69 protein-coding genes (1 of these 69 cut by a window edge) are annotated in these 52,246 nt (G+C 64.7%); 42 read left to right on the top strand and 27 right to left on the bottom strand.

Annotated features, from left to right (window positions below):
* From VW23_RS27455 to VW23_RS27435, 5 genes are all read right to left on the bottom strand, one after another.
* Positions 1-149 carry the start of a Gfo/Idh/MocA family protein gene (locus VW23_RS27455; protein WP_069912648.1) on the bottom strand. It extends 853 nt beyond the left edge of the window, so only the first 149 of its 1,002 coding nucleotides appear in the window; it begins with the start codon at positions 147-149; the stop codon falls past the left edge of the window.
* A gap of 21 nt (positions 150-170) precedes the next feature.
* Entirely contained in the window at positions 171-1,049 is an 879-nt protein-coding gene (locus VW23_RS27450; protein ID WP_084646539.1) for a carbohydrate ABC transporter permease, read from the bottom strand.
* Positions 1,049-1,939 carry a carbohydrate ABC transporter permease gene (locus tag VW23_RS27445; RefSeq protein WP_069912660.1) on the bottom strand — a complete coding sequence of 297 codons (891 nt, stop codon included), beginning with the start codon at positions 1,937-1,939 and terminating at the stop codon, positions 1,049-1,051. The genes VW23_RS27450 and VW23_RS27445 overlap by 1 nt, the downstream gene beginning before the upstream one ends.
* Positions 1,940-2,026: 87 nt before the next feature.
* Complete coding sequence (locus tag VW23_RS27440) at positions 2,027-3,382, bottom strand: ABC transporter substrate-binding protein (RefSeq protein ID WP_069912647.1); 1,356 nt, start codon at positions 3,380-3,382, stop codon at positions 2,027-2,029.
* Between the two features lie 137 nt (positions 3,383-3,519).
* A complete protein-coding gene (locus VW23_RS27435; protein WP_244513751.1) occupies positions 3,520-3,993 on the bottom strand; it encodes a MaoC family dehydratase in 474 nt (157 codons plus the stop codon).
* Between the two features lie 305 nt (positions 3,994-4,298).
* Between VW23_RS27435 and VW23_RS27430 the strand changes: the two genes are divergently transcribed.
* Entirely contained in the window at positions 4,299-4,913 is a 615-nt protein-coding gene (locus VW23_RS27430) for a TetR/AcrR family transcriptional regulator (RefSeq protein WP_244513750.1), read from the top strand.
* Positions 4,914-5,066: 153 nt separating this feature from the next.
* On the opposite strand, the gene VW23_RS27425 is transcribed toward VW23_RS27430, so the two are convergent.
* A complete protein-coding gene (locus VW23_RS27425) occupies positions 5,067-5,948 on the bottom strand; it encodes an AraC family transcriptional regulator (protein WP_069912646.1) in 882 nt (293 codons plus the stop codon).
* A gap of 146 nt (positions 5,949-6,094) precedes the next feature.
* On the opposite strand from VW23_RS27425, the gene VW23_RS27420 reads away from it, so the two are divergent.
* A complete protein-coding gene (locus VW23_RS27420; protein ID WP_069912645.1) occupies positions 6,095-6,484 on the top strand; it encodes a nuclear transport factor 2 family protein in 390 nt (129 codons plus the stop codon).
* A gap of 192 nt (positions 6,485-6,676) precedes the next feature.
* Here VW23_RS27420 and VW23_RS27415 read toward each other — a convergent pair whose 3' ends face one another.
* Both VW23_RS27415 and VW23_RS27410 read right to left on the bottom strand, forming a co-directional pair.
* Positions 6,677-7,345: a pyridoxine/pyridoxamine 5'-phosphate oxidase gene (locus VW23_RS27415; RefSeq protein WP_069912644.1), complete on the bottom strand. Its 669-nt coding sequence runs from the start codon at positions 7,343-7,345 to the stop codon at positions 6,677-6,679.
* Positions 7,346-7,347: 2 nt separating this feature from the next.
* A complete protein-coding gene (locus tag VW23_RS27410) occupies positions 7,348-8,124 on the bottom strand; it encodes a class I SAM-dependent methyltransferase (protein ID WP_069912643.1) in 777 nt (258 codons plus the stop codon).
* Positions 8,125-8,234: 110 nt separating this feature from the next.
* Between VW23_RS27410 and VW23_RS27405 the strand changes: the two genes are divergently transcribed.
* The 11 genes from VW23_RS27405 (at position 8,235) to VW23_RS27355 (ending at position 16,878) form a co-directional block, all read left to right on the top strand.
* Positions 8,235-9,128, top strand: coding sequence for a LysR substrate-binding domain-containing protein (locus VW23_RS27405; protein ID WP_069912642.1), 894 nt, complete (start codon positions 8,235-8,237; stop codon positions 9,126-9,128).
* Positions 9,129-9,231: 103 nt separating this feature from the next.
* The gene (gene msrB, locus VW23_RS27400; RefSeq protein WP_069912641.1) at positions 9,232-9,636 is read left to right on the top strand and encodes a peptide-methionine (R)-S-oxide reductase MsrB; all 405 of its coding nucleotides are present in this window, start codon (positions 9,232-9,234) and stop codon (positions 9,634-9,636) included.
* A gap of 120 nt (positions 9,637-9,756) precedes the next feature.
* A complete protein-coding gene (locus VW23_RS27395) occupies positions 9,757-10,077 on the top strand; it encodes a hypothetical protein (RefSeq protein WP_069912640.1) in 321 nt (106 codons plus the stop codon).
* 128 nt (positions 10,078-10,205) lie between these two features.
* On the top strand, positions 10,206-11,042 hold the full coding sequence (locus VW23_RS27390; protein WP_141728528.1) for a hypothetical protein: 837 nt from the start codon (positions 10,206-10,208) through the stop codon (positions 11,040-11,042).
* A complete protein-coding gene (locus tag VW23_RS27385) occupies positions 11,039-11,290 on the top strand; it encodes an acyl carrier protein (protein ID WP_069912638.1) in 252 nt (83 codons plus the stop codon). Before VW23_RS27390 ends, VW23_RS27385 begins: the two co-directional genes overlap by 4 nt.
* Positions 11,287-12,804, top strand: coding sequence for an AMP-binding protein (locus VW23_RS27380; protein WP_069912637.1), 1,518 nt, complete (start codon positions 11,287-11,289; stop codon positions 12,802-12,804). Before VW23_RS27385 ends, VW23_RS27380 begins: the two co-directional genes overlap by 4 nt.
* Complete coding sequence (locus tag VW23_RS27375; protein ID WP_069912636.1) at positions 12,801-14,063, top strand: type III PLP-dependent enzyme; 1,263 nt, start codon at positions 12,801-12,803, stop codon at positions 14,061-14,063. Before VW23_RS27380 ends, VW23_RS27375 begins: the two co-directional genes overlap by 4 nt.
* A 393-nt stretch (positions 14,064-14,456) precedes the next feature.
* Positions 14,457-15,362 (top strand): ABC transporter substrate-binding protein, encoded by a 906-nt coding sequence (locus tag VW23_RS27370; RefSeq protein WP_244513749.1) that lies wholly within the window; start codon positions 14,457-14,459, stop codon positions 15,360-15,362.
* A 56-nt stretch (positions 15,363-15,418) separates the two neighbouring features.
* Positions 15,419-16,039: a L,D-transpeptidase gene (locus VW23_RS27365; RefSeq protein ID WP_244513752.1), complete on the top strand. Its 621-nt coding sequence runs from the start codon at positions 15,419-15,421 to the stop codon at positions 16,037-16,039.
* Between the two features lie 18 nt (positions 16,040-16,057).
* On the top strand, positions 16,058-16,366 hold the full coding sequence (locus VW23_RS27360; RefSeq protein ID WP_069912634.1) for a hypothetical protein: 309 nt from the start codon (positions 16,058-16,060) through the stop codon (positions 16,364-16,366).
* 35 nt (positions 16,367-16,401) lie between these two features.
* The gene (locus tag VW23_RS27355; protein ID WP_069912633.1) at positions 16,402-16,878 is read left to right on the top strand and encodes a hypothetical protein; all 477 of its coding nucleotides are present in this window, start codon (positions 16,402-16,404) and stop codon (positions 16,876-16,878) included.
* Between the two features lie 115 nt (positions 16,879-16,993).
* On the opposite strand, the gene VW23_RS27350 is transcribed toward VW23_RS27355, so the two are convergent.
* Complete coding sequence (locus VW23_RS27350) at positions 16,994-17,485, bottom strand: YciE/YciF ferroxidase family protein (protein ID WP_069912632.1); 492 nt, start codon at positions 17,483-17,485, stop codon at positions 16,994-16,996.
* Between the two features lie 259 nt (positions 17,486-17,744).
* Here VW23_RS27350 and VW23_RS27345 point away from each other — a divergent pair, with 259 nt between their 5' ends.
* The 3 genes from VW23_RS27345 (at position 17,745) to VW23_RS27335 (ending at position 19,526) form a co-directional block, all read left to right on the top strand.
* Positions 17,745-18,362 (top strand): general stress protein, encoded by a 618-nt coding sequence (locus VW23_RS27345; protein ID WP_069912631.1) that lies wholly within the window; start codon positions 17,745-17,747, stop codon positions 18,360-18,362.
* A gap of 3 nt (positions 18,363-18,365) precedes the next feature.
* Positions 18,366-18,995 carry a DUF2934 domain-containing protein gene (locus VW23_RS29590; RefSeq protein WP_069912630.1) on the top strand — a complete coding sequence of 210 codons (630 nt, stop codon included), beginning with the start codon at positions 18,366-18,368 and terminating at the stop codon, positions 18,993-18,995.
* A gap of 300 nt (positions 18,996-19,295) precedes the next feature.
* On the top strand, positions 19,296-19,526 hold the full coding sequence (locus VW23_RS27335) for a DUF6894 family protein (RefSeq protein WP_069912629.1): 231 nt from the start codon (positions 19,296-19,298) through the stop codon (positions 19,524-19,526).
* A gap of 16 nt (positions 19,527-19,542) precedes the next feature.
* Here the strand turns inward: VW23_RS27335 and VW23_RS27330 are convergent, their stop codons facing one another.
* From VW23_RS27330 to VW23_RS27320, 3 genes are all read right to left on the bottom strand, one after another.
* Complete coding sequence (locus tag VW23_RS27330) at positions 19,543-19,833, bottom strand: hypothetical protein (protein WP_069912628.1); 291 nt, start codon at positions 19,831-19,833, stop codon at positions 19,543-19,545.
* Positions 19,834-20,096: 263 nt separating this feature from the next.
* The gene (locus VW23_RS27325; protein ID WP_069912627.1) at positions 20,097-20,567 is read right to left on the bottom strand and encodes an Hsp20 family protein; all 471 of its coding nucleotides are present in this window, start codon (positions 20,565-20,567) and stop codon (positions 20,097-20,099) included.
* A gap of 238 nt (positions 20,568-20,805) precedes the next feature.
* Complete coding sequence (locus VW23_RS27320; RefSeq protein WP_176730508.1) at positions 20,806-21,216, bottom strand: low affinity iron permease family protein; 411 nt, start codon at positions 21,214-21,216, stop codon at positions 20,806-20,808.
* Between the two features lie 363 nt (positions 21,217-21,579).
* On the opposite strand from VW23_RS27320, the gene VW23_RS28785 reads away from it, so the two are divergent.
* The 5 genes from VW23_RS28785 to VW23_RS27305 all read left to right on the top strand — a co-directional run bounded on the left by VW23_RS28785 (position 21,580) and on the right by VW23_RS27305 (position 23,432).
* A complete protein-coding gene (locus VW23_RS28785) occupies positions 21,580-21,789 on the top strand; it encodes a hypothetical protein (protein WP_141728527.1) in 210 nt (69 codons plus the stop codon).
* Between the two features lie 14 nt (positions 21,790-21,803).
* On the top strand, positions 21,804-21,962 hold the full coding sequence (locus tag VW23_RS29245) for a hypothetical protein (RefSeq protein ID WP_176730507.1): 159 nt from the start codon (positions 21,804-21,806) through the stop codon (positions 21,960-21,962).
* An 83-nt stretch (positions 21,963-22,045) separates the two neighbouring features.
* Entirely contained in the window at positions 22,046-22,231 is a 186-nt protein-coding gene (locus VW23_RS27315; RefSeq protein ID WP_069912626.1) for a hypothetical protein, read from the top strand.
* A gap of 11 nt (positions 22,232-22,242) precedes the next feature.
* The gene (locus tag VW23_RS27310; protein ID WP_069912625.1) at positions 22,243-22,503 is read left to right on the top strand and encodes a GlsB/YeaQ/YmgE family stress response membrane protein; all 261 of its coding nucleotides are present in this window, start codon (positions 22,243-22,245) and stop codon (positions 22,501-22,503) included.
* A 479-nt stretch (positions 22,504-22,982) separates the two neighbouring features.
* Positions 22,983-23,432, top strand: coding sequence for an SH3 domain-containing protein (locus tag VW23_RS27305; RefSeq protein WP_069912624.1), 450 nt, complete (start codon positions 22,983-22,985; stop codon positions 23,430-23,432).
* Positions 23,433-23,722: 290 nt separating this feature from the next.
* Here VW23_RS27305 and VW23_RS27300 read toward each other — a convergent pair whose 3' ends face one another.
* Positions 23,723-23,941 carry a hypothetical protein gene (locus tag VW23_RS27300; protein ID WP_069912623.1) on the bottom strand — a complete coding sequence of 73 codons (219 nt, stop codon included), beginning with the start codon at positions 23,939-23,941 and terminating at the stop codon, positions 23,723-23,725.
* Positions 23,942-24,035: 94 nt separating this feature from the next.
* Positions 24,036-24,245, bottom strand: coding sequence for a hypothetical protein (locus VW23_RS27295; protein ID WP_201788106.1), 210 nt, complete (start codon positions 24,243-24,245; stop codon positions 24,036-24,038).
* A 136-nt stretch (positions 24,246-24,381) separates the two neighbouring features.
* Between VW23_RS27295 and VW23_RS27290 the strand changes: the two genes are divergently transcribed.
* Entirely contained in the window at positions 24,382-25,023 is a 642-nt protein-coding gene (locus tag VW23_RS27290) for a hypothetical protein (RefSeq protein WP_069912622.1), read from the top strand.
* A 26-nt stretch (positions 25,024-25,049) separates the two neighbouring features.
* On the opposite strand, the gene VW23_RS28780 is transcribed toward VW23_RS27290, so the two are convergent.
* Positions 25,050-25,244 (bottom strand): response regulator, encoded by a 195-nt coding sequence (locus tag VW23_RS28780; RefSeq protein WP_141728526.1) that lies wholly within the window; start codon positions 25,242-25,244, stop codon positions 25,050-25,052.
* 838 nt (positions 25,245-26,082) lie between these two features.
* Here VW23_RS28780 and VW23_RS27285 point away from each other — a divergent pair.
* The 3 genes from VW23_RS27285 to VW23_RS27275 all read left to right on the top strand — a co-directional run bounded on the left by VW23_RS27285 (position 26,083) and on the right by VW23_RS27275 (position 28,703).
* Entirely contained in the window at positions 26,083-26,265 is a 183-nt protein-coding gene (locus VW23_RS27285) for a DUF3606 domain-containing protein (protein WP_069912621.1), read from the top strand.
* An 871-nt stretch (positions 26,266-27,136) separates the two neighbouring features.
* A complete protein-coding gene (locus VW23_RS27280) occupies positions 27,137-27,628 on the top strand; it encodes a hypothetical protein (RefSeq protein WP_069912620.1) in 492 nt (163 codons plus the stop codon).
* A 511-nt stretch (positions 27,629-28,139) separates the two neighbouring features.
* Positions 28,140-28,703 carry an SH3 domain-containing protein gene (locus tag VW23_RS27275; RefSeq protein ID WP_069912619.1) on the top strand — a complete coding sequence of 188 codons (564 nt, stop codon included), beginning with the start codon at positions 28,140-28,142 and terminating at the stop codon, positions 28,701-28,703.
* Between the two features lie 898 nt (positions 28,704-29,601).
* Here the strand turns inward: VW23_RS27275 and VW23_RS27270 are convergent.
* Positions 29,602-29,862: a hypothetical protein gene (locus VW23_RS27270; RefSeq protein WP_069912618.1), complete on the bottom strand. Its 261-nt coding sequence runs from the start codon at positions 29,860-29,862 to the stop codon at positions 29,602-29,604.
* A gap of 202 nt (positions 29,863-30,064) precedes the next feature.
* On the opposite strand from VW23_RS27270, the gene VW23_RS27265 reads away from it, so the two are divergent.
* A complete protein-coding gene (locus VW23_RS27265; protein ID WP_069912617.1) occupies positions 30,065-30,379 on the top strand; it encodes a hypothetical protein in 315 nt (104 codons plus the stop codon).
* A 318-nt stretch (positions 30,380-30,697) separates the two neighbouring features.
* Positions 30,698-30,958 carry a DUF6894 family protein gene (locus tag VW23_RS27260; protein WP_069912616.1) on the top strand — a complete coding sequence of 87 codons (261 nt, stop codon included), beginning with the start codon at positions 30,698-30,700 and terminating at the stop codon, positions 30,956-30,958.
* A 91-nt stretch (positions 30,959-31,049) separates the two neighbouring features.
* On the opposite strand, the gene VW23_RS27255 is transcribed toward VW23_RS27260, so the two are convergent.
* Positions 31,050-31,229, bottom strand: a complete 180-nt coding sequence (locus tag VW23_RS27255) for a hypothetical protein (RefSeq protein ID WP_069912615.1) — start codon at positions 31,227-31,229, stop codon at positions 31,050-31,052.
* 105 nt (positions 31,230-31,334) lie between these two features.
* Between VW23_RS27255 and VW23_RS27250 the strand changes: the two genes are divergently transcribed.
* The 5 genes from VW23_RS27250 (at position 31,335) to VW23_RS29240 (ending at position 35,359) form a co-directional block, all read left to right on the top strand.
* Positions 31,335-31,970: an SH3 domain-containing protein gene (locus tag VW23_RS27250; protein ID WP_069912614.1), complete on the top strand. Its 636-nt coding sequence runs from the start codon at positions 31,335-31,337 to the stop codon at positions 31,968-31,970.
* Between the two features lie 387 nt (positions 31,971-32,357).
* Positions 32,358-33,917 (top strand): PAS domain-containing sensor histidine kinase, encoded by a 1,560-nt coding sequence (locus tag VW23_RS27245; RefSeq protein WP_069912613.1) that lies wholly within the window; start codon positions 32,358-32,360, stop codon positions 33,915-33,917.
* A gap of 383 nt (positions 33,918-34,300) precedes the next feature.
* Positions 34,301-34,681, top strand: a complete 381-nt coding sequence (locus VW23_RS27240) for a response regulator (protein WP_176730506.1) — start codon at positions 34,301-34,303, stop codon at positions 34,679-34,681.
* A gap of 26 nt (positions 34,682-34,707) precedes the next feature.
* Complete coding sequence (locus VW23_RS27235; protein WP_069912611.1) at positions 34,708-35,061, top strand: hypothetical protein; 354 nt, start codon at positions 34,708-34,710, stop codon at positions 35,059-35,061.
* Positions 35,062-35,218: 157 nt separating this feature from the next.
* Complete coding sequence (locus tag VW23_RS29240) at positions 35,219-35,359, top strand: hypothetical protein (protein WP_176730505.1); 141 nt, start codon at positions 35,219-35,221, stop codon at positions 35,357-35,359.
* A 16-nt stretch (positions 35,360-35,375) separates the two neighbouring features.
* Here VW23_RS29240 and VW23_RS27230 read toward each other — a convergent pair whose 3' ends face one another.
* Positions 35,376-36,116, bottom strand: coding sequence for a Crp/Fnr family transcriptional regulator (locus VW23_RS27230; protein ID WP_141728524.1), 741 nt, complete (start codon positions 36,114-36,116; stop codon positions 35,376-35,378).
* Position 36,117: 1 nt separating this feature from the next.
* The gene (locus VW23_RS27225) at positions 36,118-36,372 is read right to left on the bottom strand and encodes a DUF6894 family protein (RefSeq protein WP_069912610.1); all 255 of its coding nucleotides are present in this window, start codon (positions 36,370-36,372) and stop codon (positions 36,118-36,120) included.
* A gap of 149 nt (positions 36,373-36,521) precedes the next feature.
* Between VW23_RS27225 and trhA the strand changes: the two genes are divergently transcribed.
* Positions 36,522-37,196, top strand: a complete 675-nt coding sequence (trhA, locus tag VW23_RS27220; protein WP_069912609.1) for a PAQR family membrane homeostasis protein TrhA — start codon at positions 36,522-36,524, stop codon at positions 37,194-37,196.
* Here trhA and VW23_RS27215 read toward each other — a convergent pair.
* Positions 37,193-37,567: a response regulator transcription factor gene (locus VW23_RS27215; protein ID WP_141728523.1), complete on the bottom strand. Its 375-nt coding sequence runs from the start codon at positions 37,565-37,567 to the stop codon at positions 37,193-37,195. The two genes, trhA and VW23_RS27215, sit on opposite strands and share 4 nt — an antisense overlap.
* 163 nt (positions 37,568-37,730) lie before the next feature.
* Here VW23_RS27215 and VW23_RS27210 point away from each other — a divergent pair, with 163 nt between their 5' ends.
* Positions 37,731-38,519 (top strand): alpha/beta fold hydrolase, encoded by a 789-nt coding sequence (locus tag VW23_RS27210; protein ID WP_069912607.1) that lies wholly within the window; start codon positions 37,731-37,733, stop codon positions 38,517-38,519.
* Positions 38,520-38,522: 3 nt separating this feature from the next.
* Positions 38,523-39,656: a PAS domain-containing sensor histidine kinase gene (locus VW23_RS27205; protein WP_069912606.1), complete on the top strand. Its 1,134-nt coding sequence runs from the start codon at positions 38,523-38,525 to the stop codon at positions 39,654-39,656.
* Positions 39,657-39,692: 36 nt separating this feature from the next.
* Here the strand turns inward: VW23_RS27205 and VW23_RS27200 are convergent, their stop codons facing one another.
* From VW23_RS27200 to VW23_RS27190, 3 genes are read right to left on the bottom strand one after another with little or no spacing between them, the layout of a single operon-like run.
* Positions 39,693-40,661, bottom strand: a complete 969-nt coding sequence (locus VW23_RS27200) for a DUF3618 domain-containing protein (RefSeq protein ID WP_069912605.1) — start codon at positions 40,659-40,661, stop codon at positions 39,693-39,695.
* Positions 40,661-41,077 carry a phage holin family protein gene (locus VW23_RS27195; RefSeq protein WP_069912604.1) on the bottom strand — a complete coding sequence of 139 codons (417 nt, stop codon included), beginning with the start codon at positions 41,075-41,077 and terminating at the stop codon, positions 40,661-40,663. The genes VW23_RS27200 and VW23_RS27195 overlap by 1 nt, the downstream gene beginning before the upstream one ends.
* Complete coding sequence (locus tag VW23_RS27190) at positions 41,064-41,687, bottom strand: hypothetical protein (protein WP_069912603.1); 624 nt, start codon at positions 41,685-41,687, stop codon at positions 41,064-41,066. Before VW23_RS27190 ends, VW23_RS27195 begins: the two co-directional genes overlap by 14 nt.
* A 191-nt stretch (positions 41,688-41,878) precedes the next feature.
* Between VW23_RS27190 and katE the strand changes: the two genes are divergently transcribed.
* A complete protein-coding gene (katE, locus tag VW23_RS27185; protein WP_069912602.1) occupies positions 41,879-43,975 on the top strand; it encodes a catalase in 2,097 nt (698 codons plus the stop codon).
* 83 nt (positions 43,976-44,058) lie between these two features.
* Here katE and VW23_RS27180 read toward each other — a convergent pair whose 3' ends face one another.
* Positions 44,059-44,760 carry a DUF899 domain-containing protein gene (locus VW23_RS27180; protein WP_069912601.1) on the bottom strand — a complete coding sequence of 234 codons (702 nt, stop codon included), beginning with the start codon at positions 44,758-44,760 and terminating at the stop codon, positions 44,059-44,061.
* 2 nt (positions 44,761-44,762) lie between these two features.
* Positions 44,763-45,017 carry a hypothetical protein gene (locus VW23_RS27175; RefSeq protein WP_069912600.1) on the bottom strand — a complete coding sequence of 85 codons (255 nt, stop codon included), beginning with the start codon at positions 45,015-45,017 and terminating at the stop codon, positions 44,763-44,765.
* Between the two features lie 246 nt (positions 45,018-45,263).
* Here VW23_RS27175 and VW23_RS27170 point away from each other — a divergent pair, with 246 nt between their 5' ends.
* The 3 genes from VW23_RS27170 to VW23_RS27160 all read left to right on the top strand — a co-directional run bounded on the left by VW23_RS27170 (position 45,264) and on the right by VW23_RS27160 (position 47,186).
* The gene (locus tag VW23_RS27170; protein ID WP_069912599.1) at positions 45,264-46,253 is read left to right on the top strand and encodes a GlxA family transcriptional regulator; all 990 of its coding nucleotides are present in this window, start codon (positions 45,264-45,266) and stop codon (positions 46,251-46,253) included.
* Between the two features lie 166 nt (positions 46,254-46,419).
* Positions 46,420-46,875 (top strand): FixH family protein, encoded by a 456-nt coding sequence (locus VW23_RS27165; protein ID WP_084646533.1) that lies wholly within the window; start codon positions 46,420-46,422, stop codon positions 46,873-46,875.
* An 11-nt stretch (positions 46,876-46,886) separates the two neighbouring features.
* Positions 46,887-47,186: a hypothetical protein gene (locus tag VW23_RS27160; protein WP_069912598.1), complete on the top strand. Its 300-nt coding sequence runs from the start codon at positions 46,887-46,889 to the stop codon at positions 47,184-47,186.
* 25 nt (positions 47,187-47,211) lie between these two features.
* Here VW23_RS27160 and VW23_RS27155 read toward each other — a convergent pair whose 3' ends face one another.
* A complete protein-coding gene (locus VW23_RS27155) occupies positions 47,212-47,544 on the bottom strand; it encodes an NAD(P)H-dependent oxidoreductase (RefSeq protein WP_084646532.1) in 333 nt (110 codons plus the stop codon).
* Positions 47,545-47,667: 123 nt separating this feature from the next.
* Here VW23_RS27155 and VW23_RS27150 point away from each other — a divergent pair, with 123 nt between their 5' ends.
* Positions 47,668-47,988, top strand: a complete 321-nt coding sequence (locus VW23_RS27150; protein ID WP_069912597.1) for a DMT family transporter — start codon at positions 47,668-47,670, stop codon at positions 47,986-47,988.
* A 30-nt stretch (positions 47,989-48,018) separates the two neighbouring features.
* Here VW23_RS27150 and VW23_RS27145 read toward each other — a convergent pair whose 3' ends face one another.
* Positions 48,019-48,213, bottom strand: coding sequence for a DUF2934 domain-containing protein (locus tag VW23_RS27145; protein ID WP_141728522.1), 195 nt, complete (start codon positions 48,211-48,213; stop codon positions 48,019-48,021).
* Between the two features lie 289 nt (positions 48,214-48,502).
* Between VW23_RS27145 and VW23_RS27140 the strand changes: the two genes are divergently transcribed.
* Both VW23_RS27140 and VW23_RS27135 read left to right on the top strand, forming a co-directional pair.
* Positions 48,503-50,308, top strand: a complete 1,806-nt coding sequence (locus VW23_RS27140) for an ABC transporter ATP-binding protein (RefSeq protein WP_342029942.1) — start codon at positions 48,503-48,505, stop codon at positions 50,306-50,308.
* Entirely contained in the window at positions 50,305-52,212 is a 1,908-nt protein-coding gene (locus VW23_RS27135) for an ABC transporter ATP-binding protein (protein WP_069912594.1), read from the top strand. The genes VW23_RS27140 and VW23_RS27135 overlap by 4 nt, the downstream gene beginning before the upstream one ends.
* The last annotated feature ends 34 nt before the right edge of the window (positions 52,213-52,246 follow it).

Below are 52,246 nucleotides of genomic sequence, written 5' to 3'. Positions count from 1 at the left end.
GATTCCTTGCCGCTGCCGATCAGCGGATCGACGATGGCGGCAAACTCCACATTGGCGTCGGTGGCGATGGTCTGCGCCCACACATTGCCGAGGCCACCGGCCCCGACCAGGGCGATGCGCGGCCGGGTGTTCGATTTCGTATCAGTCACTGCTCATCCCTTGTGGCGTTGTCAGCCCTTGAGCCCAGTCATGGTGATGCTGGTCATGAAGTAGCGTTGGGTGAAGAAGAAGACGATGATCACCGGGATGATCACCACGGTCGCGGCCGCCATCAACAGGCTCCACTGGCTGGTGTACAGCCCGACGAACTGGCTAAGGCCAAGCGCTACCGTGTATTTTTCCGACGAGTTGATGTAGACGAGCGGATCGACGAAGTCGTTCCAGGCGCCGAGCCCGGAAAGGATCGCCACCACCAGCAGGGCCGGCCGGCTGAGCGGCAGCACGATGTACCAGAACACCTGGACAATGTGCGCCCCATCGATGATCGCCGCCTCGTCGAGTTCCTTGGGCAGCGCCTTGAAGAACTGGCGCAGCAGGAAAATGTAGAACACGTTGGTGCCCAGCCAATGCGGCACGATCAGCGGCACATAGGTATCGACGAAGCCCAGCCCCGACCAGATCAGGAAGGTCGGGATCAGCGTGATGACATAAGGCAGCATCAGCGTCGCCATCAGCACGGCAAAGATCTGGTCGCGGAACGGCCAGTTGAGGCGCGCAAAGGCATAGGCGGCGAGCGACGAGCTGAACAGCGTGCCGACAATGGTCGGCACCACCACCAGCGCCGAGTTCCACAAATACAGGAAGAACGGGATGGTGGTGAGCGCGTCGGGGTAGTTGTGCCAGGCAAAGGGGTTGGGGATCCACTCGGGCGGAAAGATGAAGATCTGCCCCATTTCCATCAGCGACGAGCGCGCCAGCCAGGCCAGCGGCAGGATCATCGCGATGCTCAGCAGCACGCAGAGGAGGAAGGCGAGGCGCCGCTTGTTCACCCCGGGCGTGTTGCGGACGAGGCTGTCGCCGATCGAAGTGTCGTTTTCCATGGCGCTCATCAGTCATCGCCTCCGCGATAGAACACCCATTTGTTGGATGTCCGGAAGATCAGGTAGCTCAGCACTGAGATGATGATGAACAGGGCCCAGGCCAGCGCCGAGGCGTAGCCCATCTGCGAGTCCTGGAAGGCCTTGCGGTAGATCCAGAACACGAAGAACAGACTGCCATTATTGGGGCCGCCATTGGTCATGATGAACGGCTGCACGAAGGTCTGGAACGCGGCGACCATCGAGATCATCAGGTTGAACAGGATAGTCGGCGTCATCATCGGCAGGGTGATGTGCACCAGCTTGTGCCAGGCGTTGGAGCCGTCGATATCGGCGGCCTCATAGAGCTCCTTGGGCACTTCCTGGAGGCCCGCGAGGAAGATGATCATCATCGGGCCGACACCCCAGATGCTCATGAACACGAGCGATGGGACCACCTGGTCCTCGCTGAAAATGTATTGCAGCTTGGGGATGCCCACGGCGCCGAGCACGGAATTGAACAGGCCGAAATCGGGGTTGAACATCCACAGCCAGATCACGGTCGAAGCGATGATCGGCACGATCGAGGGGATGTAGAAGATGGTGCGGAAGATGCCGAGGCCCGGGATGCGCTGATTGAGCAGCGTCGCGAGGAAGAAGGCGAAGGCCATGCTCACCGGCACCGAGACCAGCGTGTAATAGGCCGTGACCTGCAGCGAGCGCCAGAACAGCGGATCGGCGAACAGCATCTTTTCGAAGTTGTCGAGCCCGACCCAGTGCGCGTCGCCGACGGCGCTCCAGTCGGTCATCGAGATATAGAGGCTGAACAGGATGGGCATCGCCTTGAGCAGCACGAAGCCGAGAATGGCGGGCGTGGCGAAGATCAGCGCCCAGGTGATCTCGGAGCGACGGCGCGGGCTCATCCTCGCCCGGGCGCCGGTCGTGACGGAGCGGCCCGAAGGCCGCTCCGTCAGCATCACTCCGTCAGGGGAGGAGGAGTTCGTCATTGCTTACCAGCGGCCCTGCATCATCGGCTGCGCCGTGGCGACAGCCTTGTCCATGGCGTCCTGAGCGGTCGCCTTGTTGTTCATGATCTGCTGGATGTTGGGTTCAACAGCCTCGCTCATGATCTGCCCGATATTCTTCAGCTGATAGACCGGAGCCTGCTGCGGTGCATGGTTCAGCGTGTAGTCGACGATGGCGTCCATCGCTTCGGGCGGATAGGCGCTGCCTTCGGCCTGCACCCAGGTCTTGAGCAGATCGGGCTCGGTGAAATAGGCCTTCTCGTGCGGCGCCCAGAGGCCCGACTTGAACAGCCCGACCTGCGCCGGATCGGAGATGTACTTGTAGAACTCGTAGGCTTCCTTGGGGTGCTTGGTCTGGCTGAAGATCACCTTGGGCACCGAGAGCACCACGGTCTCGGCGGTCTTCCACTTGGGCAGCACGCCGACGCCCCAGTTGATGCCGAGCTTGGCAAAGTCGGTGACGCGCCACATGCCGTCCATGCTCATGGCGACCTTGCGCGACTGCATCAGCACGTCGCCGGTGGGCAGGCTCGAGGTCTGGGTCGGGTTGGGCATGACGTGATCGACGTAGATCAGGTCCTGGAACCCCTGCAGGGCTTCAACCGCCTCGGGAGAGTTGAGGGTGAGCGCGGTGCCGTCCTCGTTGGCGAACTGGCCGCCATTGGACATCACGTAGGGGTACCAGCCACCCCACCAGGAGGGCAGCGTCACGCCGAAAGTGTCGATGGCATTGGGGTCGAAGGCCGGGTCGGTGGCGTTCTTGCCCGAACGATCCTTGGTCAAGAGCTTGGCGTTGTCGACGAACTGCTGCCAGGTCCAGGCCTCGTCGGCCTTGGCCGGCGGGTAGGGCACGCCGGCGGCGTCGAACACATCCTTGTTGTAGTAGATCAGCATGACGCCGGTGGCGAGGCCGGTGCCCATCAAGGTGTCGCCGGCCTTGTAGATGGTCGACTTGATGTATTGCTGGTCGGGCGTCTCGCCCATATAGGGCGACAGATCGAGGATCTTGCCTTCGGTGGCCCACTGGAAAGCCTGGTTCTCACCGAGATAGCCGATATCGGGCGCCGTGTTCGACGCGATCATAGTGGTCAGTTTCTGCACGTAGTTGGTGCCGGTCGCCGGAATATGCATCGGCTTGACCTGGATACACGGGTTGTTGGTGTTCCAGTTCTTCACCGCGTTTTCGATGTCGTTCTTCTCGTTCACCGAGCCCCAGAAGGTGAAGGTCAGGTCGACCTTCTCGCAGTCCTGGGCGAGGACCGGGGTGGCCGCTGCCAGGCCCGTCGCCAGTGCGACTGCTCCAGCCAGCGCCAACGCCTTGCGGCGCGAAAACGTCGTCATGTCGGTATTCCCTCCCTGTTGTGATCGGCTGGTTCACTGTCGTCCGGTTGTCCCGGCCCTCGACAGATTGTACCGATCGGTCAGTACACGATTAGAGACGCTTCGGCGGCTTGTCAATCAGCCGAAGCGCCGCCGGGTTACTCGGCTGCGGCCGCCGCATTGCGGCGCAGCGGCACGGTGTAGGTAGTGGCGGTGCCGGTGAGGCAGACGTCGCCTTCGGCATTGCGGATGGTGGTGGTCAGGGTGACGATCGGCTTGTCCTCGCGGACCTTTGTCACCTCGACGCGGCCGGTGATTTCCTCGTCGACGCCGACCGCCTTGGAGAACTTCCATTCGACCCCGAGAAACACTGTTCCCGGGCCTGGCAGGTCCTCGGCGACGATAGCGTTGAGGATGCCGGACGTGACGCCGCCCTGGACGATCAGCTTGCCGAACACCGTGCTTTCGGCCAGTTCGCGGTCGTAATGCAGCGGATTGCGGTCGCCGGTCATCTCGGTGAACGCCTCGATGTCGCGCATGGTGACGCGGCGGGATCGCTCGGCAAAACTGCCGACGGCAGGCATGCCCTTGATCGTTCCGGCCCAGCCGGGCGGAGATTTGTCGTCAGACACGTTCAGTGCCTCCAATAAGAATCTGTACCGACTGGTCGAGCCTGAACAGGGGTGTTACGATCTGTTGCACAAGGACCAGGCGGCGCCATCGCGTGCACAACATACTGAAGATGCTGACATTTCGTGCCCTCCTTGTCCTCGATGGGCCACGCCAGCTTTGCGCTTGTATCGTGGTGACCGATCGGTACAATAGAAGCGATGAGAGACCGCGGTCAACCCGGCCGTTGCGATCTGTGGATTGACCGGTCTGTGAAACTTGGCCAAACACAGCGCAGGCGCGTCAGTGTCGGACGGAACGAGTCTAGATGAACGAGCAAATGACCAGGCCGCAGGCGGACAAGGGCGATGGCCGCAAAGTGTCGCCGACCCGGCTCAAGGTGCTGCAGGTGGCGGCGAACCTGTTCGCCGACCGGGGCTATTCAGGCGTCGGCGTGAACGAGATCAGCGAAGCGACGGGCCTGGGGCGCGGGGCGCTCTACTATCACATCTCGAGCAAGGAAGACCTGCTCTACGACATCACCACCGCCTACATGTCGGACCTGATCACCGATGGCCGCGCCATCGCCGATGCCGAGACCGATCCGGTGGAACGGGTGCGGGCGCTGAGCCGGGCGCTGATGATGACCATCTCCGAGCACCTGTCGGAAATGACCGTCTGTTTCCGCGAGCTGCACGCCTTGACCGACGAGCGGCGCCGCGCCGTCACGGGCCTTCATTCCGACTACCAGGCCATCTGGGCCATGGCGCTCGCCGACGGGCTCACCAAGGGCGTGTTCAAGCCGACTCCCAGCGTGGTGCTGAAGGGCCTGCTCGGCATGTATTTCTACAGCTTCCTCTGGCTCACGCCGCGCGGCCCGCAAAACGCTGCCGACATCGGCAATGCCTTCGCCGATGTGGTGCTGAACTCGGTGCGCAAGTAGCGGCCGCTTTCCACTGCGATGGCCTCGGGCGCATGGTCTCTGAGCCAGAAGCGGGCGAGCGCCTCAGGGGCGCAGCTGAGGGGTGACGACCGGCCCTCCGGTCTGCCGCCGCATTTCGGCGAGACCCGCCGCGGCGGCAGGTAAGCGCCCGCATCACCCTGCCTGCCGGTCGCGAAACTGCCCCGGGGACAGCCCGGTCTCGCGCCGGAAGAATTTGGCGAAGTTCGTTGCCTCGTCGAAGCCGAGACTCTCCGAAATCAGGAACACCGGCCGCTCGGTATGGGCGAGGAGGCGCTTTGCTTCGAGGGTGAGCCGCTGGGCGATCACCTGCTTGGCGGTGCGTCCGGTGACCTCGAGCGCCGAGCGGGTGAGGCTCTTTTCGGTGCAGGCGAGCGCATCGGCATAGTGCGCGACATGGTGCCAGGCGGTGAACTGCTGCTCCAGCAGCGCCCGGAACTTCAGGAACCGCTGCCGGCCGCGGCTGCGGCTGCCGACGCCGGCTGCGGCGCGATCGTGAAGCAGGGTGAGGCGCAGCAGCAGAGCACACAGCTGGTAGCGCAACAGCGCGTGCAGTTCGCGCGCCTGGGCGTCGCTCGCCGCATCCTGCTGCATGCGGCTGATGCTGTCGGCGACGGGCGCGAAATCCGCGGGCGAAAACTGCAGATGATCGGGCAGGCGATCGAGGCCCAGGGCAGGGATGAGCTCGGAGATGGCTTCGGACCCGGATGGCAGGAACTCGGGCCGGAAAATGACCATCCATCCCTCCCAGTCGAGCCCGCCGAAATTGTGCACCTGGCCCGGCCGGAGCACGAGGACCGATCCGGCAGCGCAGGCGATCGGCTCGAAATCCACCAGTTGGGTCACTTCGCCCGCGGTCACCGAGATCAGGGTGTAAAAGCTGAAGCGATGGGTGGTGAGGAGCTCGGCCGCAGTCTCGCGCTGCCTGAGGCTCACAAAGGGGAAGACTTCAAGATCGAGCGGGCGCCCCTTCGGCGTGTAGTCGAGCCACTTCGCATCCTGGCGATTTCGGGCCATGGCGCTGCACTCCTCCGGCGCAGCTGAATGTCCGATAATTATCAGAAACAGGCAAGTTCGAACCGCGACCGGCCGAATGTGTTCCGGTTATTACCCTGCTCAAGCGCGAACCTATCGCGCTCCAACCGGAAAACAGGAGCAAGCAAATGAGCAATATCGACATCGCCAAGGGTTACATCAAAGCCGTGCAGAGCGGCGATCAGGCGGCGCTGGCGGGGCTGTTCGCGCCGCAACTGGTCTGGCACCAGCCGGGCAATAACCAGTTCGCCGGCACCCGGCACGGCATGGCCGAGTTCGGCGCCATGATGGGCGGGATGATGACAAGATCCGGTGGCAGCTTTGCCATCACCCAGGCCCATCGCTACCTCGCCAATGGCGATCTCGTCGCCATCGAAATCGAGTTCGCCGGCCAGCGCGACGGCGCCAGGCTCGACCAGCCCGGCATCGACCTGCTGCGCATCGCCGACGGCAAGATCGTCGAAGTGTGGCTGTTCTCGTCGAACCCCGAACAGGAAGATGCGTTCTGGGGGAGGTGAGGCCTGCGCCTGGTCGTCCCGGCGCAGGTTCATACGCGCTAAGGGCTGTACCCCCATCCACCGGGTCATTCCCGCGAAAGCGGGAACCTCTGTTTTCTTGGCCTGCCGCACGATCGCAAACGGAGGTCCCCGCTTTCGCGGGGATGACACCGAGTTTGGGGGACTTGCAGAGCCTTGGCTCGCATACCCAGCCTACGGCCAAAGCCGCTGCGTTTGCCAGGCGCCCCCCGAACGCGTGTAGCGCAGGCGGACGTGGCGGCGGTCGGTGCGGCCTTGCCAGAACTCGACGCTCGTCGGCTCGACCACATAGAGGGTCCAGCTCGCCGAGGTCGCCGCCACCTCGCTCCGCTGCCGCGCCAGCGCCGCTTCGAACTCGGCGTTCAGTTCGGCGATGTCCGAGAGCGGCTGACTCTGGCGTTGCAACGCGGCGATGGCGCGTGCCGTTGGCGAGCGCTTCAGGAAATCGGCCTCCGAGCTCTGGCGCTCGGTCGGTTTTGCTGTGCCGCGGATGCGCACCTGCTGGCCGAGGCGCGGCCAGTAGAAGGTGAGGGCGACGCTGGGGTGTTCGGCAATCTGGCGCCCCTTGGGGCTCCCCGCATCGGCGGCAAAATAACAGCCGGCCTCGTCGACATCCTTGAGGATCAGCACGCGGGCATCCGGGTCGCCGTCGGCGTCGACCGTTGAGAGCGTCATGGCGTGCGGCTCGAGCAGGCCGGCGTCGATGGCGAAGCCGAGCCAGTCGAGGAACAGGCTTTGCGGGTCGGCCGGCGCGTCCTCGGTTCTGAACGGCCATAGCGGGCCGGCAAGGCTGGGCAGGCGGCGCAGCCGGTCGCGTGTGGTGGTCGCTTCTATGTCAGACATGCTCACAGCCGCCCGACGATCAGCCGGAGCGAACCATCGAATTCCGGCGCGCTGCGCAGGTGGCCGTAGCGTCGGTCCCAGGTGCCATCGGTGAGGTCGCACCCGAGCGTTGCAACGAAGCGCTCGGCCACCACCGGCGCGACAAAATTCCAGGCGGAATTGGCGAGGCGGGCGCCGGGTTCGAGCAGCCGCTCCGGCCGGCCGTAATAGGCTTCGCCGAAACCATCGACGCAATCGCGCGGGATCGGCACCGGGATCACCTCGACCTTGCCGCCGAGCGCCTCGGTGATCCTGGGCAGCGGCGGGTAGCGGCGTGCTTCCACCGCAATGGCTTCGGGGGCGTAGTCATTGAGCCAGAAGCGGTCGAGCGCTTCGGGATCGCAACTGAGGATGGCGATTGGACCGCGGGTGACGCGCCGGACTTCGGCAAGCCCGGCCGCGAGGTTCTGCCACTGGTGCACGGTGAAGGTCGCCATGGCGGCGTCGAAGCTCTGATCGGCAAGGGGCAGGTGCTCGGCGGTGGCGTCGATCGCCCCCGGCAGGTGCGTCGGGCGCTGCGCCCGCATCGCGGCCGATGGCTCGACCGCCGTGACCTCACGGTCGAGCGGCTCGTAGGATCCGGCGCCGGCGCCGACATTGAGCACGGTCCGCGCCTCGCCCAATGCGGCGGTGATGAACGCCGCGATGCGCGGTTCCGGTTGCCGGTAGCGGGTGTAGCCGAGGCCGATCCGGCCGTAATCGACATCACCGGCACTGCCATCGTTGGTCCGCTCAGCCATCTCTGCCTCTGTTCGTTCTACTGACATAGGTTTCGGTGGCGGCGAAGAAACATGCTGGCAGCACAGCGGAAAAGCGATAAGTTCGAACAGGCTTTGTTCGGAAAACTCACATGGCACGCCGCATCCCGTCGCTCAATGCGCTCAGGGCCTTCGAGGCCGCCGGCCGGCATGGACGGATGACGCTGGCCGCCGACGAGCTCAACGTGACGCATAGCGCCATCAGCCGGCAGGTGCAGCACCTCGAGGATTTATTGGGCGTGGCGCTGTTCGAGGGGCCGCGCAACCGCATGCAGCTGACCGGCGCCGGCACGCAGCTGCTGGCCGGCCTCGGCACCGCCTTCGACCTGATCGACCAGAGTGTGCGGGCGGTGGCCGACAGTGAGGACGGGCCACTCGATGTCTCGTGCCCGGGCACCTTCACCATGCGCTGGCTGATCCCGCGACTCTACCGCTTCCGCGAGCTTCACCCGGCGATCGAGGTCCGGCTCAGCGCCTCGAGCACGCCGGTGGATTTCGATCGCGACGGGTTCGACGTGGCGATCAGGGCAGGTGCCGGGCCGTGGCCGGATGGGGCAGAGATGGTGCCGCTGTTTGCCGAGGCAACCGGCCCGGTGCTGGCGCCGGCCCTCAAGGCTGCGGCCGACCCGAGTTTTGCCGGCCTGACACTGCTCCACTCGCGCACCCGCCGGCATGCCTGGCGGCAATGGAGCGAGCGCTCGGGGGTGCCGGTCGATGAGCGCGCCGGCAACGAGTACGAGCATTTCTACTTCATGCTCGAGGCCGCCTCGTCAGGCCTCGGCGTGTGCATCGCGCCCTGGCCGCTGGTGGCCGACGACATTCGCTCCGGACGGCTGGTGGCGCCGGCCGGCTTTATCGATAGCGGTCAGCACTATGTGGCGCTCAGGCGCCCCCGGCGGCAGCGCAAGTCGGCCGCGTTCTGCGCCTGGCTGGCCGAGGAAGCGCAGCGGTTCAGCGACGCCGATCCCGGGCAGGTGGTGGCGTAGCCCGTTTAGGTTGCGGCGTCCCGACGGCATGGGATATGTCCGAATGAATAGAACGCCTTCGGGCGCAGGGCGGCCTGGGCCGCCAATCTGGAGATCGAGAGCCATGCAGCAGAACTTCCGCGTTACCCGCACCGATGCCGAATGGCGGGCCCGGCTGACGCCCGAGCAGTTCGAGATCATGCGCGAACACGGTACCGAGGCGCCCGGCAGCTGTGCGCTGCTGCTCGAAAAGCGCCCCGGGACATTCTCCTGCGCCGGCTGCGACACGCCGCTGTTCGAGGGCAAGGTGAAGTTCGAGAGCGGCACCGGCTGGCCCAGCTTCAACGAACCGATCGAAGGCGCGGTGGAAACCTCTGTCGATCGGAGCTACGGCACGGTCCGCACCGAAGTGCATTGCGCCACCTGCGGCTCGCATCTCGGCCACGTTTTCGATGACGGCCCGCCGCCGACGTTCCTGCGCTACTGCATCAACGGCATCGCCATGAATTTCACCCCGACCGGCGGGTGAGGGCCCGCGAGCAGGACATCCGGCGCGACGTAGCGCGACGGGCTACCACTGACGCCGATATTCACCATTGCGTGAGCCTTTAGTTGTCGTTGCCGCCGCGGCAACGCAATAGTCCGCCTCATGTTGCTCAGGCCGTACATTTGGATGATCCTGTTATTGTCGCTGCTGGGCGGCGCGCTTGCCGCCGCCTGGGCGGCTGCCGCGGATCTGCAGGTGATGACGGCGACGGTGTCACTGGCAGACGCGGGTGAGCCGGTCATGGCCGAGAGTGCCCCGATGTTCGACGCCGGTGAGGTCCACGATACCCCACCGCTAATGACCGAGACGGCCTCGGCGGACGTGCTGCCCCTATGGGGCGCGGCGTGGAAGCCGGCCAAGGCGAGCAGCGTGGCGCGCATTCCGCGGTTTCTGCCGGACGAGCCTCCCCGGCGCATCGCCTGACCCCGCGGGCGGTTTGCCGTCCGCCCGTCACGCGCTCCTCGCCTGAGCGTTCCTTCAGCCTCCACGGGGTCGCGCCTGCCGCGACCCAAGCTAACCGGTCGCCCTAGGGCGGACCGGACGGGATGGCCATGCAGATCGAAGTCATTACCCCCGGCGCCCTCGGGCGCGCCGAAGCCGTGCTGTGCCGCGGCTTTCCCAATCGACCACCAGGGTTCTGGACGGGCGTACTCAGGGCGCTGGAGGCCTACCGCGCGGCGCGCGGTGCCGGGCCGATCGGCACGCTGCTGGTCGACCAGGGCGAGGATGTCGGCGTGCTGCTGACGCTCGACAGCCCCGCCGGAGCAGGGGGAAGGCGAAAGCTCAACCTCTCGAGCTGGTTTGTCGACCAGCGGGCCCGGTTCTGGGCCCCGCTGATGTTGCGGGCCGCCGTGGCGGCCGACGAACTGGTGACAGACCTCAGCCCGAGCCGCGAGGTCGAGGCGGTCAACGAACGGCTCGGTGTTACCGCCCGGGTTCGCGGTTCGATGATCGTGCCGACGCTGTTCGACAGTTTCAGACCCTCGGGCGCCCGGCTCAGTCGCGACCTCGCGGACGATGATGGCGAGCTGCTGCGCGACCACCTCGCGATGGGCATGCTCTGCGCCACGCTGATCACGTCGGACGGACAGCGCCAGCCGCTGATCTTCCTCCGCACGCGTTTGCGCGGCCTGCCGGGCGCCCGGCTGATCTATTGCGACAGCCTCAGCCTCGCGCGCCGGCAGCGCGGCGCCATCGCCCGCTTCCTCTTCGCCCAAGGGCTGCTGTTTCTCGAGATCGAGGCGAACCGCACGGCCACCTGGCCGGGCGCGCTTTATGCCGCGCGGCGCTGCCGGGTGTTCGCCAAGGGCGAGCTGCCGGCCGACGCCATCGACCACAGCTACACCGAACTCACTTTCCTTCACCAGCACGCCGCGAGGGCAGCATGATCGACGACGCCAGCACCAGCACCATCATCGAAACCTATCTGCGCCAGCGCTTTCCGGCGCTGCAGCAGCTCACGCCGGAGACCGAACTGCTGGCCGGCGGCCCGGTGGATTCGCTCGGCATGCTCGATCTGATGATGTTCCTCGGCGAGCGCTTCGGCATCGCGCTCGAGGACGCCGACTTCACCCCCGACAACCTGGCCACGCCGGCGCGGCTCGCTGCCTTCGTCGATCAGCGAGGGGTGAGATGAGCGCCGAGCCGCTGCTGGTTCACCATCTGCTCGAGCGCGATGTGGCGGGCGACCGGATCGCCATCATCGATGGCGAGCGACAGCTCAGCTTTGATGGGCTGCGCCGGCGCGCCACCGATTACGCAACGGCCTATCGCGCGGCGGGCGTTGTGTTCGGTGACCGGGTGGCGATCCTGTTGCCCAAATCCATCGAGGAATGCTGCGCCATCTTCGCCAGCAGCCTTGCCGACGCGGTGTTCGTGCCGATCAATCCGCTGCTGAAGCCGATCCAGGTGGCGCATATCGTCACCGATGCCGGTGCACGGATCGTCGTCACCAACCGGGCGTTGGCGCCGCTGCTGGCGGAAGCCCTGGGCCAGGCGCCTGATCTGACCATCCTGATGGTCGAGGATATCGCCGAAACCGGCCGAGAGCCGGCACGCCCGCGGGCGATCGGCGAGGACCTCGCCGCCATCCTTTATACCTCCGGCTCCACCGGCAAGCCGAAGGGGGTGATGCTGAGCCATCGCAACCTCGTGGCGGGCTGCCGGATCGTCCGCACTTATCTCGGCATCACCGGGGAAGATCGCATCCTTTCGGTGCTGCCGTTCAGTTTCGACTATGGCCTGAACCAGCTGCTCACCGCAGCAGAGCAGGGGGCGACGCTGGTGCTGCTGACCTTCCGGCTGGGTGACGACATCGTGCGCGCCATCGAGCGGCACGGCATAACCGGGCTCGCCGGGGTGCCGACGGTGTGGGCCATCCTCACCCGCGGCGCGCCGTTGTTGCCGCGCACCCGGCTGACGACGCTGCGCTACATCACCAACTCGGGCGGCGCGGTGCCGACCGAGACGCTGCGCCGGCTGCGCCACCTGTTGCCCGATACCCGGGTGTTCCTGATGTATGGGCTCACCGAGGCGTTCCGCTCGACCTTCCTGCCGCCCGAAGAATTGGACCGCCGGCCGAACTCGATCGGCCGCGCCATTCCCGAGACCGAAGTGTTTCCGGTGACGGCGGATGGACGTCGCGCCGCGCCCGGCGAGCCGGGCATCCTGGTGCATCGCGGCCCCACGGTGTCGCTCGGCTATTGGCGCCGGCCCGAGGATACGGCGCGGGTGCTGCGGCCCGACCCCCGCACTCCGGCCGAGCGTGGCGGCGTGGTGGTCTGCTATTCGGGTGACATGGTGGTGGAGGACGAGGAGGGGTTCCTCACCTTCGTCGGACGCGCCGATGCGATGATCAAGTCGTCGGGCTACCGCATCAGCCCGACCGAGGTGGAGGAAGTGGTGATGGCGACCGGCGCCTTCCGGCAGGTGGCCGTCATCGGCTTGCCCGATGCCACTGCCGGGCAGCGGGTCCACGCCGTGGCGGTGCCTTCGAGCGAGGCGTGCAGCCCGCCGGCGGTGCTCGCCACCATCGCCGATAAGCTGCCGGCCTATATGGTGCCGCGCGAGATCGAGCTGGTGCCGATGCTGCCGACCACCCCCAATGGCAAGGTCGACTACCCGCATTTGCTGCGCGAGCGCTCGGCATGAGCGGCGCCGATCTCGCGGCAGCTTTGCTGGCCGAGCATTTCGAAGTGCGTGAAGGCGAGCTCCGCATTGGCGGGGTCGCCGTATCGGAGCTGGCGCAACGCTTCGGCACGCCGCTCTTCGCCTATGATGCCGCGGTGATGCGGCGCAGCTACCGCAGGTTGCGCGAGGCGCTACAGGGCTTTGCGGCGATCCACTATTCGGTGAAGGCCAACCCGGCGGTGCCGGTGATCGCGCTGTTCCTCGAGGAGGGCGCGGGCGTCGAGATCGCCTCGATCGGCGAGTATCGGCGGGCCCGGGCGGCCGGGGCCCGTCCCGAAAAGATCCTGTTTGCCGGCCCCGGCAAGCGCAAGGCCGAACTCGAAGAGGCAATTGCCGGCGGGGTCGGGGAAATCCACGTCGAGAGCTTCGAGGAAATCACCCGGCTCGAGGCCATCGGCGCGGCGCTCGGCAAGACGCTGGCCGTGGCGCTGCGGGTCAATCCGGTAGCGGCCGTGCAGGGCGGCGCCATGCGGATGGGCGGCAAACCATCGGCCTTCGGCTTCGACGAGGAGAGCCTCGACGACGTGCTTGCGGCGCTCGCAGCTTGCCCGCACCTTGATCTCGTCGGGTTGCATTTGTTCGCCGGCACGCAGGTGCTGGATGCCGGCGTGCTGCTGGCGCAGTGGGGGCATGGCCTGGCGCTGGCGCGCGAGGTGTCGCAGCGGATCGGCCGGCAGCTCAGCACGGTGGACCTGGGTGGCGGCCTCGGCATTCCCTATTTCCAGGGCGATGCGGCGCTCGATCTCACGGCCATTGCCGCCGGCGTTCCGGCGCTGGCGCGCACGGTGCCCACGGGAACCCGAGTGGTGGTGGAGCCCGGGCGGTACCTCGCCGGGCCGGCCGGCGTCTATGTGATGGCGGTCAACGCCATCAAGCGCTCGCGCGGGCAGACCTTCATTGTCACCGATGGCGGCATGCACCATCACCTCGCCGCCTCCGGCAATCTCGGTCAGGTGATCAAACGCGACTATCCGATCCTTGCGCCGACACGGATCGGTGACCCGGCGGCGCCGCCGGTCAGCGTCGTCGGCCCGCTCTGCACGCCGCTCGACACACTTGGCAGATCCGTGGCGCTGCCAGCGGTCGAAGTCGATGCGCTGATCGCCGTGCTGCAGTCAGGCGCCTATGGTCCGACCGCCAGCCCGGGCGGCTTCCTCAGCCACCCGGCGCCGGCCGAATTGCTGGTCGAGGGCGGGGTGCCTACAGTACTCGGGGACTGATCCAGCTGGACCATGCCATGGTTTGGCGAGCTGCAAAGCAAGTATCGGCGTGCGGTCATCTTCGCTGGTTTCGTGGTGTTGTGACGGCTGGTGCCCTTCGCTGCGCTGGCCTCGAGCCGCGAGTGGTCGACAGCGTTGACGATAAATCTGGTTGACGGCTACTCAAGTTGATCTAACACTGCAGCAAGTTATCCTACGTCACGGCCAGCTGTAACGCTCGACAATCGCAGCAAGTGATAAGCTGTGTACGATATCGAACATTGACTGATTACCACCTGCAGCGTCAAAGTGGCATAGTTCAAAATGTTTCGCAGGAAAAAGCAGTCGGTTACCAGGGTTCGGCGTAGCCGATCGAACCACCGATCATTACATCTCGCCGTCGCGGCGATAGGTTTGTGCTGGGCCACCGGCGCCGCATTGGCGGACGATCTGGTCATCGGGTTGACCGCCTGGCCATCGGCCAAGGTCACCGGACACATCATCGGAGAGTTGGCCAAGGAGCGGACCGGCGACAGTCCGGTCTACCTGGAACGCGGATCGATTGGCCTCTTGACCGCGATCGCGCGGGGCGAGGTCGATGTCTATCCCGAGCTCTGGTCGCCCAACCTCGACAACGCCGTCAAGCGGATCGGTGACAGTCTCACCGTCAGCAAGCGCTCAGTTGCCGGCCATCAGGGCATCTGCGCGACCCGCGCCGCAGTCGAGCAGACCGGCATCAAATCCGTCGCCGACCTGAACGACCCGGCAATCGCGGCGGCGTTCGACACCGACGACGATGGCAAGGGCGAACTCTGGATCGGCGATGGCTCGTGGTTCTCCACCAATGTCGAGCGCATCCGCGCCAGAAGCGTCGGCTACGACCAGACCATGCAACTGCTCGAAGGGGCCGAAGAGGTTGCCATGGCGGCGGTCGATGCCGGCAGCGCGCTGGGCCGGCCGGTGGTGTTTTACTGCTACTCGCCGCACCACGTGTTCATGCTGCACGACATCGTGGTGCTCGAGGAGCCGGCCCATGACGCGGCCAGCTGGAACATCGTAGCGCCGGCCGACGACAAGGACTGGCTGCAGCACTCGAGTGCCGCAACCGGCTGGGACGCATCGTCGCTGTCCATCGGCTACGCCACGTCGCTGGCCACGAAGCACCCCGCTATCGCGGACCTGCTCGGACGCATCCAGTTCGAGCCCGCCGATATTGCGGCGATGAGCTATGCAGTGGAGGTGGAACGCAAGTCACCCGAGGACGCGGCGCGCGACTGGATCATCGCCAATCGCACCCGGATCGATGGGTGGCTGCAATGAGCGGCATCTCACGACGCCGGATGCTCGAGCTTTCGGGCGCCGGGCTGGCCGCGGCGATGCTGGGCGCCGGCGAGGCTCAGGCCCAGGCGGTCTACTCGCAGATCTATGATGCCAAGCGCAAAACCTGGATCGACTACGACCCCAAGCGCGCCATGCAATATTACAAGGCCTATGGCTCGGTACCGGAGGAGTTCAAGCGGCAGACGGTCAGCTTCCGCACTGCCGAGAAGCCGGGAACCATCATCATCGATGGCGACCGGCATTTCCTCTATCTGGTCCGCCCGGAGTTTCAGGCAATCCGCTATGGCATCGGCGTGGGACGCGACGGGTTCGGCTGGGCCGGCATCGTCAAGGTCGGCCGCATGGTGGAATGGCCGACCTGGACGCCGCCGGCCGAGATGATCGCCCGCGATCCGCGCAATGCGCAGTGGGCCAACGGCATGCCGGGCGGCCCCGAAAACCCGCTGGGGGCACGGGCGATGTATCTCTACGAGGGCGGCAAGGACACGATCTACCGCATCCACGGCACGGCCGAGCCCTGGTCGATCGGCCTCAATATCTCGTCGGGCTGCATCCGGCTGAACAATGACGACGTGACCGACCTCTACGCCCGGGTCGCCGTCGGCACCAAGGTCATCGTGTTGATGTCCGGGGCGGCGCTCTATCGCGGCGTCTAGGGCAGGGAGGTGGTGGTGATGTTTCGATCGCTTGGGATTATGGGCCTTGCCAGCGCGCTGCTGCTGGTGGCCGCCTGCGCCTCCACCACGCCGCCGGCGGCGACGATCCGCTCGAGCGCGCTGACGGCGCCGGCGGATCTGCAACTGCTGTGCGCCAGCGAAGCCGCGACCCGGCTGAGCGTCGCCGCTTCCGGCGTGCTGCCGATCGCGTCACGGCCCGGCGCGGCCGGCGGCACATTCGAGGTCGACGTCAAGCTGCCCAGCGGCCAGGCGCTGTGCGTCATCGACGACAAGGGGACCATCGTTTCGGTGGCGAAGGTCTCATAGGGCCGCTTCATCAATCACAGTGAGGGAGAAACGACATGCATCGCTTCGTGAAATCGCTATTGAGCGGCATCCTGATGCTGGCGTTGGTTCAGTCGCCGGCGCCCATGGCGCAGGATATTGCGCCGATGGTCATGGTGCCCGATCACCCGGTTGGCGTGCCGGTCAATGGCTGCTTCAGGGCCAACCAGAACCTTTACGGACCCTATCGGCTGACCTTCTGCCTCGAGCGGCGCGGCACTTACGAAATCCGCGGCGGCGGGGTGCGTTGCGACGGGCGGCTGACCTGGCGCACCTCAGGGAGGGATATCCTCATCGACCTGCAGCGGGCCTCGTGCGGCCGCGGCCGGGCCTGGGAGGAAGCCACGATCGACTGCCGCAGCTATGGCGGTCTGTTGGGCGCCATCGGGCGGGTGATCGTCGGCCAGTCGCCGCGCATCAGGACGCTGCGCTGCACCTATCATCCGACGGTCCGCGGCGAGCGCCGCGAAACCTTCACTGCCACCCGCCGCTGACGGGAGCAGGCTGCCCGCGCCCACCCATTAGGGCAGCTTTGCCAGGCAATTGGTCGGTGGGGGCACTTGTGTACCCGGCAAGGGGCAGCGGCCTGACGGCCGCCGCCTCGTTGCGTCAGGCCGCCATGCGGTTGACGTTGGATTCCGCCACTTGGGTAAGCTTCTTGTCGGTCGCGATCTCCTCCTTGAGGGTCGCGTCGAGCAGGCTGACCGCCTCGGTCATGCCGAGCTGCTGGGCCCAGGTCTTGAGCGTACCGTAGCGGGCAATCTCGTAATGTTCGACCGCCTGGGCGGCAGAGACGAGGCCGGCATCGAGCGCCGACGTGCCCTTGAAGTCCTCGATGATCGATTTGCTTTCTTCTATGATGCCGAGGATGGCATCGCAGGTCTTGCCGCGGGCCGGCTTGCCGATGAGCTCGAACACCTGCTCGAGCCGCTCGATGTGCCCCTCGCTCTCCTCCAGGTGCTTTTCGAATCCGGCTTTCAGTTCAGGCGCCGTAGCGGCCTTGGCCATCTTGGGCAGCGTCTTCACGATCTGCTTTTCGGCGTAATAGATGTCCTTGAGGGTATCGAGGAACAGATCGTCGAGCGTCTTTTCGGTGGGCATAGCAGTCTCCGTTTGAGGCTTGGGCGGACAGGTCCGCAGGCCGAGTCAATCTGCTTGGCAATGCAAGGTTCCGGTCCGCTCCGCATGAATGTCTGCCGCCCGACCGGGTAGGGCTGCTGTTGCTCAGCAATGACAGGCTTGGGGGAGCGCTTTCGACGCGGCAACGCGCCGGGAGGTGAGCTGGGCAGGGAACGGATGCCATCCGGGCAAGTTGCTGATGCGGGTCCCAGAGATCCCAACCCTAAGGAGAAACGCCATCATGAAGACAATCACAGGGCTTTTTGACTCACATGACGAAGCCGACCGTGCGGTGCGTTCGCTCAAGGATGCAGGCGTCAATGGCGAAGACATCTCGATCGTCGCCAACAACGCCGATGGCAAGCATGACACCGAGACGGGCGACGACGTTGCCGAGGGCGCGGGTGCCGGCGCCGGCGTAGGCGCCGTGGTCGGCGGCACAGGGGGCCTCCTCGCCGGGCTTGGCATGCTCGCCATCCCTGGTGTCGGTCCTGTGGTGGCGGGCGGCTGGCTGCTGGCGACGGCGATCGGCGCCGTGACCGGCGCAGCAGTGGGCGGCGCTGCCGGCGGCATTATCGGCGCCTTGACCGATGCCGGCGTTGATGAGCGCGACGCGCATGTCTATGCCGAGGGCGTCCGCCGCGGCGGCATCCTGGTGACGGCGCGGGTTGAAGACAGTCGCGCCGACGCGGCGGCGGCCATCCTGCATGACTCCAGCGTCGTCGACATTGCGGCGCGCCGTCGCGACTACGAGGCTGAGGGTTGGGAGGGCTTTGACGAGAACTCCGAGCCCTATCCCGCCGACCAGATCCGCGATTATCGCGCCAGCCTGATTGCGCCTCCGATCCTGAGGAGCTGAAGCTTGGGTCTGCGCGCGAACCAGGTGCGCAGACCACTCTCATGCGGGCACCGCTCGTTGACGGGCTCGCCGCAACTTTTCGGCCCCAGGCAGATTGTCTCCGAGCACCAACGGAGGAGTTCGCGAAATGACCTCCCTCAAGACCCCACCCAGCGTCAGCCCAAGGGCGATCACAACCGCCGGCTGTCGCTCGGCCTCGATCCCGACCAGTTCGCCGCCGCCGCCGGGATCACCGTCGAGGAGCTCCGGGACTACGAGAACACCGGGCCGGATCACGAGTTCAGTCCGATGATCGCCGGACGCGTCGGCGAAGCGCTGGAGCGGCTTGAAGCGGTGCTCCCCAACTCCGAGGCCGCCGGCATCCGTCAGCTCACCGAGACAGACGTCGCCGCGGTGGGCACCCATCAAGCCGACCCTTCGGTGGAGCAGTCGATCCGCGATACCGCCTACCATCTGTGGGAAAGCGACGGGCGGCCCGAGGGACGGGATGAGGAGTACTGGCACCGGGCCCGCGCCGCCTGGCTGGGCCAGCAGGGCCTCGATGCCGGCTTCGAAGAAGCTCTTACTGAACCTGACCCTGATACGCTCGATGGTGCCGTGGATCCAACAGCCGGTCTGCATCGCCCGTCCTGAAACCGACTGAATGATTGGTGGGCATGGTGCGGCGCTCAGCGCACACCTGTGCGCCAATACAAACCAACGTTATGTGGTCTTCCGGCGTTTGGTCGAGACCAATGCCGCGTGATGCAATCGGACAGACATGCGATCCGCGGCGTCCCACGACCAGCCGAGCCCGGCAATTGTTCACCTCAAATAATCACCAGCTGCAAAATCCGCACCCAATATACGTCGCCACTTCACTCTCAGTCGGCAACTCATTGCCCTCACTCAGGCAGATGTTGGCGCCCAGGACTGGCCCTGCTACTGCGGTTCATGGGCAGATATTACTTCAACGTGCGGCGGGACGAGACAGTGTTCGAGGATCGAACGGGCATCGTACTGCCCGGCATCGTCGAGGCCTGGGAATGGGCTCTGAAGGACGCCCTGACCTTGATCAGGGAGAACTCAATCGACCGCGCCCGTCATCACTATTGGATCGAAGTCTGTGATGACGAGCACCGGGCTGTGGTGGCGTTTCCGATAGGCCACGTAACCGTGCAGTAAGACCGCGCATTCCCGATCAAGGACCGTCGGTCGCTTCCAGTATGCGAAGAACCCGCTCGATCCGAGCCTTCCAGCTGCGCAGCTGCACCACGCTATCCCCTGCTTCCGCCTGCTCGCGGCCGCGAAGCGCAGTGAGCTCCGCCTCGATCAGGTCCAGCGAGCACTCTGCTTCGATCCTGGTCCATGGGTCGGGAGTGCCGGCCAGCCGGGCGCCCCTCGCCTCGCGCTCCAGCCTCTCGACGTCAAGCTGCCAGTCGAACAGTTGGCTCGCGTCATTTCGGGTTGGAGGTCGTATGTCGATCTGCATCGCTACCTCCTCAAGCCACTGCGGCGGCATCGAGCCATGGCGCGTTTGGGCGTGGCCCCGCGGGTCGAAAATCGGCTTCGTCCTGCTGCCCACGCGCCTCTAGCCAAGGTCGGCGACGCTGGGTCCGTTCGCGTTCAGTTTCGCGTTGGAGTTCGAGTTCGGAACTGTCGTATTCGTCTGATGGGTAAAATGCGTGGCTCATCGTGGTGCTCCGCAATTAGCGCCTCCCGGCGTCAACCGGGAGGCTCAACCGAGCGCTGGCGTCAGGCCGCGGACTTGAGGTCCTGACCGATCTGCCTGGGCTCACCGGCAGGCTTGGCCTCAGTAGTGCCAATGGCGATGCGACGGGGCTTCAGCTGTTCAGGGACCTCGCGGGTCAGGCTGATCGATAGCAGCCCATTTTCCAGTGATGCATCGGTCACCTTGACGTGGTCAGCGAGGCTGAACGACTGCTTGAAGCTCCGGTTGGCGATGCCACGGTGCAGGAAGGCGTCTGCCCGGTCCTCGGTCTGCGTCTTCGCGCCGGAGACCAGCAGGCCGTTGCCTTGCTGCGTCAGCTCGATCTCATCGGCTGCAAAGCCGGCTACCGCCATGCTGATGCGGTATTGGTCGTCGCCGAGCTTCTCGATGTCGTAGGGCGGCCAGTCGGAACGGATGCCGCTGTCGAGCATGTCGAACAGGCGGTCGAAGCCGACGGTGGACCGATAGAGCGGTGTGAAGTCGAAGGTTCTCATAACCACATTCTCCTCAGAGCAACATAGGTACGAGGGACACGCCCGTCATAGCGGGCTACCCCATTCTCGCCGGCCCCGTTTCAGCGGCCGGCAGCATCGATCTAGGGAGCCGCCTCGAGGTGTCAAGAGCTGCGAAAACAGAAAATCGGCTGACTCTTGACCAGGCTTGAACCGCTTCCTAGCTCGCGCTTCCGGTCAAAGTAACGTCCCCGCCCTGAACGGCGGGGCCCTTTCGCGTTCAGCGCCCGGCGAGCCCAGCCTCTTCGATTGCATCCTCGACCGCTTCGGCCGCCTCCGCTTCGACCCGCTTGCGCTCCTGTTCGATCTCGCGCGCGTCGAGATGCTCGAGCCCAACCACCTTGTTGGTCGCCTCTGAGTGTTCGATCAGGTAGTCGAGCTTGACGTGCAGGGCTGCCTCGCTGCGCGCCCCGGCGACGAGGATCACGCCGCTGATCACGATGGCCGCCACCGACAGGAAGATGTTGAAGGCGAACATGAAGCCTTCGTTGAACTGCGTCGCCGCGCCAATGCCGATCCCAGCCGCCAAGGCCAGGAATGTCGCAATGAAACCGCGCGAGTCCGACAGGAAGTCGGCGAAACGGTAGATGATGCCGCTGATACGGCTGGCCTTGGCAGATTTCGGCTTCATGGTGGCAGCCAGAACGTGGCTGGAGCGATTTGGATGCGCAGCAGCCGTCTCGCACCAGGGAACGACGCGGCGGGCGGGAAGTTTGAACCTCCAACAAGGAGATTCAAAATGCCGCATGACTCAACCCGAGATGGTTTGCCCACCGGCGAGGACACATCTGCCACCCACGACGTAAGCGATCCTCACCCGGCGAACGAAGAACGCTACGATCGGCAGAAGCGCCCGGGTGGCGCGCCTCGCCCAGCCAAGGATTTTGGCCCCAACGATGCCATCCATGATGGCAAAGCAAGGCCGCGCCCGCGCAAGGCCGCAAGCTGAGCAACCGGTGCCTCTCCCAGTCAACTCTCCACACGGTCGCCCATGATGAGCAAGAAATCGAGAAAGCACAGCAGCGACCCACTGCCTCAAGCAGAAGATTTCGCAGCGCGGCACGGTATCAGGCTGGAAACCGCCAGCGCCATCCTTGCGACATTCGGGACGCCCCACAAAAGCCTGGACACGGCTTTGACCGACGAGGCCATGCAGCGAACCGATCCCGCCATTGCTCGACGCAAGCTGGCGCGTCTGCCCTGAGAACAGAGGTCGAGATGATGCGCCAGGCATTCATCCTCGAGACGGATGACGTCCCCCACATGCCCGCCGTCGTCGACGACGGCGGCACTCCACCAGCTGCTTTGGACTACCAGATGCCGCTGGCCCGTCCGCTTCCTGCAAATCTGCTGACACAGGCTGTCAGCGTCCTGTAAGCTATTTAAATTATTCATCTTTTTGGAACTGAAGGCGAATGGACGACGTTCATTGAGCAGTCCATTTGTGAGGAGTTTTCAAGATGGCTGATCGCGAAACAATCGTCACCGGCGGCGGTGGCAGCGGCGGCATCATTGCCGGCATCCTGCTTGTCGCCTTTGTGGTGATCGTCGCCTATTTCGTCTTCTTCAACGGCAACGGCGGCTCCCGCACGGTCGATGTCGACGTGCCGGCCGTGAAGGTCGATGTCGTGCCGGACGGACAGTAAGGAGAATAGCCATGGAAGGCATTGGATGGGTAATGGCGATCATCATCGGCGCACTGGCCGGCTGGATCGCTGAAAAGATGATGGGCTCCAACCAGGGCCTGCTCATGAATATCGTCATGGGTATTGTCGGCGCAGTGGTCGGCAACTTCATCCTGATGCTGTTGTTCGGCGCCACCATGGGTGGCATCGTCGGCCAGCTGATTGTCGCGGTTGTCGGCGCCTGCCTGCTGATCGCGATCTGGCGAGCCATTCGCGGCCGCCGCGCCGCCTAGCGCTCTCGATGCGTCGGCGGTCGTCGCCGACGCATCCAAATCTCCCGTAAAGCCCAAAATCTCCCGCAATGCCACGGAGCCCGCGAATGCGCGCGATCAGTCTGCTGACCCTTTACGCTTGCTCGCTCTCGATCTTTTTCGCGGCCTACAGCTTCTTCGGGTGAGCCCGGTTCAGGCGAGCCAGACGCAGCTATCAGACCTTTTCTGGCCAAGGTAAAAGCGCCCCCAAGAACGCGAAGCCCGGCCCAAAGCCCCGTCCTCATCTCCGAGGCGGGGCTTTTTCTTGTCCGGTCATTCGTGCCGGATCCCACTGCTCGCGTTGGAACTGGTCGAAGCGGTGGCTTTCGGCAAAGACGCTGACTCCAGCGGTCAGGGGGCTATCAAGCCATGGGTGCTAGGGTCGAGGGGTAGAATGGTGCGCAACGTCGCGCCCAAGAACATGGAGCTGTAAATGGCTCGCTTCGTCCTGCCTGCCCCTCATGCTGGGCAGCGTTACCCTGCTTTCCGGCGCGGTGACCTATGCCGGCGCAAGTTTCACTCTCAACAGGATCGCTGAGGCTGCGGTGTCGGCCCCCATCAGGTCCAACCTGAAGCCGAGCTATGTCGCAGTATTGCCGGCGGCCGACGCCGGCACTCTGGACGTCGCTCGGTCAGTTCCCGTGGTGGTACGCGGCAAGCCGGCCGATGGTCTGCACGCCAGGCAAGCGGCGCAGGCCTTCACCCACACCGTGGCGGTGGAAGCGCTCCGGGTTCGCAATGGGCCGCACAATACCATGCCACAGGTATTCGTTCTCAAGGGCGGCTCGCCGGTGACCGTCACGCGCGAGGTGCGGGGCTGGGCGCTGATCGACGGCGGCCATGCTAGTACCGGCTGGGTCTATGCCAAGCTGCTCCAACCAGCCCAAACCAGCGTCGCGTCGCAGGGATAGCGGGCACTGCCCGCCCGATGCTCGAGCGAGCATCCGAAGGCGGCGGCTGGGCCACTCCTCGGTAGGCCCGGCCGCCGCCGAACCTCAGCAAAGCAAGGAACTGGCCACAGCAGCAATGGCCGGGGAGGAGCCCTGAGACCCGTGATGAAGCTGCTGTTCTGGATCCTGGTGGTCGCAGCTATCCTGACGCCCATCGCACTGCTGCTCGGCTGGCGATAGAAAGGGGCTAGCCCGGAGGCACCTCATACCGGGCCGCTTTGACGCACCTGCTGGATGTGGCCACGCATCTGCTAGATGTGGCCATGGGCCTGCAGCAGCGTCCGCAGGGCCTGGCCCTGCGGGGTGTTCTGTTCGCGCGGCAGATACTCCTCGAGCGGCATGTCTCGCGGATTGCCGCCCGACGAAGCATTGGGCTGATGGCGCACGGTGGAGCCGTCATGCCCGCCGACCAGCAGCCACTGGTCGCCATTTTCACTGCTGTAGAAAACCAGATCATTCTCAATCGACATCGGAAGTCTCCTCGCGAGCCCAATGCCGCGCCTGTCTCAACGTGCGAGAACGCAGATGGTGACAAAGGCGCGCTGTTTCGCGGGCGCTGAGCGCTCAGTCGAAGCGGTTGGCGGCTGGTGGATCGCTGGCCGGAAACGACTCGTCGGAGGCTTCGTCGAGCACCGTCCATGGTCGCCTGGGGCGATCGCGCATTTCCTCGGGACCAGCCGCGCGAATCTGCACATCGCTTTCGCGGGTGCCGACGGCCTTGCCGTCGCGAAATGCGGCTTTGGGTTTCTTGGGCGGGGGAGCATCCAGGCGCATTGTGTCAGCCTCGCTGTTGAGCAACACCAATGACGTTCGCTTGCGAAAGGTTGCTCGCCCCCGAAATTTGCTCGCATCTCGCCGACGACATGATCGTGTCGTTGTGGCGCCACACGGGAAAGCCTACCAAAGGCAGATGAATCAGGACGCAAATGGCGCTGAGTTGGTCGAGCAATGGACGCTGCCCTTTGCTGCGAGGCTGGGCTCGTCGATCCGATCCAAAGGCCTTTATCTCGAAATTCGCGCCCGCCTCCCGGTAGCGGCCAGGAAGTCGCTCTCGCTGAAAGCGGGCGAACTGGCGCTTCGCATGCCGCAAACCGCAGCAAAGCAGTTTGCCGCGACATCTGCGCTTGTCTCCCGAGCCCTCGAGGGCATCGAGAGCCTGCCGGTGATCCCGCGTGAGATCGAGGATATCCTGGGCATTTCGACCACCGAGCGCCACCGCTGGCTGAAGGACGGCCGGTTACCGAGCGCCGGCACCCGCAGCGTGAAACTGCGCGGCCGCGCCAGGAAGGTGACCTTTCACGTGTTCGACCCGCGAGTGGTCGAAGACATTCTCGACCACGGATTGATCGACACCTGGCGCGAGGACGACGCGGTGACGGCCGCCGAGAACCGGCGCAACGCCGCCTGGAAGGCGAAACTCACCAGGGCGCGAAAGACCGCCCGTGAGCCCGCGCCCCGCAAGCCTGACGGCGAGCCCTCGGCTCAAGTCGACGAGGATCGCTTCAAGCTGCGCGGCTGGGCTGAGTTCGAGCGCGACACGCTATTGCGCTGAGCCGGGACCAAAACGCTCGCGACAGGTCAAGCGCGGCGTTTCAGCGCCCGTTGATCATGGACGATCGGGATGCCCAGATCCTGGAGACGCCTGGCGACTGGCGTGCTCGGCAGGCCGATATTCACGTCGAGCAAGGCCGCATCCATGCGACTGCCGTCGAGCAGACCCAGCGCCACGTCGAAAGCGCGCCACGGTGGATCGCTTAACAAACTGATATGCACTGGAGGCCGCGTCGTGACAGGCTTGCTCCAAACGGGAGGTTGCCATGGATCGCGAGTGGTGGGTCGGCCGAGTGCTGCCGGGCTTTGTCGGAGCCCTGATTTTCTTCATTCTATTGCTGATCTGGAACAGCATTACCGGCGGGACGATCGTCAACGCCTTCGGCGGAGCCAGATCCTCCGACATCGAGGCAGTCCAACTGCTTGCCGGGCCTGCTGGTCCGACGGGAGATGTCGGGCCCGCTGGTCCAAAGGGTGACACCGGTGCCGCAGGCCCCGCCGGCCCCGTTGGCGAAACCGGACCGGTCGGGCCGGCTGGGAGCACCGGGCCGGTTGGCCCCGCTGGCCCAAAGGGTGATTCCGGACCGATCGGTCCGAAAGGCAATGTCGGCCCGACGGGTCCGGCCGGTCCGAAAGGAGACGCGGGCCCGATTGGACCCAAGGGCGATGTTGGTCCGGTCGGACCTGCCGGCCCGAAGGGCGACCCGGGCGTGGCTGGTCCGCGAGGCAGTGTCGGCCCGGCCGGTCCAAAGGGGGACGCGGGGCCAATCGGTCCGGCGGGCCCGATGGGAGAGATCGTGCCGGCCACTCCGTCGCAATAGGGGGGCGTCGGCCCGGAAGTTGCAGACCGACAAGTAGCAGCCGGACCCCCACTCGTAGGTGCAGTAGGGGTCCGGCGGCACAGCGAGGTCTGAAGCGAAGGGAGTCGTCACTCAGACGCTGGCTAAATTTTCTCTGCCGGCGATGGTTCCGACAGCGGCTGGCGCCCCGGCCTCCTCGGCTGCGAGAAGAAACTGATCGCTGATCCCAACGTTGTGCGTCATCAACTAGGGAGGCCTCGATGGCTGACGACAAAAAGAAAGTAGGCCGCCCGGATCGGTCGCGTGTGGCCCAGAGCGAAGACTATGAAGTAAACGACTTCGCCCATAAGCACGGCATCAGCGCGCAGCGCGCCCTGGAAATCATCGCCGAAGCTGGCGGCAGCCGGGACCGCGCCGATGAGATCGCAAGACGTTCCGCTTGAACGATGCAGGGGAGCGGCAACGGGATACGCACTGTCTGCAGTGCCATCGATGGCGCGGTCCCGAGCTCGAAGCTCGAGAGCGTGCCGGGTCGAACCATAGGGCTTTTCGGACTTGGGAAGACTCCGGGACAATGGAGTTCAAGACGATATGCCCCGGTCTGAAACGGGCACAAGCCACGAGGGATTGCGGTCTGCCCAGCTCGATCACACCAACCGCTCAATTGCTGCAGAGCCGCCCGACAGCGAAATCCAAGCTCGCAAGCGGCCCGGGCCACTCGCTTCTCCGGCAAAAAAATGAGCCGGCAGCACCCCTCCCGAAGCTCCCGGCTCAACAGTCACCGGCGGCGACCGGCGAAGGGGCATTGTGCCTCAGTGGTGCACGCCTGAAATTCACATTTGATTGGCAGTGAGGCTGACCAAATGGAGGTCGCGCCATTGGCCGAAGCTGCAATTTCGCTGAAAGCAACGTCAGTTGCCCGTCATCGCATGTGGGGTATGACGCTGCTGCCCGGTTGACCAAACCCTCATCCGGCAAGGCGGCACCGCGATAAACTAATTCGCCCACGGCGGTGCCGCCACTCCTTCGCTGACGGCCCTGGCTCGGCACGCGGTCTCTCACAGGGTGAGGCAATGAACGAACCGAAGCTTCAATGGTGGGTCTTTCCGACATTCCTGTTCCTGATGATCGCCGCCGCCGCCGTCGGCGTTGGGCTCGGGATGCTCATTCAAGGCACCTGATGCGACGCCGACGGCGTGCCGGCTGTACCAGCTTCGGACCACGCCAGGGGAGATGTTCCTCGGGCTCGCAAGCCGGAACGCATGGCCGCAAGTCTCGTTGAGAGAGGCTCTCTCTCAGGATCGGACCCGAGCCATGCGCGCGCTTTTCGTTCTTCTGCTCAGCTTGATCGTTGGCACGGCTCAGGGCCAGGAGGAGTGGACCACCTATCGGGACCCTGTCTGTGGTTACGCCGTCGAACATCCGGCGGCAGGCTTTGACATCACGGTCACGGACACAGGTCTTACCCTCATCGAGGAAGGTGGCGCAGGCCAGATCGATATCTACTGCGCCAGCAATGCCGGACGCCGCTCACCCGCCGGCTTTGAGCAGGTCCTCGCCGAGGCGGAACGTATCCGCGAGATCACCTACAGCCGGAGCGGCAGCTCCTGGTTGGCGGTGTCGGGTTATTACCAGGCCGATCAGCAAAGAGGTGATGACCTGATCTTCTACGCCAAGTTCATGTTTTCATCCGACCTGTCGCAGCTTGCTGCCTTCGAAGCGAGCTACCCGGCTACGGACCGACAGCGCTTCGACGCCATTGTCGAACGGATGGAAGACAGCCTCACCGCCCCGCGGGAAGACTAGCTCAACCCGGCGCCACCTGGAGCCGGGCCGATCCTGCGGACCATACCGCCCGCAGCAGCAGGCGAGCGCAGACTACGAAGGCGTGTGTCCCGCCGGGCCTGGGACGACACCTCGGTGTCCGTCAGAGCATATCCAACCCGAGCTTGATGATCGACGCCCAAACAACCGCGCTGAAGCCGATGCATCCGAGCCAGGTCCAAGCCTTGCGCGTCATGTGCAGATGTGGCCGCGACGGCTCGTTCAAAACGTAGCGATGCAGTGGTCTAGTATGTGTTGCCATGACGATCCTATAGCTGACCTTGCGTCTCGCCAGCGTTATTCACGTCGGGGTGATTGTAAGGGGAGATAATAGCAGCGAAGTTCCCGCCGGGTCAGCCGTTCTTTGATCTGGTTTCGCGCGGCGGCCAAAGGAGCAGAACGTCGAGAAACCTGCGAGCGTCTGGATCACCTCAACAGAGGTAGCTCGCATTGCAGTCGGGTATGGCGACTGAAGTCGCCATAGGGAACGCAAGTGTCCGCGCGAGATTGTTTCTCGGCGAGCGACGGTTGGAAACAGCAAAGCCCGCTATCAGACGGGATCCGACCGTCGCTCAGCTGCAAGACGGAGTCCGAACTGGCTCGCACCATTGTGTCTCTCGCGTTGTTCTCAACCGTCGCGCTGCTCGCCGGGGCAATGACGGTCAGTGGCTTGAGCTTCACCGCGGATACGGTTGCCAAAGTAGCCGCCATGACCCCGGTGAAAGCTCAGAAACGACTGCCCAGCTACATTGCCTACATGCCTACGGTGAAGGCCGAGGTTCTTGATATCGCGAAATCGGTGCCGGTGGCGACGCGAGTCCCCAAAATGCCAGCCCTACCGCTGGAGGCGCTGCCGGCGCCGACCTTCACGCACACGGTCGCGGTGGAGTCCCTCCGCGTCAGGAGCGGGCCGCGGAGAACCACTCCGCAGTTGTTCGCCCTCAAGAGTGGGACACAGGTCACGGTGATCAAGGATGATGGCGGCTGGGTGCTGATTACGGCCGGCGGCGACCGGATGGGCTGGGTTTACGCCAAGCTGCTGCGCCCAGCGGACTGAGGGCGGGCGACTGGAGCTCGCGCACTGCGAGGCACGTCCATGACCAAGCCTCTTCCGCCGATCTGGGCTAAACCCAACGGCAAGTCCGGGGTTGTGATGGCGCTTCGTGAGGCCAACCTCTGGCGACAGCGCGAGAAGGCCTTCCGGTCCCGACATGCAAAAGGCGCAGCGGCGTACGCCCGCAGTCAGCAGCGATGGTGGATCGGGGAGGCCCGACTATGTGCCCTAGGCCCGCGAACCTGCGACGCCGAGTTCTTTGACTGGCTTAGCCACCCCGTTGCGCTGCCAAGCTGAGGCCGCAACAGTGCGACATGTGCGTGCCAGCTGCGCCATGTCGGCAGATGATCGACCCATGTCCAAGGTCGACACATCGATCCGAACTTCGGCGTGAACGTTCGCGACAGGCCGAACTAGAGCATAGCGGCGATCAGAAAGCCGCCCCAGATACATAGCCCAATTACGGCTACGAGCGCCGCCCACGCCGTGACCATCCAGCCCACGCCATACCTGCCCCTAAGCACCGCCTCTCACCTGAGGTTGCGAGCAGACCTAGCTCGTTCACGATGTGCGGCCAGCGCTCGAGATCGGCTGATTTTTGCGCAGGTGGAGGGGCTTCGCAAGGGGGGCCAAAGGTCGCTAGAATGTCAGCAAAGGTGACGGTGACTGTTGCCGTTGCGGCATTCGACGTGATCACAGGGCAGTGGCCGAAGCTGCAGTTTCACTGAGAAGCTGAGTCAGGCGCCTGTCATCGCTCGTGAGGTATAGTGCGTTGGTCGGCTGATAACCCTCGCCCGACTCGGCGGCATCGCAAGACCATCTCCGCCCCACAGCGGTGCCGCCACCCCCCTCCGGCTCAGGACTGGGCGCCCGAACTCCAAGTCCAGGCAAGGGGGAGGTATCAAGCGACCTGAGAAGCGCCCCAAGTTGCCGGGTTGGCTGGAATGGCCGCCAGCCTCTCGATGTCCACGGTCTGCGCCTGGTCGACCAGCACCCGGCCGGCGAGCGTAAGGAGTGCGCTCCCGTCGGCGGCTATTGTTATCCAACCCTTGGAAATCAACGGCAGGGTCAAGTGCGGCGGCAACCCCGAACCGTGCTCGGCAAACCGAACCAAGGCGACGATTTCGGCTGGGGCAGGTCCTGCAATTGCTGCATCACGCATCGTCCATCTCCTGGTTGCAGGAGACCACAATGTTCTCGCTGGCCTCCAGTTCCCTGACCTCGGTGATGAACCAGGAACAGCCGGTCAACGCAGGGTCTGTCGGCCATCCCACCCACGTCCAGACGCGCCATGACGACGAGATGCGGCGATCCAGGGAACCCGTCCCCCTCGACGAAGTTTGGGGGCCTGAGGGAGCCAGAAAATGCATCAAGAACACTCGTCGCGCTCGCGCATCATGAACCCCATCATCAGCCAGCGGAAACTCGCGAGGGAGCGTGTTGCTCCGTATCTCGGCGAGCTCAAGCGGTGGCAGAGCAAGTCGCTGCAGCTGCGTGCGCTGCACAACTCTCGGCACCAATCGGCTGATGCCCTCGCTATCGGCCAAATGCAGCTCGCCGCGCTCCGAACGGAAATCGAGATGGCGCGCCAGGCCTTCATTCTCGAGATGGATGACATTGCCGACATGCCGGCGGTCGTCGACTATCTGGCGGCGCTCGACAGTCTTCTGAGGCGGTAGCGCGTGGCTCTCACCTGACCCTGACGGAGTGGGTCGTAGGCCACATGCACTAACCCGCAAGAATTATGGCAGAAGCGCTGACTAATGCGTATTCAGCCGCGGCTCGTTCGCGTCCACAGCGTTCGGCGGGTCGGCTGGGTGCTCATCCTTCGGTGCGGGCATCCAGTTGCCGCCCTTGCAGCGTCTCCCTTGGCCCGGTGCATCGGATCGCACCGTACGGCCCTTTCTCTCCGCTGAAAGAGTTCGTGTCCACTCGCGGACGAAAGTTTTGCAACCAAGCTGCCAATGCCACGTCTTCCATCACGAGCGGAGGCCAACATGCGGTACTACTTCGATATTTTCGATGGCGATCACTGGGCGCGAGACGATCTTGGGGCGGAGTGCGCGAGTGACGGTCGGGCCCGTCACCAGGCCGTGCTGGCGCTGACCGAACTGGCGCGCGAACTGCTGCCATCGGATGGCCCTTCGAAGGAGCTGATGATCAGGGTGAGGATCCGCAACGAGGTCGCCTTCACGGTGCAGCTGGAGTTCGGCACGTCCTCCGGACCGGCGCTCAGCGATCCCTCGGTGGTGAACTGATCTCGACCCAAAGCGTCGGGGCACGAGGGGTTGCGTGTCGGGGAGAGCGGGGCGCCGACCGAAGACGGCAATCGCGCCAATTCAAGGGGAGCTAGTTGCCGCGCAACCAGCCGGCCGTCAGGACCATCGAGGTGAGGTGGATGGCGCCGGCGCCGGCGCGGACGGAAGTTTCGACGCTGGACTGCGCCTCGCTGGTGGGCAGTTGGCGGCGGTCGTGACTCCTGTCGCTCTGCTGCTGGGCTGGAGCTAGCGGGCCGGTGGCAAAACCCATCCGAAAGGGCAGGCCGAGTAAGCCTTCTCCGAGCGGAACTGCGAGCTTCCTCCGAAGTTAAGTCGTCGCGGCGGACGAGACCTCATTGAACAAGGATGCGCTGTAATGAAACTTCCTCCACTTTTCGGCTCGGCCCTCCTCGTCGGGTTGTTGTCGACTGGCGCCATTGCGGCTGAGGCCGTCAGTGGCGCCAATGTCCGTTCGGGGCCGGGGGCTTCGTTTGGCGTAGTCGACACGCTCGCAGCGGGCGAAGGCGTCACGGTGACCCAGTGCGCCGCGAATGGCTGGTGCCTGATCGACCACTCGGGCCCGGACGGCTGGGTCTCGGCCAAGCTGCTCGCCGACAACGGCAACGCCGCCGACTACTACAATGCACCCGATGGCGGCGTGCGGGTTGCCAGAAACGTCGACGATGACGACGGCTATCCGCGGCTCATCGGCCGTGCGCCCGACGTCAACGTGCGGTTCGGCTTTGGCTTTGGCGACGGCCTGTTTGGCTTCCGCGACGGCTTGATGATGGGTCGCCCCGGCCGCGATCGTGGCGACGTGGTCTGCCTTGTCACTTTCTTCAGCCGCGACGACGTGGCTGCCGGCCGCGATGCCGATGTGCAGCGCGCCCAGATCCTGTCACGCCGCGTTGCCGAGCGAAACGACGGCCCGAACGACCGCCGGGCCATCTTCGACTACGGCTCGGAGCGCGAGACGATTCGAACCTGCCGCTATCTCGACCGCCTGAACTAACTGCAACGGTTGGCGCCGCTAGCGGGCGCTGTACCGGAAGCTCCCGGATCCCTTCCGGGGGCCAAGATCCGGCGGGCATCGCTGCATGTCAGGATGCACGCCGGATCGCTCCAATCCAGTAGCGAGGCCTCGACTGATGCCTTCAGTCGAAGTTTAGCTGCCGACGGGAACCGAAGCGCGTCCGGTGCATTATCTACACATCCGCGTCATGCGGACGATGAGCCCATCCCCCTGGATTCATCATGCCACGACGATACGCCCCTATCGTCGTGCACCAAAGGGATCTCGGCCCGCAAAGGTCGGGGTCCCTTTCATTGCTGCCTGTGGCAACCAAAGCCCTCGCCGCAAGTTACTATCGACCGGCATTGTTGTCGGCGGGCGGGCTGGATGAACAATTCTCACAATTTCGATGCCTCACTCACCGACGATGGGCGCTATCGCTTGCTGGTCGAGGCGATCAGCGACTACGCGATTTACATGCTTGACCCCACCGGGATCGTGGCCAACTGGAACGCCGGGGCGCAACGCTTCAAGGGCTATCGGCCCAGCGAAATCATCGGCAGGAACTTCGAAATCTTCTACACCGACGCGGATCGGGCCGTCGGCCGGCCGGAGATCAACTTGCGCCGCGCCGCGGACGTGGGCCGCTTCGAAGATGAGGGATGGCGTGTCCGCAAGGATGGCAGCCAGTTCTGGGCGCATGTCGTCATCGACCGCATCCTCGATCCCGAGGGCAACCTTGTCGGCTTTGCCAAGATCACCCGCGACCTGACCGAGCGCCACCAGACCCAGTTGGAACTCGAACGCGCCCGCGAGGCGCTGTTCCAATCGCAGAAGATCGAGTCGATCGGCCAGCTGACCGGCGGCGTGGCGCACGATTTCAACAACCTGCTGATGGCGATCATCGGCAGCCTCGAAATCGTGCAGCGCCGGATGAATGCCGACCCCAGCATAAGCCCGTTCATCGACAACGCGCTGAAGGGGGCGCGCCGCGGCGCCGTGCTGACCCAGCGCATGCTGGCCTTTGCCCGCCGGCAGCAACTCAAGATGGGTGCGGTCAACCTCAAGGCCGCCGTCGAGGGGATGAGCGAACTGCTGGAGCGCTCGCTGGGGCCGGCCATCCTGATTCGCACCGAGTTTCCGGAGACCCTGCCGGCAGTGCGCACCGATATCTCGCAGCTCGAGGCGGCAATCCTCAATCTGGCGGTGAACGCGCGCGATGCCATGCCCGATGGCGGCACAGTGCGCATCACCGCCCAGCAAAAGGCAGGCGACCGTCCCGGCAACTACGTCGTGCTCAGCGTGGCCGACGAGGGCGAAGGGATGGACAGCGACACGCTCGCCAAGGCGACCGAACCGTTCTTTACCACCAAGGGCGTCGGCAAAGGCACCGGCCTCGGCCTATCGATGGTGCATGGCCTGGCTCAGCAATCGGGCGGCTATCTCGAACTGCGAAGCGAGGTCGGCGTCGGCACGACTGCCTTGATCTGGCTGCCGGTAACGGACGCCGAGGCGGCTGCGACTGTCGCCCCTCCGGCCTCCCGCCCCAAGGAGGGTCGACAAGCGCTGCGCGTCCTCGCCGTCGATGACGATGCGCTGGTCCTGATGAACACAGTGGCAATGCTCGAAGAGCTTGGCCATGAGGTGGTGGAGGCCCATTCGGGCCGCGAGGCGCTCGAGGCGCTGGAGCGGCAGACGGTGGACCTGCTGATCACCGATCAGGGCATGCCGAAAATGACCGGGGCGGAACTGGCCCAGAAAGTGCGGGCCGCCTGGCCGCACATTCCCATCCTTGTGGCCACCGGTTATTCCGAGCTCAGCGACAGCGCGGCGCGCGATCTGCCGCGGCTTTCCAAGCCGTTCAGCCAGCAGGATCTCGCTGCGGCCATCACCAGCACGATCGCGGCCGCCTCGGCCGCCGACCCAGTGGCAGTTCCGGCACTCTGATCGCGCGGCCCCCTCAGCCCTTTGGCCGTGCTGCCGGGGGCCAGTCTGTGGGATGGGCCTTGGCCGGCTTTTCGAGATCGCTGATGTCGGGTGCTTGCCGCCTGGGCTTGGGAGCGGCCTGGTCGGGCGGACGTTTCGGCGGCTTTGCCACGGATGTTTCCTCCTCGCCGGTGAGGAAGGTAACCCAGACGTGCAGCTCTCGTTCCCGGCACATGTCTTTTGTTAATGCGCTGGGCGACGCTTGGGCCTAGGGTTCATTGACCGGTCGAGCCGGTGCCCTGCGGGCACCACTAGTATCGCTGCAACCGGGCGTCCTGGCGAAGCGCATCGAGCCTGCCGATCCACCACTGGGGTGGATGGGTCCTCCTGCGTTTGGCGCATACATGACACATCAATTCGGCCTAACGGCCATGGTCGTCGAGACCAACTACCTCATCGCCTCGGTTATCGAGGCGCCGCTGCTCAATGCCGGCTACCGGGTGATTATCGCCACCGATCCCGACGAGGCGTTCGCCTTTCTGGATCGGAAGGATGTTCACCTGGCGCTGATCGATTTCCGCCTGCAGCACGCCGAGCCGGAAGGGTTGGTGGCGAGGCTGACGCAACAGGGCATTCCCTTCATCTTCTGCACCGCCGCCAGCCGCGAAGAGGTGTTCGAGCACTTCCCGAACGCCAGGGTGATGCCCAAGCCGTTCAGCGACCAGGACCTGCTGGCCGCCGTAGCGACACTGGCGATCGCACCGGGCGCCTACCAGGCCGAATGACCTCACGCCACGACGGAGAACCATCCATGACGGCCACCGACACAATGCAGCACCGCAACTCGCAGACCAGCGTGGTGGCGAGAAGGCGGGCCGATGGCACCCTCAAACCCTTCATCGGCGAGTTGCAGCACTGGAACGGCAAGGCGGCGCGGCTGCGTGGCCTCGCCGCGTCCTTCTACGGCACACCGGAAGAGCGCAATCTGGCGCGGCTCGAGGCCGGTGCGCTGCTCGCCGAGATCCGTCGCCGGCACAGCGAGTTTCGCACGGCGATCAAGGGCGAGCCCGACCATAGCCGTCTCCTCGATGTCGACGCGGCCTTCCGCCGGATGATCGACCAGCTCGAGGCAGTTTCCAGAAGCGGCGGCAACGCGGGCCGGTAAGGCAGGACCTCAGACGGAACGAACGCCCCCTATCGGCGTTGGCTTTCAGGTTCAGCGCCGGCAAGAGCGCGACGCTGCCAAAATTGGTCGCCGCATCCATCGGGTGCGGCGCGTGCTTTTGAGCGTGCAGCATTCCCCCGCAACCGAGGAGCTTCAGATGAGCAAGGACAAGCCGAAGCCGGAGCCGATCGAAAGCGGCAAGGGCAAGCAGATGGACGACAACATCGACGATCTGGGCCGGCGCCCCGACGGCTCCAGGCAGGAGCAGCCGGGATTGACCAAGCCGTCGAAGGACTGAGCGGCGGCGCCGCCGGCTAGCGCCGCAGTTTTTCGAGATGCAGGTAGGTCGGGTCGAACTGTCCCAGCTCGCGCAGCTGTGGCCAGTCAAATATCTCGACCACCCCATCTTCCCACTCGAGCGCTCCGGTTCGCCGCAGGCGCTGCAGCGTGCGGTTGGTGTGGACGATCGATAGCCCCAGGGCATCGCCGAACTGCGCCTGGGTCAGCGGAAACGGATAGCTTTGGGCGTTCGCCAGCCCCGCCATCTGGGCGCGTACGAACTGCTCGCAGAACAGGTGCGCCATCTGTTCGTCAGCAGTGAGCCGGCCCTTGGTCACCATCCACTGCCGGTGGATGGCGCCGTCGAGCAGCGTCAGCAGCCACAGGACCCGCGTCAGGTGCGGATAGTTCTCGGTGATATGCATGAGCTGCTGGTGCGGAAACGTCACCACCTCGCATGGGGTGATGGCGGTGACCGAGTGGTCCATCAGCTGCAGCGGGAACGAGTGGAGGTCGACAAAATCCCCGGCGATATGCAGGCCGGTGATCTGTCGCCCGCCGTCCTCGACGGTCGAATAGCGCGCCGTCATGCCCTTGACCACCAGCGTGCTGAAGCCGGGGCGGTCGCCCTGGGTGACGATGTCCTTGCCCGCCGCAAAGCGCCGCGACGCGCCGGCGGCCGCGAGGATGGCGTTGTGCTCTGCGTCGGACAGGTCGTCCCTGACCGACACCATGGAAAAGAACGGGTTGAAGGCGTCTGGGTCTATCTGGGCCATGCTAGTCCTGGTCTGGGTTTTGGCCGCTCGTCACCTGCAGCTCGTAATCGAGCGACACGTCGAACTGCGGCCCCTCGGCGGTGCGCACGTGAATGGAGAGCTTTCGCTCGTCGCCATTGGACGGCAGGTCGTCTCGCGCCATCTCGGTCAGGGCGAGTGTCGCCTGCAACCTGGCGGCAGCAGGATCGGGGAGGTCTATGCCGGTGTCGTCATGCGAAAGGTCGTCCCCGTCGCGTACGTCGAAGAAGTAGATCATGCCCATCTCGCGTGAAGCCCACCTGGCTGGTGTGCGAGACAAACGGAAGGCGGCGGTATGCGTTCCGTCGCGTGTGCTGCAATAGATCCAATGGAGCATGGATCAGCTGGGGCTCTGGCACGTTGAGCTTGTCACAGCGAGGCATACAGATGATCACTTTGACCCCATATCCCGATCGCACCTGGTGGCATCGTGGCAAGCCATACTCGCGCATGGAGCTGATCGGCGATGCCGCGGTCCACATCGTGGGGTTGCTCGTCGCCCTGGGGTTGGGCGGGATGCTGCTCGCCAGCAGCGGGATTGAGACCGCCCTCGTGGTCTCGGTCTATGTCGCCTCGCTGCTGCTGGTGCTCAGCGTTTCGCTCGCCTTCAACCTCGCACCGGTTGCGCCATTGAAGCGGCTGCTCGCCCGCTTCGACCAGGCCGCGATCTTCCTTCTTATCGCCGGCACGTATACGCCGCTCCTGGCGCTGCTTGGCGATACGCCCGCCTCCACCCTGATGCTGATTGCGGTATGGAGCGCGGCGATGATCGGCATTGGGTTGAAGCTGATCGTGCCGCAGCATTTCGGCCGGCTGGCGCTGCTGCTCTATCTGGGCATCGGCTGGAGTGGTCTGCTGATCTTCCAGTCGCTAGCCAGCGTCCTGCCATCGAGCACGCTGCTGCTCATCATCGCCGGTGGTGTTGCCTATTGCTCCGGCATCATCTTCCACCTGTGGGAGCGGCTGCATTTCCATAACGTGATCTGGCACTGCTTCGTGGTGCTGGGCGCCAGCATCCACCTGTGGGCGGTGCTCGATTGCATGGTGCTGCAGCGGCTTTAGCGCGGGGGCGCAGCAAGCAACTGGCGCATCGACGCCATCACCGCGGCGTGCTGGTAGGGCTTGCCGAAGAACACGCTGCCATCGGGCATTTCGCTGATCTCGACCATCCGGTGTCCCGAGGTGACGATGATCTGAACCGGCGGGAAGCGGTGCCTGACCGCGGCAGCAAGCTTCAGGCCATCCATGCTGCCGGGCATATCGATATCGGTGAACATGATGCGCACGCTCGGCTCCGCATCGAGCACAGCGATGGCCTGGTCGGCATTGGCGGCCTCGAACACGAAAAACCCCTCGCGCTCGAGCTGGTCGACAATGTCCATGCGGATCAGCGCCTCGTCTTCAACTACCAGCACTGAAACAGCATGAGTCACGTCATCACCTCGAGGGTAGGTGACGATCAACTCCCGGTGGCCCGGATCGATCCGTGTCGCACGCAACACGTGAACACAATGACTTGCGTGGGCTCGTGATCCTTTTGGCCTCTCGCTGCGTTAAAGCTGCAGCGCGTAGTGTCTGCCCAGCGTCGGAGCCTCAATGACCGTCATTTCCCGCAATCACGTTGTTACCGCCGGAGCGGGCTTGAGGCCGATGATTTTTGCGCATGGTTTCGGTTGCGACCAGAACATGTGGCGCCTCGTCGCCCCGGCCTTCGAAGCCGACCACCTCACCGTGCTGTTCGATCACGTCGGCGCCGGCAAGTCCGACCTTACCGCCTATGACGCGGGCAAATACTCCACCCTCAAGGGCTATGCCGATGATCTGGTGGAGATCGGTCGGGCGCTTGGCGTTACCGGTGGGGTGTTCGTCGGCCACTCGGTGAGCGCCATGATCGGGGTGCTCGCCTCGATCAAGGCGCCCGACATGTTCGAGAGCCTGGTGCTGGTCGGCCCCTCGCCGCGCTATATCGATGCCGAAGGCTATCATGGTGGCTTCACCGCGACGCAGGTCGAAGAGCTGCTGGCCTCGCTCGCCGACAACCACATGGGCTGGTCCGCCGCGATGGCTCCGGCGATCATGGGCAATGCCGACCGCCCGGAGCTGGGAGAGGAACTGACCAACAGCTTCTGCCGCACCGACCCGGCGATCGCGCGGCAGTTCGCCCGCACCACGTTCACCTCCGACAACCGCGCCGACCTGCACCAGGTGACGGTGCGCACGCTGATCCTGCAATGCAGCGACGACATCATTGCGCCCGAGGCGGTGGGCGCCTATGTGCGCGATAACATTGCCGGGAGTGAAATGAAGATCCTCGATGCCACCGGCCATTGCCCCAACCTCAGCGCGCCCGCCGAAGTGATTGCGGCGATCCGGGATTTCATCTGAACGATGCCAGGGCCGGCTGCCGAAGACCTCGAGGATCTCTACGAGAACGCCCCGTGCGGCTATCTTTCGCTCGGTCCCGACGGGCGGATCGTCAAATCTAACAAGACGCTGTCGCGCTGGCTCGGCGTCGCAGCCGAAGAGTTGCGCGGCCAGCGCCTGCGCGACCTGCTCAGCATTGCCGGTCAGATCTTCTATGAAACGCATTTCGCGCCGCTGCTGCGCATGCAGGGCTTTTTCGACGAGGTGGCACTCGATCTGATCACGGCCGATGGTGCGCCGTTGCATGTGCTCGCCAACGCCGCCGAGCGCCGCGATGCCGATGGCGGGCTGCTGTTCACCCGGGTGACGGTGTTTCGAGCCACCGAGCGCCGCCGCTATGAGCGCGAGCTGGTCGACGCCACCGAAACCGCGCAGGCGGAATCCCGCATGTCGAAGGGACAGTTGCTCGCCGAGCACGAGGCAGCAGAGTTGCGCGAGCAGTTCATCGCGGTGCTCGGGCACGACCTGCGCAACCCGCTGGCCGCGATCGATGGCGGCACCAACCTGTTGATGCGCGAGCCGCAGAGCGAGAAATCGCAGCGGGTGATCGGGCTGATCCGCGGCAGCGTCTTGCGGATGAGCGGGCTGATCGACAACGTGATGGATTTTGCCCGCGGCCGGCTGGGTGGTGGGATCCAGCTGAGCCGTAGCAGCAGACCGCTGGCACTGACGCTGGAGCAGGTGGTTGGCGAGTTGCGAACCAGCTATCCCGAGCGCGAGATCGAATTGAATCTCGACGCTACCGCCGAGGTCGAAGCCGACCATGCCCGGCTGGCGCAGCTGTTCTCGAACCTGCTGGCCAACGCCATCACCCATGGGGCGGTGGACCGGCCCGTGCGGGTCGACGCCACAATGGGCGCTACCGGACTGGAGCTGTCGGTGGCCAATGCCGGGCCGCCGATCCCGCCGGCGGCGATCGAGCAGCTGTTCCAACCGTTCTATCGCTCCAACCCGCAGTCGCGGGTGCAGGGCCTGGGGCTGGGGCTCTATATTGCCGCGCAGATTGCCGAGGCGCATGGCGGGCGGATCGACGTGACCTCGGACGCGACCGAAACGCGCTTCACCTTCCACCTGCCGCAGGTAGAAAAGCGGGCCTGATGCCGAGCACCAGACCCGCAGGGATAGTCAGGCTGCTCAGTGCAGGTCGGGGGTGCCGTTGACGCTGTCGCCGACGGCCTTGACGGTTTCGTCGTAGACCTTGGCGGCGCCGTCCTTGCCCTTTTCGTAAAGGTCGGCGACGCGGGTTTTGCCCTCCTCGTAGACCTCCGAAGCGACATCGATGGCCTTGCCCCTGACCTCGTCGGCCAGCTCGCCCACGGCTTTATCTTCCTGCTCGGTATGCGGCAAAGCGGCGCCGAGGGCCGCGCCGGCGGCAAAGGCCAGAGCTCCGGCGACCAGCGGCTGATTCTGGAACGTATCCATCACCACCCTGGTGGCACGATCGGTCTGGTGCTGGGCGCTGCTGCCCATATTGCGCGCCTGCTGCTGCACGCCGTCGAGCATGTCGCCGACCTGATGACGCAAGTCATGCCAGGCGTGCGAGGCCCAACCCGCCGCCTCGTCGATGCGGTTGCCGGCCTCATCCTGGAAGTCCTGCAGCCGGTGGCCGGCTTCATCGATAAAGCCGCCGAACTTCCGGCCGGCGTCATCGACAAATTCGCCGGCCCGGTGGCCCAATTCATTGGACTCGGCCTTATAGCGCTTGCCGCGGGCATCCTGGAACTCGCTGAACCACTTGCCGGAGTCGTCGGCCGCATGGTTCACCCGGCGAAGGCCGCCGGAGACTGTGGCATAGGGATAGTCGGACCGGTAGCGGCTGGGTTGCGGCGCCGGGTTTGGAGCCGAGAGTTTCGGACCTTGTCCAGTCATCAGCCAGACGAGGCTGATGCCGAGCAGCGCTGCAGGCAGCGGGTTGTTCGAAACGGTGTGGCCGAGATTGGCGGCAAAGTGCTGGCCACCATCCTTGCTGTAGCTCAGCAACTCATCCACCAGTTGCCCGGGGGACAGCCGATCCTTGATCTCGCCGATCCGGTCTTCGACACGCTGGCGCTGCTGTTCGACTTCCCGCTCCAGCTGGGCAGAATCTTTTCCGTAGCTGCTCATCACAGGCTCTCCTTAACGACCTCGGCATCGCGCGCGAGGGAATGGGTGGTGCGGTCGAGCTCGAAGGTGGTCGCCTTCCAGGCCTCGAGGCTTTTCGAAATGAAGCTCCAGGCGATGACGCCGACGACGACGGCCACCACGATGGAAGCAATGAAGCCGGCAGCCTGCTCGGACATACCGATGGCGACGAGGACCCAGGAGAGCCCGATCACCAGCGCCGAGAGAAAAACGCCGACGGCGCCGATGGCTAGAACGCCGCCAATGGCGAGGCCCTTGGACGCGGTAAGCACATCACCGAGCTTTTCGGACGCTTCGGTCTTGGCCAGCTGGATTTCCTTGCGAAACAGCCCGGAAATGTCGCCGGCGAGGCCGCCGAGCAGGTCGGTGAGGGTATGGGGGCGCTCAGTATCCGCCATTTCGGCCTCCCTCGTTGAACACGGCAGTCGAGGGGTTCGAACCCGATCGCATCGAGCTCTGGCCTGAGCCCGGAGGGTTCGACCCGTAGCTCGAGCCCGACGGGCTGGACCCTGCGGTAGGAGCCGCCTCGGGCTTGCGCGAGGCGGAGGCGAGAACGAAGCGGGAAGCGACGAAGCCGAGCAGGGCCGCAGCGCCCATGAAGGCGACGGGTTGCTTCCGCCCGAAATCCTGGGCGATGCCGATGATCTGGTCGACATCGTTGTCGCGCACGGTCGAGGTCAGCTTGTCGGCCCCATCGGCCAGCATGCGGACGTAGCGGCTGCCGGCCTCGCCACTGCTGTCGAGTTCTCCCGCCACTTTCTGCAGGGCACCGCTGACGCCGCCCAACTGGGCAACGAGCAGATCCTTCTGGTCGGTGGCAAGGCCCTTGGCCTTTTCGGTAACGCCCTCAAGCTGCGTCATCGCCTCGTCGCCGATGGCGGCGGCCTGCTGCTTGACCTCATCGGCGAGATGGCCGAGGTCGGCCTCTGCGGTTTCGGTCAGCGCGGCGGCATCGGACCGGACGCGGTCGGGGCTGAGGTCGGTATCAGTGGGGTAATCGGGGGCCATTTGTGCTGCTCCTATGAACTCCACGGGAGCGCTCGAAACCCGGCGCTCCTCGGTGGCTGCTGGCAACTCAACTTGGCGAGGGGGACAATGTTCCGGGGCGACCCGAACTCAATTTCGTCCCTGCGACGGAACGATCGCGCACCAGCCACGCTAAGCTCGAAGGGCGCGCATTCGCGGGCCAAGGAGCACCCATGGCCAGAACTTCAAAGTCGACACTCACCTATGGCGACCTGCCCATCGTGCGCGGCGCGGGGGGCGAGACGCATCAGCGGGCCGAGGAGGGCTACGATGTTCTCACCACCCAGCAGGGGATGCCGGTTGCCGACGACCAGAACACGCTGAAGCAGGGGGCGCGCGGCCCGACGCTGATCGAGGACGCGCATTTCCGCGAGAAGATCTTTCACTTCGATCACGAGCGCATCCCCGAGCGCGTAGTGCACGCTCGCGGCTACGGTGCGCACGGGTTCTTTGAGACCTACAAGCCGCTGCCCGAGCTGACACGCGCCGACCTGTTCCAGCGCGCCGGCGAAAAGACGCCGGTCTTCGTGCGCTTCTCCACCGTCGCCGGCAACAAGGGCTCGTTCGATCTGGCGCGCGATGTGCGCGGCTTCGCCGTGAAATTCTACACCCAGGAGGGCAACTGGGATCTGGTGGGCAACAATATCCCGGTGTTCTTCATCCAGGATGCGATCAAGTTCCCCGACATCATCCATTCGGTGAAGGATGAACCCGACAAGGCGTTTCCGCAGGCAGCGAGCGCCCATGACAACTTCTGGGACTTCATCTCGCTGACCCCTGAATCTATGCACATGATCATGTGGGTGATGTCCGACCGGGCGATCCCCCGCTCGTTCCGCTTCATGGAGGGCTTTGGCGTCCACACCTTCCGGCTGGTCAACGCCAAGGGCAAATCCAGCTTCGTCAAGTTTCACTGGAAGCCGAAGCTGGGGATGCAATCGGTGGTGTGGAACGAAGCGGTGAAGATCAACGGCGCCGACCCCGATTTCCATCGCCGCGACCTGTGGAACGCGATCAAGGCGGGCGATTTCCCGGAATGGGAACTGTGCCTCCAGACGTTCGACCAGAAATTCGCCGACAGCTTCGATTTCGATGTGCTCGACCCGACCAAGCTGATCCCCGAGGAATTGCTGCCTGCGACACCGGTCGGCCGGCTGGTGCTCGACCGCATGCCCGACAACTTCTTCGCCGAGACTGAGCAGGTAGCGTTCATGACGCAGAACATCGTGCCTGGCATCGATTTCTCCAACGACCCGCTGCTGCAGGGCCGCAACTTCTCCTATCTCGATACCCAGCTGAAGCGGCTCGGCGGGCCCAACTTCACCCACCTGCCGATCAACGCGCCGAAATGCCCGTTCCACAATTTCCAGCAGGATGGCCATATGGCCTTCCACAACCCCGTGGGCCGCGCCAATTACGAGCCCAATTCCTGGGGCACCCACATCGGCGGGCCGCGCGAAACCGCAGCCGGCTTCGAGAGCTTCGCCGAGGAGGCCGAGGGGCCGAAGCAACGCCTCAGGCCCGAAAGCTTTGCCGATCACTACAGCCAGGCCCGGCAGTTCTTCATCAGCCAGTCGCTTATCGAGCAGCGCCATATCGGCGATGCACTGGTGTTCGAGCTGAGCAAGGTCGAGGTGCCGGCAATCCGTGAGCGTGTCGTCTCACATCTGCTCAACATCGATGAGGGTCTGGCGCAGACGGTTGCCGACGGTCTCGGTCTCGCGGCGCTGCCGACCGCCGCTCCTCCCGCCGTCACCCCGCGCATCGATTTACCGGCGTCCGATGCGCTCTCGATCCTCAAGAACCCTCCCGGCACCTTCAAGGGCCGCAAGCTCGGGGTGCTGATCACCGATGGTGTCGATGCCGCGCTGCTCGATGCGTTGCTGGCCGCGGTGACGGCAGCAGGCGGCACGATGGAGCTGATCGGCCCGAGCGTTGCGGGGATCACCGCCAAGGATGGTACGGTGCTCGCGGCGCATCACAAGATCGATGGTGGCCCGTCAGTGCTGTTCGACGCCGTGGCGGTGTTGCCCGGCGACGAAGGAGTGCAGTCGCTGCTGAAACTCCCGGCGGCGCGGGATTTCGTCGCCGACGCCTATGCCCACTACAAGTTCATCGGCTTTTCCGAGGCGGCGAAGAAGCTCTTCACCAAGGTCGGGCTGCCCGAAGATCTCGACGATGGCTTCACCGACCTCACGGCCACCGACGCCGTCTCCTTCATAGAGACCTGTACCGCCCTGCGCTTCTGGGATCGCCCTGACGGGGCGTGACCGGCTGCCGAACCAGAGATCGTTCGAACCGTCTCATGGGCCAGCACCGGTCCAACCTGTCGCGCTCACTTTCGAGTCCGCGCTCAGGCCTGCTTTGGGTACTGGTCGTGACGGTGCAACCAGCTCATGCCTTCGGTCTCATTGCGCCCCTTGGGGGCAAGGTCGAGCATGGGGTAGGCGCCCATCATCACCTCGACGCCCCGGCCGAAGGTCGAATAGGTGCGATATACCGTCCCGGCCTCATCCTTGAAGAATGCGCTGACCCCCGGCCATTCTTCGCCGGTCTCGTCCCACTCGCCGAAATTGTAGTCGATATGCCCGCTCGCCACCTCCTCGGGGGTAAAGCTGACGCGGAAATCATAGTTGAAGCTGCTGCCGTTGGAGGACACCCAGCGGAACTTCCACCCCATGCGCTGGCGATAACGCTCGAGATCGGCAAGCGGGGCGCGTGACACCGCGACGAAGGTGACGTCGTGGTTGGCGAGGTGCAGGTTCATGCCGTCGGTATGATCGGCCATGAATGAGCAACTGGGGCAACCCTGTTCCCAGCCCGGCGCAAACATGAAGTGCTGGATGAGAAGCTGGGAGCGACCGTCGAACAGCTCGGCGAGCGTGCGCGGGCCTTCGAGCGTGTCGAACACATACTCCTTGTCGACGCGCACCCAGGGCAGGGCGCCGCGCTGCTTGGTAACGTCGTCGCGCTGGCGGGTGAGCGCCTTTTCCGCCTTCAGCAGTTCATGGCGGGCGGCCAGCCATTCGTCCTGAGAAACAACAGCGTGCTGCATTGTCAGTCTCCTTGGTTGTGATTGGGGGTAAGACGCGGCTCAGTTGAGCGCTGCGAAAACAGCATCAGCCACGGCGAGGCGTGGAAGATGCTCATCAGCAGGTACATCAGCGCCATGTCGTTGATCGGCAGGAGCGGCAGTGTCGAAGTGCAGACGCTGAGGCCTGAGATGCCGACAGCGGAAACCCATGCCAGCAGTGCAAACAACGGGCTCGCAGTGAGCCCCAGCATGGCCTTCGGTGATCCTATGGATGTCATGTCGTGCTCCGTTCCGATGCGCTGCTGTAGGCCGGCCGGGTGGCAGGGCGAGAGTTACAAATGCGACGCGATTGTCCGCGGGGGTCGATCGCACACGGCCGCCGGCCGCTGCCGACAGCGAGAACGGCGTTGATTCCTGGTCGCTGCGGTCGCGACCCAGCTTGTAAAGTGTAGTCGTGGTGCGAAACGACATGCGGCCGAAAACGATCCTTGGCAGGGCTGCCAATGTTGTGCGAAATTCTGCCAATGGCCCATAAAGTATCGCTGCTGGTCTATCCGGATTTTGAACTGCTCGACACCACCGGCCCCTCGTCGGTGTTCGGCGCAGCCAACATGATGCTGCTCAAAGCTGGCTTGGCCGAGTTCTATTCGGTGGAGATGCTGTCGACGTCGGGTGGACCGGTGCGAAGCAGCAGCGGCGTTTCGCTGCACACCGAGGCCCTGGCCGACACGCCGACCGAAGGCGTAGATACGCTGCTGGTGGCAGGTGCTCTGGCTGATCCGATGCTGGCGATCCTTGAGGATCCGCTGCTGCGGAGCTGGGTGCCGCGCTGTGCCGGCGCCGCCGGCAGGTTCGGTTCGATCTGCTCGGGGGCTTTCATTCTCGCCGGGCTCGGCCTCGTGGATGGCAAGCGGGTGGCGACGCACTGGGATGCGTGCGCGCCGCTGGCGGCGCACTTCCCGGCGGTCACGGTGGATCCGGAGAGCATTTTCGTCGAGGACGGGAAAGTCTGGACTTCCGCCGGGGTCACCGCCGGGATCGACATGGCACTGGCACTGGTGGCGCGGGACCTCGATGCCTCGATTGCGGCGCGCGTTGCCCAGTGGCTGGTGCTCTACGCCCGCCGCCCCGGCTACCAATCCCAGTTCAGTCCGATCCTGAGGGCCCAGGCCAAGGCCGACAATCCGTTTGTCGAGCTGATTGACTGGCTGCACGCCAATCTGCACCGCCAACTGGACGTGCCGAGCCTGGCAGAGCGGGCGGGGCTCAGCGAGCGGACGTTCCATCGCAAGTTTCAGGCGGTGACCGGTGAACCTCCCGCCCATTTCATCGAAAGTCTCCGGCTGGACGCAGCTCGCCTCCTGCTGACGCGCGGGCTCTCGCTGAAGGAAGTGGCGGCGCGGGTCGGGCTGTCCCCCAGTTCGCGGCTGGGCGCGGCTTTCGAACGGCGGTTCGGCGTCTCGCCCAGGTTGTTTCGCGAGATGCATGCCGTCGAAGGCCGGCCCTGCGCCTGACCCCGCGCCGAAACAGCACTGACGCGGCAGTTTTGCCGAGTGTGGCAGATTTTCTGCATTGTTTGTCATACCTGCCAAATCGCACCCGGTTACGGTGTGCGTGGGATGCAGGGCGTGAGCGCGTTCGTGCGGAAGCGCCGCGCCCAGCCCAAAGGAGAGGACCGCAATGATGATGACCACGCTCACCCGTCGCCGTTTCCATTGGTCGCTTTGGGCCGTGCCGCTTGGGCTGCTGCTGGCGGGCGGGGCGACGCATGTCGTGCTGATGCTGCTGCCGGCGCCGGCCGATCTCGATCTCGCCAGAACGCAGACCAGTGCGGGCGGCAGCTTCGTTGCGACCGTCGCTCCAGGCGACCTCGCCATCGACCGGCAGATGACCTGGCAGTTCGACATCAAGGATGCGCAGGGCGCCCCGATTGCAGCATCGGCGTTGCGTGTCGACGGCGGCATGCCGCTGCATGGCCACGGCCTGCCCTCGCAGCCGTCCGCCCCGCAGTCGCTCGGCGGCACACTCTACGAAGTCGGGGGCATCCGTTTCAGCATGCCGGGCTGGTGGGTGGTCAAGGTGCACCGCGCTACCCCTGACGGTGACGATATCGCCGAGTTCAACTTTCTGATGTGAGGAGAAAGACGATGCTGCAATCACTCGTGAACGCGATCCGCTCTTACCGCAGCAGCCGGGCGCAGCGGCTGGCGCTTGCCGACCTGCTGACCATGCCGGCGCACCGCCGCGATGAGCTGGGCATTTCACTCAGCGACGTGCTGGACGCACGCGACCGACGACGGCATCACCGCGCTGAATGTTGTGCCGGCGCGGCCGCCCGCCTGCCTCCCGCGCGCGTGGCGTGGACGAGGCAGGTGCGGCAGTGCTGCGTGGAGCTGGTGTGTGCCCCTGTCTGCGAGGGCAACCAGCGCGCACTGGCGCTCGGCTAGCGGGTCGCAACGGAGTGGCCGGTGGCTAGCCGACGCTCGGCAGGACCATCTCGTCCGAGACGCCGAAATGATCGGCGATTGCGTGATCGGCCTGTTCGCGTGCCTTTAGCACAGCCTCCGGCCCAGACCCGGTATCTTCGACCGAGAAGAACGTCGGAGTGCTGAGCCCGATCATTGCCAGCACCGCCCTGAGGTAGGGGGTGAGGAAATCCGGTTGCCGGGCGCGCGCGCCGGAAAAGCGACCGCCCGAGGCGATGGCAACGAATACCGGGAGATCGTGCAATGTCCCGACCTTGCCTTGAGGCGTTACGTTGAAGGTGCGCCGGGCGCGGACGATGTGGTCGATCCAGGCCTTCAACGTCGAGGTTCGGTGACAAGGAACTCACCGACCTCACCTATGCCATCGGCCTGATGAACGTCTTCAACCGCCTCGGCATCAGCTTCCGGACGCCGCCCGCCGCCGCCGCGCAGGCTGGATGAAATGGCCTGGATTCTGCTCTCCATTGCCGGCCTGCTCGAGATCGGTTTCGCCTATTTCATGAAGTCGTCGGACGGGTTCACGCGTTGGCTGCCGGCCTCACTGACGGTCGCAACCGGGCTCTCGAGCGTGATCCTGTTGTCGATCGCGCTGCGTACCTTGCCGGTCGGCACCGGCTATGCGGTGTGGACCGGCATCGGCGCGGCCGGAACGGCGATCCTCGGCATCGTGCTGCTTGGCGACTCCCACTCGCCGGTGCGGCTCCTCTGTATCGGCCTGATCCTCGCCGGCATTATCGGGCTGAAACTGACGTCGGCGGCGTAAGCGATCGGGGTGGCACCGGCGGGTATACCCTCACTCCCCGTCCGGGCCATCTTCCAGCCAGCTGTCATACTGCCGCTCGCGGCGGTGGCGGGTGAGGGCGCGGAGGTAGTATTCGTCGTGGCGGCCGTGCGGGCGGCCGTCCTGTTCCCAGAGGAAATAAGCGGTCTTGCGCACCGCCTCGCGGAAGGCGTCGTCCTCTGGCGGCAGGCTTCGGCCGTCGGTCATTTTGGGCTCGTCGTTCATTTTCGCCCTCAACGTCGTGCCGAGGGTGAGGTTGCATTCGTGCAACATCATGGCGGAGCCTTACGGCGTTGATACGAAAGTACCCTATCCGGCCCGCATATCTGCCTTGAACAGAACGCAAATCAGCGCGAAGACATAATTCTTCCTCTGGTTCTACCGGGCCGAGTCTGTCCGCCAATATTCTGGCGAGGGCAGGCCCTAAAAGCTTTATGTCTGGACCCTTAAATTGAGCTCGAATGCTCCGCGCAGCGCCTATTCGCCTGGCGATGCAATGTCACATGTCGTCGCCGCACAGCAGGGTAAGGGGCTCACCACCCTGTGGCGCATCATCGTACTCACCTGGCGTCACCCCTGGATGGTGATCATTACCATCCTCTCCTGCTTCATCTCGTCGGCATTGCAACTGTGGACGCCGGTATTGCTGGGGCAGGCGGTCGATCGCGCCGAGGGCGTGCTGGATGGCGGGGTCGGCGCGGCCGATGCGCTGTGGAGCATCGCGATAATCCTCCTGGTGGTGTCGATCCTCCGCGGTCTGTTCACGATGTCGATGAACTATTTTGGCGAAGCGGTGGGCCATCACACGGCCTATGAGCTGCGCCTTGCGGTCTACGAGAAGATCCAGCGGCTGAGCTTTTCCTACCACGACAAGGTGCATACCGGTGACCTGATCACCGTGGGCATGCTCGATCTCGAGGGCGTGCGCATGTTCTTTGCCACAGGCCTGCTCCGCATCGTGCTGCTCAGCACGCTGATCGGGGTCGGCGCCTATATGCTGATCTCGACCGATTGGATCCTTGGCCTACTGGCGCTGAGCTTTGCCCCGTTTGTCGGGGTGAATTCCTCGCTCACCCAGCTGAAGCTCCGCGCCACCTGGCTGACGCTGCAGGAGCGGCTGCAGGACCTTTCCCGCGTCATGGAAGAGAACCTCGGCGGCATCCGCGTGGTCCGCGCCTTTGCCGGCGCGCGGCACGAGATGAAGAAATACAACGAGGCCTCCGACCGGGCGCTGGTGCTGACGCATAAGCGCGTCGATATCCGCGTCAACTCGACCTCGATCATGAACATCAGCTTCTTCGTCTCGATGGCGCTGGTGCTGTGGTATGGCGGCGAGCGCGTCATTTCCGGCGAAATGACCGTCGGCACGCTGGCGGCCTTCCTCACCTTCATGACGATCCTGCAGATGCCGGTGCGCCAGCTTGGCCTGCTGGTCAATTCGGTGGCCCGCGCCTCGACCTGCGGCAATCGGCTGTTCGCCTTCCTCGACCTCGAAATCGAGATCAAGGACGAGCCGGGCGCCAAGCCGCTGAAGCTTTCTCAGGGCACGCTGAAGTTCGAGAATGTCGATTTCGCCTATCCCTCCGCGCCGTTCCGGCCGGTGCTTTCGGGCATCTCGTTCGAGGGCAGGAAGGGCGAGACCATCGGTATCGTCGGCAAGCCCGGCTCAGGCAAATCGACCATCGCCCACCTGATCCCGCGCTTTTACGACGTGACCGGCGGCCGGGTGACCATCGATGGGCAGGACGTTCGGGCGCTGACCCTCGCGAGCCTCCGCCAGGCGGTGGCGGTGGTGCAGCAGGACTCGTTCCTCTTCACCACCAACATCGAGAACAACATCGCCTATGGCGATCCGTGGGCGAAGGGACCGCGCATCGCCAGCGCCTCGGAATATGCGCAGCTCCACAACTACATCATCGGGCTGCCCACCGGTTACGAGACCATCGTGGGCGAGCGCGGCGTGTCGCTGTCGGGCGGCCAGCGCCAGCGGCTGAATATCGCGCGCTCGCTGATGCTCAGGCCCTCGGTGATGGTGTTCGATGACTCGACCGCGGCGGTCGATGCCGGCACCGAGCAGCGCATTCGTACGGCGATGAAGCGCTTCGCGAGGGATCGGGTGACGCTGATCATCTCGCACCGGCTTTCGTCGCTGATGCATGCCGACCAGATCCTCTTCATCGACGAGGGCAAGATCGTCGAGCGCGGCACGCATGAGGAGCTGCTGGCGCTCGGCGGCCGCTACCGCGCCCTTTACGACCTCCAGGTGAAGCCTGGCGACGACCAGCTGGAGGCTGCGGAATGACCGAGGCAACGCTCAACACCGAAGACGACAGCGAAGACCGCAACCGCCGGCCGCCCCGCGCCGTGGTCGGCTCGAGCCTCGACCGCGAGGAAGAGGTATTCGGCAAGGCCTATGATCCCAAAATCGTTCGCCGCATCTGGGCTTTCGTCAAACCCTACCGCAAGCAGATCTACCTGTCGGTCGCCGCCGTGCTGGTGTTCACCCTGACCCAGCTGGCCTTTCCGCTGGTGATCCGTTTCGCCATCGATAACGGCATGGCGCAGGGCGGGGGCGGGCGTTCGATCCTGCTCTGGTGCATCGTGGCGTTTGCCGGGCTGATCGCCATCAACTTCGCCTCGTCATGGATCCAGGAAACGGTGGTCGGCAAGGCGGCCGAGAACGTGCTGTTCGACATGCGCCGCGCCATGTTCGCGCATCTGCAGCGCGTGTCGCTCGGCTGGATGGACAAGACTGAGGTCGGCCGGCTGATGTCGCGCCTGATGGGCGACGTGAACTCCATGCAGGAGTTCCTTGAAACTTCTGTGCTTTCGGTCGGCGATATCGTCCTGCTGTTCGGCATTGTCGGGGTACTGCTGTGGCTCGATCCGATGCTCGGGCTGATCACCATGGCGACCATGCCGATCCTGTTCATCGTGCGCCTGTTCTGGCTGCCGCCGGCCAAGGTCAGCTTCATGGCGGCGCACCACACCAACTCGGCCGCCAATGGCGCCCTCGCCGAGGGCATTAATGGCGTGCGCACGGTGCAGAGCCTCGATCGGCAGCAGGTCAATTTCGACCTCTACGAGGAAAAGGCCAGGGCCAACCTCAGGGCGCATCTCCGCGCCGCCAAGTTCGCCCAGGTGATGGTGCCGATCGTCGATACGCTGACCGGCATTTCCATGGCGACGGTCATCGTGGTCGGTGGCCAGATGGTGCTGGGGCGCGAGCTCGATGTCGGCGTCATGGTGGCGTTCCTGTTCTACATCCAGCGCTTCTTCGATCCGATCCGTTCGCTCACCATGCAGTATTCGGTGTTCCAGCGCGCCATGTCGTCGGGCACCCGCATCGTCGAGGTGCTCGATGTGCCGGTGACCATCGCCGACAAGCCCGATGCCTTCCCGCTCACTTCGGGGATGGATGGCTCGGTCGAGTTCAAGGACGTCACCTTCGGCTACCGCAAGGGGCTGCCGGTGCTGAAGAATGTCAGCTTCCGGGTCAACCCGGGCGAGACGGTCGCCATTGTCGGCCCCACCGGCTCGGGCAAATCGAGCTGCATGTCGCTGGTGCATCGCTTCTACGATGTGTGGGACGGCTCGGTGACGGTGGGTGGGCACGATGTGCGCGACGTCACCCAGGACTCGCTTGGCGAACAGGTGGCGATGGTGCTGCAGGAGCCGTTCCTGTTCACCGGCTCGGTGATCGAGAACATCCGCTACAACAAGGAGAGCGCCACCCGCGAGCAGGTGATCGATGCGGCGAAAGCCGTGGGCGCGCATGATTTCATCATGTCGCTGGCCGATGGCTACGATACCCGGCTCGAGCAGCGCGGCAGCAACCTGTCGCTGGGCCAACGACAGCTGATCAGCTTTGCCCGGGCGCTGGTGGCGGATGCCAAGATTCTCGTCCTCGACGAGGCGACGGCCAATATCGACAGCTATACCGAAATGCTGATCCAGAGGGCGCTGAAGCGGCTGCTCGAAGGCCGCACCGGCCTCGTCATCGCCCACCGCCTCGCCACCATCCGCGGCGCCGACCGCATCATCGTGTTGCAGAACGGCGAGCTCTTGGAGAGCGGCAACCACGAGCAGCTGATGGAAAAGCAGGGGCTCTATTCGCGGCTCTATACGATGAACTATTCGAGCTTTGATGACCTGCCGGAGAATGCGGAAGATCATGCCGCGGCGGCGGTGGGGAAGGCGACTTAGGGGTAGGGGGCTTACGCACCGGCCGCGCAAAGTG

The organism is Devosia insulae DS-56, from assembly GCF_000970465.2.
Classification (GTDB): domain Bacteria; phylum Pseudomonadota; class Alphaproteobacteria; order Rhizobiales; family Devosiaceae; genus Devosia_A; species Devosia_A insulae.
This window is presented reverse-complemented; position numbering and strand designations above follow the sequence as displayed.

Bases quoted from the DNA above. Each gene is read 5' to 3' on its own strand.
- VW23_RS27360 (WP_069912634.1), top strand. From the start codon at position 16,058: ATGTTTCGATCGCTTGGGATTATGGGCCTTGCCAGCGCGCTGCTGCTG.
- VW23_RS27320 (WP_176730508.1), bottom strand. From the start codon at position 21,216: ATGAAGCCGAAATCTGCCAAGGCCAGCCGTATCAGCGGCATCATCTAC.
- VW23_RS27235 (WP_069912611.1), top strand. From the start codon at position 34,708: ATGACGGCCACCGACACAATGCAGCACCGCAACTCGCAGACCAGCGTG.
- VW23_RS27330 (WP_069912628.1), bottom strand. From the start codon at position 19,833: ATGCAGATCGACATACGACCTCCAACCCGAAATGACGCGAGCCAACTG.
- VW23_RS27225 (WP_069912610.1), bottom strand. From the start codon at position 36,372: ATGATCTACTTCTTCGACGTACGCGACGGGGACGACCTTTCGCATGAC.
- VW23_RS27180 (WP_069912601.1), bottom strand. From the start codon at position 44,760: ATGCAGCACGCTGTTGTTTCTCAGGACGAATGGCTGGCCGCCCGCCAT.
- VW23_RS27205 (WP_069912606.1), top strand. From the start codon at position 38,523: ATGCCAGGGCCGGCTGCCGAAGACCTCGAGGATCTCTACGAGAACGCC.
- msrB (WP_069912641.1), top strand. From the start codon at position 9,232: ATGCAGCAGAACTTCCGCGTTACCCGCACCGATGCCGAATGGCGGGCC.
- VW23_RS27375 (WP_069912636.1), top strand. From the start codon at position 12,801: ATGAGCGGCGCCGATCTCGCGGCAGCTTTGCTGGCCGAGCATTTCGAA.
- VW23_RS27325 (WP_069912627.1), bottom strand. From the start codon at position 20,567: ATGAGAACCTTCGACTTCACACCGCTCTATCGGTCCACCGTCGGCTTC.
- VW23_RS27195 (WP_069912604.1), bottom strand. From the start codon at position 41,077: ATGGCGGATACTGAGCGCCCCCATACCCTCACCGACCTGCTCGGCGGC.
- VW23_RS29245 (WP_176730507.1), top strand. From the start codon at position 21,804: ATGATGCGCCAGGCATTCATCCTCGAGACGGATGACGTCCCCCACATG.
- VW23_RS27365 (WP_244513752.1), top strand. From the start codon at position 15,419: ATGCTGGGCGCCGGCGAGGCTCAGGCCCAGGCGGTCTACTCGCAGATC.
- VW23_RS27315 (WP_069912626.1), top strand. From the start codon at position 22,046: ATGGCTGATCGCGAAACAATCGTCACCGGCGGCGGTGGCAGCGGCGGC.
- VW23_RS27425 (WP_069912646.1), bottom strand. From the start codon at position 5,948: ATGGCCCGAAATCGCCAGGATGCGAAGTGGCTCGACTACACGCCGAAG.
- VW23_RS27135 (WP_069912594.1), top strand. From the start codon at position 50,305: ATGACCGAGGCAACGCTCAACACCGAAGACGACAGCGAAGACCGCAAC.
- VW23_RS27385 (WP_069912638.1), top strand. From the start codon at position 11,039: ATGATCGACGACGCCAGCACCAGCACCATCATCGAAACCTATCTGCGC.
- VW23_RS27150 (WP_069912597.1), top strand. From the start codon at position 47,668: ATGGCCTGGATTCTGCTCTCCATTGCCGGCCTGCTCGAGATCGGTTTC.
- trhA (WP_069912609.1), top strand. From the start codon at position 36,522: ATGATCACTTTGACCCCATATCCCGATCGCACCTGGTGGCATCGTGGC.
- VW23_RS28785 (WP_141728527.1), top strand. From the start codon at position 21,580: ATGAGCAAGAAATCGAGAAAGCACAGCAGCGACCCACTGCCTCAAGCA.
- VW23_RS27345 (WP_069912631.1), top strand. From the start codon at position 17,745: ATGAAGACAATCACAGGGCTTTTTGACTCACATGACGAAGCCGACCGT.
- VW23_RS27170 (WP_069912599.1), top strand. From the start codon at position 45,264: ATGGCCCATAAAGTATCGCTGCTGGTCTATCCGGATTTTGAACTGCTC.
- VW23_RS27210 (WP_069912607.1), top strand. From the start codon at position 37,731: ATGACCGTCATTTCCCGCAATCACGTTGTTACCGCCGGAGCGGGCTTG.
- VW23_RS27165 (WP_084646533.1), top strand. From the start codon at position 46,420: ATGATGATGACCACGCTCACCCGTCGCCGTTTCCATTGGTCGCTTTGG.
- VW23_RS27190 (WP_069912603.1), bottom strand. From the start codon at position 41,687: ATGGCCCCCGATTACCCCACTGATACCGACCTCAGCCCCGACCGCGTC.
- VW23_RS27290 (WP_069912622.1), top strand. From the start codon at position 24,382: ATGAATCAGGACGCAAATGGCGCTGAGTTGGTCGAGCAATGGACGCTG.
- VW23_RS27335 (WP_069912629.1), top strand. From the start codon at position 19,296: ATGGGCAGATATTACTTCAACGTGCGGCGGGACGAGACAGTGTTCGAG.
- VW23_RS27410 (WP_069912643.1), bottom strand. From the start codon at position 8,124: ATGGCTGAGCGGACCAACGATGGCAGTGCCGGTGATGTCGATTACGGC.
- VW23_RS29240 (WP_176730505.1), top strand. From the start codon at position 35,219: ATGAGCAAGGACAAGCCGAAGCCGGAGCCGATCGAAAGCGGCAAGGGC.
- VW23_RS27380 (WP_069912637.1), top strand. From the start codon at position 11,287: ATGAGCGCCGAGCCGCTGCTGGTTCACCATCTGCTCGAGCGCGATGTG.
- VW23_RS27140 (WP_342029942.1), top strand. From the start codon at position 48,503: ATGTCACATGTCGTCGCCGCACAGCAGGGTAAGGGGCTCACCACCCTG.
- VW23_RS27350 (WP_069912632.1), bottom strand. From the start codon at position 17,485: ATGCCCACCGAAAAGACGCTCGACGATCTGTTCCTCGATACCCTCAAG.
- VW23_RS27390 (WP_141728528.1), top strand. From the start codon at position 10,206: ATGCAGATCGAAGTCATTACCCCCGGCGCCCTCGGGCGCGCCGAAGCC.
- VW23_RS27355 (WP_069912633.1), top strand. From the start codon at position 16,402: ATGCATCGCTTCGTGAAATCGCTATTGAGCGGCATCCTGATGCTGGCG.
- VW23_RS27295 (WP_201788106.1), bottom strand. From the start codon at position 24,245: ATGCGCCTGGATGCTCCCCCGCCCAAGAAACCCAAAGCCGCATTTCGC.
- VW23_RS27250 (WP_069912614.1), top strand. From the start codon at position 31,335: ATGAAACTTCCTCCACTTTTCGGCTCGGCCCTCCTCGTCGGGTTGTTG.
- VW23_RS27270 (WP_069912618.1), bottom strand. From the start codon at position 29,862: ATGCGTGATGCAGCAATTGCAGGACCTGCCCCAGCCGAAATCGTCGCC.
- VW23_RS27265 (WP_069912617.1), top strand. From the start codon at position 30,065: ATGCATCAAGAACACTCGTCGCGCTCGCGCATCATGAACCCCATCATC.
- VW23_RS27145 (WP_141728522.1), bottom strand. From the start codon at position 48,213: ATGACCGACGGCCGAAGCCTGCCGCCAGAGGACGACGCCTTCCGCGAG.
- VW23_RS27160 (WP_069912598.1), top strand. From the start codon at position 46,887: ATGCTGCAATCACTCGTGAACGCGATCCGCTCTTACCGCAGCAGCCGG.
- VW23_RS27300 (WP_069912623.1), bottom strand. From the start codon at position 23,941: ATGTCGATTGAGAATGATCTGGTTTTCTACAGCAGTGAAAATGGCGAC.
- VW23_RS27405 (WP_069912642.1), top strand. From the start codon at position 8,235: ATGGCACGCCGCATCCCGTCGCTCAATGCGCTCAGGGCCTTCGAGGCC.
- VW23_RS27245 (WP_069912613.1), top strand. From the start codon at position 32,358: ATGAACAATTCTCACAATTTCGATGCCTCACTCACCGACGATGGGCGC.
- VW23_RS27200 (WP_069912605.1), bottom strand. From the start codon at position 40,661: ATGAGCAGCTACGGAAAAGATTCTGCCCAGCTGGAGCGGGAAGTCGAA.
- VW23_RS27445 (WP_069912660.1), bottom strand. From the start codon at position 1,939: ATGAGCCCGCGCCGTCGCTCCGAGATCACCTGGGCGCTGATCTTCGCC.
- VW23_RS27285 (WP_069912621.1), top strand. From the start codon at position 26,083: ATGGCTGACGACAAAAAGAAAGTAGGCCGCCCGGATCGGTCGCGTGTG.
- VW23_RS27415 (WP_069912644.1), bottom strand. From the start codon at position 7,345: ATGTCTGACATAGAAGCGACCACCACACGCGACCGGCTGCGCCGCCTG.
- VW23_RS27420 (WP_069912645.1), top strand. From the start codon at position 6,095: ATGAGCAATATCGACATCGCCAAGGGTTACATCAAAGCCGTGCAGAGC.
- VW23_RS27440 (WP_069912647.1), bottom strand. From the start codon at position 3,382: ATGACGACGTTTTCGCGCCGCAAGGCGTTGGCGCTGGCTGGAGCAGTC.
- VW23_RS27260 (WP_069912616.1), top strand. From the start codon at position 30,698: ATGCGGTACTACTTCGATATTTTCGATGGCGATCACTGGGCGCGAGAC.
- VW23_RS27450 (WP_084646539.1), bottom strand. From the start codon at position 1,049: ATGAGCGCCATGGAAAACGACACTTCGATCGGCGACAGCCTCGTCCGC.
- katE (WP_069912602.1), top strand. From the start codon at position 41,879: ATGGCCAGAACTTCAAAGTCGACACTCACCTATGGCGACCTGCCCATC.
- VW23_RS27240 (WP_176730506.1), top strand. From the start codon at position 34,301: ATGACACATCAATTCGGCCTAACGGCCATGGTCGTCGAGACCAACTAC.
- VW23_RS27175 (WP_069912600.1), bottom strand. From the start codon at position 45,017: ATGACATCCATAGGATCACCGAAGGCCATGCTGGGGCTCACTGCGAGC.
- VW23_RS27305 (WP_069912624.1), top strand. From the start codon at position 22,983: ATGCTGGGCAGCGTTACCCTGCTTTCCGGCGCGGTGACCTATGCCGGC.
- VW23_RS27255 (WP_069912615.1), bottom strand. From the start codon at position 31,229: ATGGGTTTTGCCACCGGCCCGCTAGCTCCAGCCCAGCAGCAGAGCGAC.
- VW23_RS27230 (WP_141728524.1), bottom strand. From the start codon at position 36,116: ATGGCCCAGATAGACCCAGACGCCTTCAACCCGTTCTTTTCCATGGTG.
- VW23_RS27280 (WP_069912620.1), top strand. From the start codon at position 27,137: ATGCGCGCGCTTTTCGTTCTTCTGCTCAGCTTGATCGTTGGCACGGCT.
- VW23_RS27430 (WP_244513750.1), top strand. From the start codon at position 4,299: ATGAACGAGCAAATGACCAGGCCGCAGGCGGACAAGGGCGATGGCCGC.
- VW23_RS27310 (WP_069912625.1), top strand. From the start codon at position 22,243: ATGGAAGGCATTGGATGGGTAATGGCGATCATCATCGGCGCACTGGCC.
- VW23_RS27395 (WP_069912640.1), top strand. From the start codon at position 9,757: ATGTTGCTCAGGCCGTACATTTGGATGATCCTGTTATTGTCGCTGCTG.